55 protein-coding genes and 2 pseudogenes (2 of these 57 cut by a window edge) are annotated in these 56,045 nt (G+C 71.7%); 40 read left to right on the forward strand and 17 right to left on the reverse strand.

All coding sequences use genetic code 11. From position 1 onward, the window contains the following. A protein-coding gene (gene tal, locus AB0P07_RS16625; RefSeq protein WP_365550926.1) for a transaldolase crosses the window boundary here: on the reverse strand, positions 1-372 show its start. Its footprint begins 747 nt before the window's first position; 372 of the gene's 1,119 nt are visible here — the first part of the coding sequence; the start codon lies at positions 370-372; the stop codon falls past the left edge of the window. A gap of 36 nt (positions 373-408) precedes the next feature. Then, positions 409-2,496, reverse strand: a complete 2,088-nt coding sequence (gene tkt, locus AB0P07_RS16630; RefSeq protein ID WP_365550929.1) for a transketolase — start codon at positions 2,494-2,496, stop codon at positions 409-411. A 371-nt stretch (positions 2,497-2,867) separates the two neighbouring features. On the opposite strand from tkt, the gene AB0P07_RS16635 reads away from it, so the two are divergent. The 4 genes from AB0P07_RS16635 (at position 2,868) to AB0P07_RS16650 (ending at position 6,267) form a co-directional block, all read left to right on the forward strand. Then, positions 2,868-3,854, forward strand: a complete 987-nt coding sequence (locus AB0P07_RS16635; RefSeq protein WP_365551286.1) for a heme o synthase — start codon at positions 2,868-2,870, stop codon at positions 3,852-3,854. A gap of 87 nt (positions 3,855-3,941) precedes the next feature. Then, the gene (locus AB0P07_RS16640) at positions 3,942-4,310 is read left to right on the forward strand and encodes a hypothetical protein (protein WP_365550932.1); all 369 of its coding nucleotides are present in this window, start codon (positions 3,942-3,944) and stop codon (positions 4,308-4,310) included. A gap of 67 nt (positions 4,311-4,377) precedes the next feature. Continuing rightward, positions 4,378-5,505 carry an amidohydrolase family protein gene (locus tag AB0P07_RS16645; RefSeq protein WP_365550935.1) on the forward strand — a complete coding sequence of 376 codons (1,128 nt, stop codon included), beginning with the start codon at positions 4,378-4,380 and terminating at the stop codon, positions 5,503-5,505. A gap of 18 nt (positions 5,506-5,523) precedes the next feature. Next, positions 5,524-6,267 carry a nucleotidyltransferase domain-containing protein gene (locus AB0P07_RS16650; protein WP_365550938.1) on the forward strand — a complete coding sequence of 248 codons (744 nt, stop codon included), beginning with the start codon at positions 5,524-5,526 and terminating at the stop codon, positions 6,265-6,267. Between the two features lie 131 nt (positions 6,268-6,398). Here AB0P07_RS16650 and AB0P07_RS16655 read toward each other — a convergent pair whose 3' ends face one another. From AB0P07_RS16655 to AB0P07_RS16670, 4 genes are all read right to left on the reverse strand, one after another. Beyond that, complete coding sequence (locus tag AB0P07_RS16655) at positions 6,399-7,460, reverse strand: COX15/CtaA family protein (protein WP_365550940.1); 1,062 nt, start codon at positions 7,458-7,460, stop codon at positions 6,399-6,401. A 6-nt stretch (positions 7,461-7,466) separates the two neighbouring features. Continuing rightward, positions 7,467-8,276, reverse strand: a complete 810-nt coding sequence (locus tag AB0P07_RS16660) for an ABC transporter permease (RefSeq protein ID WP_365550943.1) — start codon at positions 8,274-8,276, stop codon at positions 7,467-7,469. Then, a complete protein-coding gene (locus AB0P07_RS16665; protein ID WP_365550946.1) occupies positions 8,273-9,196 on the reverse strand; it encodes an ABC transporter ATP-binding protein in 924 nt (307 codons plus the stop codon). Before AB0P07_RS16665 ends, AB0P07_RS16660 begins: the two co-directional genes overlap by 4 nt. A 76-nt stretch (positions 9,197-9,272) precedes the next feature. Further along, positions 9,273-10,061 carry an AAC(3) family N-acetyltransferase gene (locus AB0P07_RS16670; RefSeq protein WP_365550949.1) on the reverse strand — a complete coding sequence of 263 codons (789 nt, stop codon included), beginning with the start codon at positions 10,059-10,061 and terminating at the stop codon, positions 9,273-9,275. Positions 10,062-10,232: 171 nt separating this feature from the next. Here AB0P07_RS16670 and AB0P07_RS16675 point away from each other — a divergent pair, with 171 nt between their 5' ends. The 11 genes from AB0P07_RS16675 (at position 10,233) to dapD (ending at position 18,825) form a co-directional block, all read left to right on the forward strand. After that, positions 10,233-10,991 carry an ArsR family transcriptional regulator gene (locus tag AB0P07_RS16675; protein ID WP_365550952.1) on the forward strand — a complete coding sequence of 253 codons (759 nt, stop codon included), beginning with the start codon at positions 10,233-10,235 and terminating at the stop codon, positions 10,989-10,991. After that, positions 10,988-12,409 carry a Fe-S cluster assembly protein SufB gene (sufB, locus tag AB0P07_RS16680; protein WP_216721287.1) on the forward strand — a complete coding sequence of 474 codons (1,422 nt, stop codon included), beginning with the start codon at positions 10,988-10,990 and terminating at the stop codon, positions 12,407-12,409. Before AB0P07_RS16675 ends, sufB begins: the two co-directional genes overlap by 4 nt. A gap of 60 nt (positions 12,410-12,469) precedes the next feature. Beyond that, positions 12,470-13,654 carry a Fe-S cluster assembly protein SufD gene (sufD, locus tag AB0P07_RS16685; RefSeq protein WP_365550955.1) on the forward strand — a complete coding sequence of 395 codons (1,185 nt, stop codon included), beginning with the start codon at positions 12,470-12,472 and terminating at the stop codon, positions 13,652-13,654. Next, on the forward strand, positions 13,651-13,968 hold the full coding sequence (locus AB0P07_RS16690) for a non-heme iron oxygenase ferredoxin subunit (RefSeq protein ID WP_003976896.1): 318 nt from the start codon (positions 13,651-13,653) through the stop codon (positions 13,966-13,968). The genes sufD and AB0P07_RS16690 overlap by 4 nt, the downstream gene beginning before the upstream one ends. A 7-nt stretch (positions 13,969-13,975) precedes the next feature. Next, the gene (sufC, locus tag AB0P07_RS16695; RefSeq protein WP_365550958.1) at positions 13,976-14,740 is read left to right on the forward strand and encodes a Fe-S cluster assembly ATPase SufC; all 765 of its coding nucleotides are present in this window, start codon (positions 13,976-13,978) and stop codon (positions 14,738-14,740) included. Next, positions 14,737-15,993 (forward strand): cysteine desulfurase, encoded by a 1,257-nt coding sequence (locus AB0P07_RS16700; protein ID WP_365550961.1) that lies wholly within the window; start codon positions 14,737-14,739, stop codon positions 15,991-15,993. The genes sufC and AB0P07_RS16700 overlap by 4 nt, the downstream gene beginning before the upstream one ends. Positions 15,994-16,010: 17 nt before the next feature. Then, complete coding sequence (sufU, locus tag AB0P07_RS16705) at positions 16,011-16,481, forward strand: Fe-S cluster assembly sulfur transfer protein SufU (protein WP_061445399.1); 471 nt, start codon at positions 16,011-16,013, stop codon at positions 16,479-16,481. Beyond that, entirely contained in the window at positions 16,478-16,810 is a 333-nt protein-coding gene (locus AB0P07_RS16710) for a metal-sulfur cluster assembly factor (RefSeq protein ID WP_007448279.1), read from the forward strand. The genes sufU and AB0P07_RS16710 overlap by 4 nt, the downstream gene beginning before the upstream one ends. A 102-nt stretch (positions 16,811-16,912) precedes the next feature. After that, positions 16,913-17,233: a multidrug efflux SMR transporter gene (locus AB0P07_RS16715; protein WP_030403777.1), complete on the forward strand. Its 321-nt coding sequence runs from the start codon at positions 16,913-16,915 to the stop codon at positions 17,231-17,233. Then, a complete protein-coding gene (locus AB0P07_RS16720; RefSeq protein ID WP_365550966.1) occupies positions 17,233-17,826 on the forward strand; it encodes a TetR family transcriptional regulator in 594 nt (197 codons plus the stop codon). Before AB0P07_RS16715 ends, AB0P07_RS16720 begins: the two co-directional genes overlap by 1 nt. A 9-nt stretch (positions 17,827-17,835) precedes the next feature. Further along, a complete protein-coding gene (gene dapD / locus AB0P07_RS16725) occupies positions 17,836-18,825 on the forward strand; it encodes a 2,3,4,5-tetrahydropyridine-2,6-dicarboxylate N-succinyltransferase (RefSeq protein ID WP_365550969.1) in 990 nt (329 codons plus the stop codon). A 170-nt stretch (positions 18,826-18,995) separates the two neighbouring features. On the opposite strand, the gene dapA is transcribed toward dapD, so the two are convergent. Then, complete coding sequence (dapA, locus tag AB0P07_RS16730; RefSeq protein ID WP_365550972.1) at positions 18,996-19,964, reverse strand: 4-hydroxy-tetrahydrodipicolinate synthase; 969 nt, start codon at positions 19,962-19,964, stop codon at positions 18,996-18,998. Between the two features lie 158 nt (positions 19,965-20,122). Between dapA and AB0P07_RS16735 the strand changes: the two genes are divergently transcribed. The 3 genes from AB0P07_RS16735 (at position 20,123) to AB0P07_RS16745 (ending at position 21,834) form a co-directional block, all read left to right on the forward strand. After that, positions 20,123-20,542: a phage holin family protein gene (locus AB0P07_RS16735; RefSeq protein WP_365550975.1), complete on the forward strand. Its 420-nt coding sequence runs from the start codon at positions 20,123-20,125 to the stop codon at positions 20,540-20,542. Next, positions 20,539-21,006 (forward strand): DUF3618 domain-containing protein, encoded by a 468-nt coding sequence (locus tag AB0P07_RS16740; RefSeq protein ID WP_365550978.1) that lies wholly within the window; start codon positions 20,539-20,541, stop codon positions 21,004-21,006. The genes AB0P07_RS16735 and AB0P07_RS16740 overlap by 4 nt, the downstream gene beginning before the upstream one ends. 123 nt (positions 21,007-21,129) lie before the next feature. Further along, complete coding sequence (locus AB0P07_RS16745) at positions 21,130-21,834, forward strand: antibiotic biosynthesis monooxygenase (RefSeq protein WP_365550980.1); 705 nt, start codon at positions 21,130-21,132, stop codon at positions 21,832-21,834. A 23-nt stretch (positions 21,835-21,857) separates the two neighbouring features. Here AB0P07_RS16745 and AB0P07_RS16750 read toward each other — a convergent pair whose 3' ends face one another. Beyond that, positions 21,858-23,696: an endonuclease/exonuclease/phosphatase family protein gene (locus tag AB0P07_RS16750; RefSeq protein ID WP_365550983.1), complete on the reverse strand. Its 1,839-nt coding sequence runs from the start codon at positions 23,694-23,696 to the stop codon at positions 21,858-21,860. Positions 23,697-23,913: 217 nt separating this feature from the next. Between AB0P07_RS16750 and AB0P07_RS16755 the strand changes: the two genes are divergently transcribed. The 6 genes from AB0P07_RS16755 (at position 23,914) to AB0P07_RS16780 (ending at position 31,585) form a co-directional block, all read left to right on the forward strand. Next, positions 23,914-25,338, forward strand: coding sequence for a hypothetical protein (locus AB0P07_RS16755; RefSeq protein WP_365550986.1), 1,425 nt, complete (start codon positions 23,914-23,916; stop codon positions 25,336-25,338). Between the two features lie 274 nt (positions 25,339-25,612). Further along, positions 25,613-27,088 carry a PhoX family protein gene (locus tag AB0P07_RS16760; RefSeq protein WP_365550989.1) on the forward strand — a complete coding sequence of 492 codons (1,476 nt, stop codon included), beginning with the start codon at positions 25,613-25,615 and terminating at the stop codon, positions 27,086-27,088. Positions 27,089-27,577: 489 nt separating this feature from the next. Next, a complete protein-coding gene (locus tag AB0P07_RS16765; RefSeq protein WP_365550992.1) occupies positions 27,578-29,161 on the forward strand; it encodes a TROVE domain-containing protein in 1,584 nt (527 codons plus the stop codon). Between the two features lie 98 nt (positions 29,162-29,259). Beyond that, positions 29,260-29,904 (forward strand): GntR family transcriptional regulator, encoded by a 645-nt coding sequence (locus AB0P07_RS16770; protein WP_365550995.1) that lies wholly within the window; start codon positions 29,260-29,262, stop codon positions 29,902-29,904. 13 nt (positions 29,905-29,917) lie between these two features. Then, positions 29,918-30,934 (forward strand): 1-aminocyclopropane-1-carboxylate deaminase, encoded by a 1,017-nt coding sequence (locus AB0P07_RS16775; RefSeq protein ID WP_365550998.1) that lies wholly within the window; start codon positions 29,918-29,920, stop codon positions 30,932-30,934. A gap of 90 nt (positions 30,935-31,024) precedes the next feature. Beyond that, entirely contained in the window at positions 31,025-31,585 is a 561-nt protein-coding gene (locus tag AB0P07_RS16780; RefSeq protein WP_365551001.1) for a helix-turn-helix domain-containing protein, read from the forward strand. Between the two features lie 39 nt (positions 31,586-31,624). On the opposite strand, the gene AB0P07_RS16785 is transcribed toward AB0P07_RS16780, so the two are convergent. From AB0P07_RS16785 to AB0P07_RS16820, 8 genes are all read right to left on the reverse strand, one after another. Beyond that, on the reverse strand, positions 31,625-32,839 hold the full coding sequence (locus AB0P07_RS16785; RefSeq protein ID WP_365551289.1) for a TerD family protein: 1,215 nt from the start codon (positions 32,837-32,839) through the stop codon (positions 31,625-31,627). Between the two features lie 96 nt (positions 32,840-32,935). Continuing rightward, a complete protein-coding gene (locus AB0P07_RS16790; protein ID WP_365551004.1) occupies positions 32,936-33,157 on the reverse strand; it encodes a hypothetical protein in 222 nt (73 codons plus the stop codon). Between the two features lie 146 nt (positions 33,158-33,303). After that, positions 33,304-34,293: a zinc-dependent alcohol dehydrogenase family protein gene (locus AB0P07_RS16795; RefSeq protein ID WP_365551007.1), complete on the reverse strand. Its 990-nt coding sequence runs from the start codon at positions 34,291-34,293 to the stop codon at positions 33,304-33,306. Then, positions 34,290-35,168, reverse strand: a complete 879-nt coding sequence (locus AB0P07_RS16800; protein WP_365551010.1) for a carbohydrate ABC transporter permease — start codon at positions 35,166-35,168, stop codon at positions 34,290-34,292. Before AB0P07_RS16800 ends, AB0P07_RS16795 begins: the two co-directional genes overlap by 4 nt. Then, positions 35,165-36,109, reverse strand: a complete 945-nt coding sequence (locus AB0P07_RS16805) for a sugar ABC transporter permease (protein WP_365551013.1) — start codon at positions 36,107-36,109, stop codon at positions 35,165-35,167. The genes AB0P07_RS16800 and AB0P07_RS16805 overlap by 4 nt, the downstream gene beginning before the upstream one ends. Continuing rightward, positions 36,106-37,476, reverse strand: coding sequence for a sugar ABC transporter substrate-binding protein (locus tag AB0P07_RS16810; protein WP_365551015.1), 1,371 nt, complete (start codon positions 37,474-37,476; stop codon positions 36,106-36,108). Before AB0P07_RS16810 ends, AB0P07_RS16805 begins: the two co-directional genes overlap by 4 nt. A gap of 98 nt (positions 37,477-37,574) precedes the next feature. Beyond that, positions 37,575-38,345: a DeoR/GlpR family DNA-binding transcription regulator gene (locus tag AB0P07_RS16815; RefSeq protein WP_365551018.1), complete on the reverse strand. Its 771-nt coding sequence runs from the start codon at positions 38,343-38,345 to the stop codon at positions 37,575-37,577. Between the two features lie 282 nt (positions 38,346-38,627). Next, positions 38,628-39,437 (reverse strand): NAD(P)-dependent oxidoreductase, encoded by an 810-nt coding sequence (locus tag AB0P07_RS16820; protein ID WP_365551021.1) that lies wholly within the window; start codon positions 39,435-39,437, stop codon positions 38,628-38,630. Positions 39,438-39,694: 257 nt separating this feature from the next. Here AB0P07_RS16820 and AB0P07_RS16825 point away from each other — a divergent pair, with 257 nt between their 5' ends. From AB0P07_RS16825 to AB0P07_RS16835, 3 genes and pseudogenes are all read left to right on the forward strand, one after another. After that, the gene (locus AB0P07_RS16825) at positions 39,695-40,645 is read left to right on the forward strand and encodes a 5-dehydro-4-deoxyglucarate dehydratase (RefSeq protein ID WP_365551024.1); all 951 of its coding nucleotides are present in this window, start codon (positions 39,695-39,697) and stop codon (positions 40,643-40,645) included. After that, positions 40,642-41,814, forward strand: coding sequence for a hypothetical protein (locus tag AB0P07_RS16830; RefSeq protein ID WP_365551026.1), 1,173 nt, complete (start codon positions 40,642-40,644; stop codon positions 41,812-41,814). Before AB0P07_RS16825 ends, AB0P07_RS16830 begins: the two co-directional genes overlap by 4 nt. 83 nt (positions 41,815-41,897) lie before the next feature. Then, positions 41,898-42,104: pseudogene (locus AB0P07_RS16835) on the forward strand (hypothetical protein); the annotation flags it as partial. Here the strand turns inward: AB0P07_RS16835 and AB0P07_RS16840 are convergent. Further along, a pseudogene (locus AB0P07_RS16840) lies at positions 42,061-42,268 on the reverse strand (MFS transporter); the annotation flags it as partial. The pseudogenes AB0P07_RS16835 and AB0P07_RS16840 overlap by 44 nt on opposite strands. Before the next feature lie 139 nt (positions 42,269-42,407). Here AB0P07_RS16840 and AB0P07_RS16845 point away from each other — a divergent pair. The 13 genes from AB0P07_RS16845 to AB0P07_RS16905 all read left to right on the forward strand — a co-directional run. Beyond that, on the forward strand, positions 42,408-43,013 hold the full coding sequence (locus AB0P07_RS16845; RefSeq protein WP_365551029.1) for a TIGR03086 family metal-binding protein: 606 nt from the start codon (positions 42,408-42,410) through the stop codon (positions 43,011-43,013). A 203-nt stretch (positions 43,014-43,216) separates the two neighbouring features. Continuing rightward, a complete protein-coding gene (locus tag AB0P07_RS16850) occupies positions 43,217-43,885 on the forward strand; it encodes a GntR family transcriptional regulator (protein ID WP_365551032.1) in 669 nt (222 codons plus the stop codon). Further along, positions 43,882-44,790, forward strand: a complete 909-nt coding sequence (locus AB0P07_RS16855; RefSeq protein WP_365551035.1) for a dihydrodipicolinate synthase family protein — start codon at positions 43,882-43,884, stop codon at positions 44,788-44,790. Before AB0P07_RS16850 ends, AB0P07_RS16855 begins: the two co-directional genes overlap by 4 nt. Next, positions 44,787-46,517: an L-arabinonate dehydratase gene (araD, locus tag AB0P07_RS16860; RefSeq protein WP_365551038.1), complete on the forward strand. Its 1,731-nt coding sequence runs from the start codon at positions 44,787-44,789 to the stop codon at positions 46,515-46,517. The genes AB0P07_RS16855 and araD overlap by 4 nt, the downstream gene beginning before the upstream one ends. Before the next feature lie 133 nt (positions 46,518-46,650). After that, positions 46,651-47,586, forward strand: coding sequence for a sugar ABC transporter permease (locus AB0P07_RS16865; RefSeq protein ID WP_102927759.1), 936 nt, complete (start codon positions 46,651-46,653; stop codon positions 47,584-47,586). Continuing rightward, positions 47,583-48,482 carry a carbohydrate ABC transporter permease gene (locus tag AB0P07_RS16870; RefSeq protein WP_365551042.1) on the forward strand — a complete coding sequence of 300 codons (900 nt, stop codon included), beginning with the start codon at positions 47,583-47,585 and terminating at the stop codon, positions 48,480-48,482. Before AB0P07_RS16865 ends, AB0P07_RS16870 begins: the two co-directional genes overlap by 4 nt. Beyond that, on the forward strand, positions 48,479-49,636 hold the full coding sequence (locus tag AB0P07_RS16875) for a Gfo/Idh/MocA family oxidoreductase (RefSeq protein ID WP_365551045.1): 1,158 nt from the start codon (positions 48,479-48,481) through the stop codon (positions 49,634-49,636). The genes AB0P07_RS16870 and AB0P07_RS16875 overlap by 4 nt, the downstream gene beginning before the upstream one ends. Continuing rightward, the gene (locus tag AB0P07_RS16880; protein WP_365551048.1) at positions 49,633-50,478 is read left to right on the forward strand and encodes a PmoA family protein; all 846 of its coding nucleotides are present in this window, start codon (positions 49,633-49,635) and stop codon (positions 50,476-50,478) included. The genes AB0P07_RS16875 and AB0P07_RS16880 overlap by 4 nt, the downstream gene beginning before the upstream one ends. After that, entirely contained in the window at positions 50,475-52,016 is a 1,542-nt protein-coding gene (locus AB0P07_RS16885) for a family 43 glycosylhydrolase (RefSeq protein WP_365551051.1), read from the forward strand. Before AB0P07_RS16880 ends, AB0P07_RS16885 begins: the two co-directional genes overlap by 4 nt. Positions 52,017-52,071: 55 nt before the next feature. Next, positions 52,072-53,442 (forward strand): sugar ABC transporter substrate-binding protein, encoded by a 1,371-nt coding sequence (locus AB0P07_RS16890; protein WP_365551054.1) that lies wholly within the window; start codon positions 52,072-52,074, stop codon positions 53,440-53,442. A gap of 135 nt (positions 53,443-53,577) precedes the next feature. Further along, positions 53,578-54,384, forward strand: coding sequence for a rhamnogalacturonan acetylesterase (locus AB0P07_RS16895; RefSeq protein ID WP_365551057.1), 807 nt, complete (start codon positions 53,578-53,580; stop codon positions 54,382-54,384). A 75-nt stretch (positions 54,385-54,459) separates the two neighbouring features. Continuing rightward, positions 54,460-55,794, forward strand: a complete 1,335-nt coding sequence (locus AB0P07_RS16900; RefSeq protein WP_365551059.1) for a polysaccharide lyase family 1 protein — start codon at positions 54,460-54,462, stop codon at positions 55,792-55,794. A 77-nt stretch (positions 55,795-55,871) separates the two neighbouring features. Further along, positions 55,872-56,045: the 5' portion of a pectinesterase family protein gene (locus AB0P07_RS16905; protein ID WP_365551062.1), read on the forward strand. The gene runs 978 nt beyond the window's last position; the window shows 174 of its 1,152 coding nt (coding positions 1-174); it begins with the start codon at positions 55,872-55,874; the stop codon falls past the right edge of the window.

Genomic DNA, 56,045 nt, shown 5'->3' on the forward strand with positions numbered 1-56,045 from the left:
CTCGGCGACCGTCGCCCGGGTGTTGTGGGCGAGACGCGGGTCGACCTCGATGGAGACCCGGCCGTCCTTGCCGCCGGTGTTGTCGAACACCGGGCGCAGGATGTCGGCGGCGTCCCGGACGTCCGCCGTGGTGATCATGCGGATGGCCTCTTCGACCGTGACCTCGCGGGCGGCGAGGTCGGTGAGCTGCGTGTCGTAGCCGTCGCCCTGCGAGATCGCCTTCTGGAAGATCGACGGGTTGGTGGTGACGCCCACGACGTGCTGCTGGTCCATCAGCTCGGCGAGGTTGCCGGACGTGATCCGCTTGCGCGACAGGTCGTCCAGCCAGATCGCCACGCCTTCGTCGGAGAGGCGCTTGAGTGCGTCTGTCATGGAATTGCATCTCCTACTACGTGTCGTATGTGAGCGTCAGCGCTGTGCGGCGGCGAGGGATTCCCGCGCCGCGGATGCCACGTTCTCGGCGGTGAAGCCGTACTCCTCGAAGAGCACCTTGGCGTCCGCCGACGCACCGAAGTGCTCCAGGGAGACGATGCGGCCGGCGTCCCCCACGTACTTGTGCCAGGTCAGTCCGACCCCGGCCTCGACCGCGACCCGGGCCTTCACGGACGGGGGCAGGACGCTGTCCCGGTACCCCTGGTCCTGCTGCTCGAACCACTCCACGCACGGCATGGACACCACACGGGTCGGCACACCGTCGGCCTGGAGCGCCTCACGCGCCTCCACGGCCACGTGCACCTCGGAGCCGGTGGCGATCAGGACCACCTGCGGTTCGCCGCCCTCGGCCTCGAACAGCACGTAGCCGCCCCTGGCCGCGTCGTCGTCGGGCTCGTACGTCGGCACGCCCTGGCGGGTGAGCGCCAGACCGTGCGGCTGGCCCTTGCCGAACTCCTTCGTCCAGCGGCGCTGGATCTCGCGCCAGGCGATCGCCGTCTCGTTGGCGTCGGCCGGACGGACCACGTTCAGGCCCGGGATGGCGCGCAGCGCGGCCAGGTGCTCGACCGGCTGGTGGGTCGGGCCGTCCTCGCCCAGACCGATGGAGTCGTGCGTCCACACGTACGTCACCGGCAGGTGCATCAGCGCGGACAGCCGTACCGCGTTGCGCATGTAGTCGGAGAAGACCAGGAACGTTCCGCCGTAGACGCGGGTGTTGCCGTGGAGCGTGATGCCGTTCATCTCCGCGGCCATCGCGTGCTCGCGGATGCCGAAGTGGACGGTGCGGCCGTACGGGTCCGCCTCCGGCAGCGGGTTGCCCGCCGGGAGGAAGGACGACGTCTTGTCGATCGTCGTGTTGTTCGAGCCCGCGAGGTCGGCCGAGCCGCCCCACAGCTCCGGGACCACCGCGCCGAGCGCCTGGAGCACCTTGCCGGACGCGGCACGGGTCGCCAGGCTCTTGCCCGCCTCGAAGACCGGGATCTTCTCCTCCCAGCCCTTCGGCAGCTCACCCTTGGCCACGCGGTCGTACTCGGCGGCGCGCTCCGGGTTGTTGTCCCGCCACTGCTGGAAGGACTTCTCCCACACCGCGCGGGCCGCCTGCCCCTTGTCCAGGGCCTTGCGGGTGTGCGCGATGACCTCGTCGGAGACCTCGAAGGACTTCTCCGGGTCGAAGCCCAGGACCCGCTTGGTGGCCGCGACCTCGTCGTCGCCGAGCGCCGAGCCGTGCGCGGCCTCGGTGTTCTGGGCGTGCGGGGCCGGCCAGGCGATGATCGAGCGCATGGCGATGAAGGACGGCCGGTCGGTGACCTTCTTCGCCGCCTCGATCGCGTCGTAGATCGCGTTCGGGTCCAGGTCGCCGTCCGGCTTCGGGGCGACGCGCTGCACGTGCCAGCCGTAGGCCTCGTACCGCTTGCAGGTGTCCTCGGAGACGGCGGTCTCGGTGTCGCCCTCGATGGAGATGTGGTTGTCGTCCCACAAAAGCACCAGGTTGCCGAGCTTCTGGTGGCCGGCCAGCGAGGACGCCTCGGCGGAGATGCCCTCCTGCAGGCAGCCGTCACCGGCGATGCAGTAGACGAAGTGGTCGAACGGGGACTCGCCCTCGGCCGCCTCCGGGTCGAACAGGCCGCGCTCGTAGCGGGCGGCCATCGCCATGCCCACCGCGTTGGCGACACCCTGGCCCAGCGGGCCGGTCGTGGTCTCCACACCGGTGGTGTGGCCGTACTCCGGGTGGCCGGGGGTCTTGGAGCCCCAGGTGCGGAAGGACTCCAGGTCCGCCAGCTCCAGGCCGAAGCCGGCCAGGTACAGCTGGGTGTAGAGGGTCAGGGACGAGTGACCCGCGGACAGCACGAAACGGTCGCGCCCGACCCAGTTCGCGTCGGCGGGGTCGTGCCGCATCACCTTCTGGAAGAGGGTGTAGGCGGCGGGCGCCAGGCTCATCGCCGTACCCGGATGGCCGTTGCCAACCTTCTGTACGGCATCGGCGGCCAGGACGCGGGCGGTGTCCACGGCCCGCTGGTCCAGTTCGGTCCACTCGAGGTCTGTGGTGGTCGGCTTGGTGCTCACCCTGAGTCAGGGCTCCTCTCCACATGTCGGTTGCCGGTGCACGGGTGCACCGGCTGCCGGCGCGTCCGTGAGTCGGCCGGCCAAGGCCGAGCCTACCCCCGTAAGTACGTGCGTTTTTCCGCTGGAAACCAGACTGCCGGGACTCTTCTCGATCCGCCTGTCGACTGGGCGAAACCGCATTCGGCAAGTGAATACGGGGCCGCTCATCTGACTGCTCAATCGACTCTCCGCACGCACGTCGGAGCGCCCGCGCCAACACGAGCCCACCCCCGCGAAGGCCGAGGTATGGGCAACGTCTAAAGTGGCGTGGTACGCGCGAGCCTTTACCGCCACTTCACACGGTGAGGCTTGCTGGGATGTCTCTGTCAGGGGTGTGCGTGACGGCCGTTGAATCCCGTCCTGCGGGTGGGGGTACCTCCCATGCCCTCAAGGCAATGGGGGATATCGGGACGAGCCAGAGCCCGAGTCACCGGCCGTTCGGGGCCCGTGCAAAGGCGTTCGTGGCGCTGACCAAGCCACGGATCATCGAGCTTCTGCTGATCACCACCGTTCCGGTGATGTTCCTCGCCGAGCAAGGTGTTCCGAATCTGAAGCTGGTGCTGCTGACCTGCGTCGGCGGCTATCTGTCGGCCGGCGGCGCCAACGCGCTGAACATGTACATCGACCGCGACATCGACGCGCTGATGGACCGGACCTCGCAGCGCCCGCTGGTGACCGGCATGGTCAGTCCGGTCGAGTGCCTCGTCTTCGGCATCACCCTGGCGATCGTGTCGACGCTGCTGTTCGGGTTCACCGTCAACTGGCTGTCGGCCTGGCTCTCGCTCGGCGCGCTCCTCTTCTACGTGGTCGTCTACACGATGATCCTCAAGCGGCGCACCTCGCAGAACATCGTCTGGGGCGGCATCGCCGGCTGTCTGCCGGTGCTCATCGGCTGGTCCGCCGTGACCAACTCGATGTCCTGGGCGCCGATCATCCTCTTCGGGGTGATGTTCTTCTGGACGCCGCCGCACTACTGGCCGCTGTCCATGAAGGTCAAGGAGGACTACGCGCGCGTCGGCGTGCCGATGCTCCCGGTGATCGCGTCCAACAAGGTCGTGGCCCGGCAGATCGTCCTCTACAGCTGGGTGATGGTCGCCGTGTCGCTGCTGCTGACGCCGCTCGGCTACACCGGCTGGTTCTACACGGCGGTCGCCGTGGCGGCCGGCGGCATGTGGCTGTGGGAGGCGCACGGGCTGCAGAACCGCGCCAAGGCCGAGGTCACGGGCGCCAAGCTCAAGGAGATGCGGCTCTTCCACTGGTCCATCACCTACGTGTCGGTGCTGTTCCTCGCGATCGCGGTGGACCCCTTCCTGCGCTGAGAACCCGCCGCGACGGGCGGGGTGCGTGGCCAAGGCCACGCACCCCGCCCGTCGCCGTTTGATCTACCCGTCGGTAGCATCCTGGTCATGGCAGACACGGAGCAGGTGGACACGGAGCAGGCCGGCGCGAAGGGCGGCTGGGCCGACCGGTGGGACGCGTTCGAGGTGACCCGGACGGCCGGGCGGATCGAGGCCTTCGCCAAGGCCCACGGCGGTGCCGAGGCCCAGGTGGCCCACCTCGGCGAGCGCGGCGCCCGGATCGTCCTCGTCGGTGCGGACGGAGCCTGGGGCGACCTGGTCGCACGCACCCACGAGCGGGCGCGCAAGGCGGTGGAGAAGTCCGGGATCACCGTCCACGAGGACTTCGACGGCGAGTTCGCGGCCAAGGTCACCACGGGCCGCTACGAGTGGTCGCGCATGGCGGGCATCCAGGTCGGAGGCCCGAGCAACACCTGAGGCCGGGGTCACCCGTTAGGACCGTAGGAAGCCGCAAAGGCGAACGGTCCCAGCACGGGGAGCCCGGATGATCGAAACGCCGTCCCTGGTGGACCAGTACTGCCACGGCGTCCTGCGAACGGAGCTGGGCCTCGGCACCTTCGAGGCCCAGCTGGCCCGCACCGAGGGCCCGCCGGCCCCGGGCACCACCCTCTTCGACACCCAGACCGGCTTCGCGGTACGCCGCTGGTGCCCGCCCCTGCTCGGCCTGGAACCGCACTGCCCGCCCGCCCGCTACCTGGCCCGGCGCCGCGAACTGGGCGTCATGGAGGCCGACCGGCGGCTGCTGCGCGGCAGCGGCATCACCACCTACCTGGTCGACGCCGGACTGCCCGGCGACCTCACCGGCCCCACCGAGATGGCCTCCGCCGCGGACGCCGACACCCGCGAGATCGTCCGCCTGGAACTCCTCGCCGAGCAGGTCGCCGACACCTCCGGCACCGTCGAGTCCTTCCTCGCCAACCTCGCCGAGGCCGTGCACGGCGCAGCCGCGGACGCGGTCGCCTTCACCTCCGTCGCGGGCGTCCGGCACGGTCTCGCCCTGGCCCCGGAGCCGCCCGGCGCGGGCGAGGTGCGCGGGGCCGCCGCCCGCTGGCTCACCGGGCGCGAGGTCGGCGGGGAACTGAGCGACCCGGTGCTGCTGCGCCACCTGCTGTGGATCGCCGTCGCCTCGGGCCTGCCGCTCCAGCTGCACGCGGGCCTCGGCGAGCCGGGCCTGCGCATCGACCGCACCGACCCGGTCCTGCTCACCGACTTCGTGCGGGCCACCGCGGGTCTCGGCACCGACCTGGTCCTGCTGCACGGCTACCCCTACCACCGCCACGCCGCCCATCTGGCCGGCGTCTTCCCGCACGTCTACGCCGACTCCGGCGCCGTCCTGGTGCGCACCGGCGCCCGCGCGGCGACGGTCCTCGCCGAGATCCTCGAACTGGCCCCCTTCGGCAAGATCCTCTTCTCCAGCGGCGCTCAGGGACTGCCCGAACTCCACGTGGTCGCCGCCCGCCTGTTCCGCGAGGCCCTGGGCAGGGTGCTGGGCGCCTGGGTGGCCGAGGGGGCGTGGGCGCTCGCGGACGCGCAGCGGGTGGCCGCGATGATCGCGTCGGGGAACGCGGGCCGGGTGTACGGGCTGGAGGAACGGCTGTACACACCGAAGTGATGCGCGAGACTGGGGCGCATGCCGACCGACGCCCTGCTCGACCGCTTCCTCACCGGCCTCGCGCCCCTCGACCCCGTGGCCGTCTGGGCGCACGGCTCGCTGGGCGCGGGGGACTACCAGGAGGGCCGCAGCGACCTCGACCTGATTGCGGTCCTGCCCCGGCCGGCCAGGGCCCGCACGGCCTGGCGCCTCGGACTGCTCCACGCCCGGCTGCGTGAAGAGCCCCTGGCCGGGCTGCTGCACTGCACGTACCTGTCGCCGGACACGCTCGCCGACCCGGCCCGGCGGCATCTGACCTGGGCCCACGAACGGCTGTTCAAGCGGCCGGTCACCCCCGTCACCCGGCGCGAACTGCACAGCTTCGGCCGCATCCTGCACGGCGAGGCGCCGGACCACCTGCTGCCGCCGGTGCCGGACCCGGAACTGAACGCCTTCGTCCTCCGTGACCAGCGGGACTTCTGGCGGCCGCACGTGCGCCGGGCGGAGCTGTGGTCGCAGGACGTCTGGGTCGACCTGGGCCTGGTCACCTTCGCCCGCGCCACCGTCACACTGCGGGAGGGCCGCCTGATCACCAAGCGGGAGGCGCTGGCCGAGCTGCCCGCCCTGGGTGCCCCCGGCGAGGTCGTCGAGGACGTCACCGAGCGGCGGTACGGGAACGGCGAGCGGCCCCCGGCCGCGGCGGAGTGGACCGCCCGCCGCGCCGAGCTGACCCGGAGCTACCTGGGACCGGCCATCGACACGCTGGTGGCGTCGTACTCCTGAGCGGGCAGGGTGACCGAAACGCCGGTGGCGCGTTGTAAAGGGCGGTGTGCGCCGCCTGCGGGGATGGTCCGTGCACGTACCCGATCACGCCTTGGGCGAGGTCTTCCCCGCCCCGTGCGGCGCACACCGTCTCAGCTCGTGGTGCCCGCGAACGGCTCCGTAGGGGTGGGAACCGGGACATCCGAGTGCTCGAACGACCGCTCGCGCAGCGCCAGCAGCACCCGCAGTACGGCGATCCACATGACGCACGAGCCGAACATGTGCAGGCCGACGAGGACCTCGGGCAGGTCGGTGAAGTACTGGATGTAGCCCACTGTCCCCTGGGCGAGCAGCACCAGGAACAGGTCACGGGTGCGGGCCAGCGGCCCTTTGGGCGCGTCCACGGCCTTCAGCACGAACCACAGGGCGAACGTCAGCGTCACCACGATCCACGCCAGGACGGCGTGTGCCTTGGTGATCGTCTCCCAGTCGACCGGCATGCGCGGAACGTCGCTGGAGTCGCCCGCGTGCGGACCCGCGCCGGTGACCACGGTGCCGACCACGACCAGCAGGGCGGAGACGACGACCATCACCCACACCAGCTGTCGCACGGACGTGCCGACCAGCGGGCGCGGCGCCGCGTCGCCCTCCCGGGTACGCTGCCACATCAGCGTGGCCAGGGTCAGCAGCGCCGTCGTCGCCACGAAGTGCGCCGCGACCGTGTAGGGGTTGAGCCCGACGAGCACGACGACGCCACCGAGGACGGCGTTGCTCATCACGACCCAGAACTGCGCCCACCCCAGCAGGGTGAGGCTGCGCCGGTACGGCTTCTGCGAGCGCGCGGCGATGATCGCCCAGCCGACCGCGGCGCACAGCACGTAGGTCAGCATGCGGTTGCCGAACTCGATGATGCCGTGGAAGCCCATCTCGGTCGTGGTGGTGAGCGAGTCGTCGGTGCACTTGGGCCAGGTCGGGCAGCCGAGCCCGGAGCCGGTGAGCCGGACGGCGCCGCCGGTGACGACGATGATCACGGACATCACGAGGGGCGCGAGGGCCGCCCGCTGAACCGTCCGGGGGTGCGGGGTCCAGCGCGCGGCGATGAAAGCGAGCGGGTTGCGCACGGCGGCTGCGGCGTCGGCGCGGGTCACGTTTGGCACGCCGTCCATCGTAGGCGCCCGCTTGTGCACGCTTTCACGAGGGTCGTCCTGCGGCATGTGTTCCTACTCCCAGCGGAAGAACTTCCCCGCGGCCGCAAGCCCCGCGACCGCCCACACGGCGAGGATCCCCAGGTCGCCCCAGGGCATCGAGGCCCCGTGCTGGAGCACCTCCCGCAGTCCGTCCGACAGTGCGGAGATGGGCAGCAGCCCCAGCACGTCCTGTGCCGCGTCCGGGAACTTGTCCGGCGGCACGATCACCCCGCCGCCCACCAGGAGCAGCAGGAAGACCAGGTTCGCGGCGGCCAGCGTGGCCTCCGCCTTCAGCGTGCCCGCCATCAGCAGACCGAGCCCGGAGAAGGCGGCGGTGCCGAGGACCAGGAGCAGCAGCACGGCCCCAGGGTTGCCCTGCGGCGACCAGCCCAGCGCGAAGGCGATCACCGTCAGCAGCACGATCTGGAGCACCTCGGTGACCAGGACGGACGCCGTCTTCGCGGTCATCAGGGCCCAGCGCGGCAGCGGGGAGGCGGCCAGCCGCTTCAGCACCCCGTAGCGGCGCTCGAAGCCGGTGGCGATGGCCTGGCCCGTGAACGCCGTCGACATCACCGCGAGCGCGAGGATGCCGGGGGCGAGGAAGTCGACCGCCTCCCCGGCCCCGGTGTCGATGATGTCCACGGAGCTGAACAGGACGAGCAGCAGCGTCGGGATGATCACCGTCAGCAGCAGCTGCTCGCCGTTGCGCAGCAGCATCTTCGTCTCGAGCACGGCCTGCGCCGCGATCATCCGCCCGAGCGGTGCGGCGCCGGGCCGGGGGGCGTACGTCCCCGTGCTGCCGGGCGTGCCCGTGTCCCCAGGGGTCCCTGTCGTCGTGGTCACCCGCGCAGCTCCTTGCCGGTCAGCTCCAGAAAGACGTCCTCCAGTGTGTGCCGCTCCACCGAGATGCGGTCGGGCATCACGCCGTGCTGCGCGCACCAGGACGTCACCGTCGCCAGCAGCTGCGGGTCGACCTTGCCGTTCACCCGGTAGGAACCCGGCGTCGGCTCGGCGGCAGCGGAGTCCGGGGGCAGCGCCTTGAGCAGGGACGCGACGTCCAGTCCGGGCCGGCCGGTGAACCGCAGGGTGTTCTCGGCGCCGCCGCGGCACAGCTCCTCGGGGGAACCCTGGGCGACGACCCGGCCGGCGTCGACGATGGCGACGTCGTCGGCCAGCTGCTCGGCCTCGTCCATGTGGTGCGTGGTGAGGATCACCGAGACGCCGTCGGCACGCAGGTCCCGGACCAGGTCCCAGGTGGCGCGGCGGGCCTGCGGGTCGAGTCCGGCGGTCGGCTCGTCGAGGAACACCAGCTCCGGGCGGCCGACCACGGCCATCGCGAGGGCGAGCCGCTGCTGCTGCCCGCCCGAGAGCCTGCGGTACGTGGTGCGGCCGCACGAGCCGAGACCGAGCCGTTCGATCAGCGCGTCGACGTCCAGCGGGTGGGCGTGCAGCTTCGCCACGTGGCGCAGCATCTCGTCCGCGCGGGCGCCGGAGTAGACGCCGCCGGACTGGAGCATCACACCGATCCGCGGGCGCAGCCCGGCGCCCTGTCGCACCGGGTCCAGGCCGAGGACGCGCACCGTGCCGGAGTCCGGTCTGCGGTACCCCTCACAGGTCTCGACGGTGGTCGTCTTGCCCGCCCCGTTGGGACCGAGCACGGCGGTGACGCCCGTGCGGGCCACCAGGTCGAGGCCGTTCACCGCGGTCTTCGTGCCGTACCGCTTCACCAGGGCCTGGACCTGGACCACGGGCTCACTTCGCATGGGTCACGAGTTTAGGGAGACGGACGACCGCCCGGGCGCGGGGGTGTGGACAACCTCCTCACACCGGCGACGGGGCTCACTCGCGGGGGCGGTGCACGGGCAGCCACCGCTCGGCGTAGGCGACCGCGTCGGCCAGCGGGAACAGGCGTGCGTCGGCCGCGCCGACCCGGCCGCGCACGACGGGGCGGTCCCGTTCGAAGTCGTGGCCCAGTTCGTCGAAGCGGTCCGACGTGATCGACACCTCGGTCACCCGCTCCCAGCCCACCGGCCCCGGGCGCCCCACCTCCACCAGCGGGGCGGGGATCCGGTACTCGGCGAGGTGGAAGGCCGTGCACGCGTCGTAGCCCGCACCGATCAGCAGGACCCGGGCGCCCAGCCGTTCCAGCGTGGCCAGGGGGCTGCGGTCACCCAGCCGGCAGTCGGTCGCGTGCCCCGCGACCACCTCCTCGGCGCGGGCACCGAGGGCCGCGAAGGAGGTCTGCGGATGAGCGCTGCGCCGGGCGCCGGGCCAGGTGCGCACCGTCTCCGGGACCACGCCGACGCCGCGCGAGGGCGTGATCAGCGGGTCGTACGGGGGCGTGGCCGCCCGCACGGTCTCCCACCACTCCTCGGGCACCGGCGGGCTGGTCCACAGGGCCGGGTCCGAGAGGTCGGCGGTCTGGGCCGGCACTGCCAGGGTGCCGCCCGGACCGAGGACGTCCAGGAGCGCCTGGACGACCGCGACGGGGCCGCCGCAGACCCAGCCGAGGGAGCTGAGGGAGGAGTGCACGAGGAGCGTGTCGCCGGTGCGCACCCCCAGTTCGCGCAGCCCGGCGGCGAGCGTGCCGCGGGTGACGAGTGGGCCGGTCGGAGGGGGTGTGGGCATGCGGGGAAGTGTTCCGGAAGGCGGGTGCGGACGCCAGTGAATGGGCCCGTGGACGATCGATCAGAGATCGTTTCCGCAGGTCACCTTAGGTATGCCTAAGTGACGCAGGGCACCGTCGCATGATCCGGACGCGGCTTGCCCGGTCCCGAGGAATTACGCAACAATGGCGTTGTGAAAAACGTCGGTGAGGCTCCGCAGGAGGAACTCGCGACCGGTGAGCGGTCCACCCGCAACCGTGTCGCGCGCTCCATCCTGGACCACGGGCCCTCGACCGTCGCCGAGCTCGCCGGACGCCTGGGCCTGACCCAGGCCGCCGTCCGGCGCCACCTCGACGCCCTGGTCGCCGACGACGTGGTCGAGGCCCGCGAGCAGCGGGTCTACGGCGCGCGCACGCGCGGACGGCCCGCCAAGGTCTTCGCGCTCACCGACTGCGGCCGGGACGCCTTCGACCAGTCGTACGACAAGCTGGCCGCCGACGCCCTGCGCTGGATCGCCGAGCAGCAGGGCGGAGAGCAGGCGATCGCCGCCTTCGCCCGCGCCCGGATCGCCGCCCAGTCGGGCGTGTACCGCAAGGCCGTGGAGTCCGTCCCCGCCGAGAAGCGCGCGGAAGCCCTGGCCAGGGCCCTGACCAAGGACGGGTACGCTGCTACCGCGCGGAGCGCGCCCCACCCCCAGCAGGGCGAGCAGCTGTGCCAGCACCACTGCCCGGTCGCTCACGTCGCGGAGCAGTTCCCGCAGCTGTGCGAGGCGGAGACGGAATTTTTCGCCGAGCTGCTCGGTACACATGTACAGCGGCTCGCGACCATCGCGCACGGCGACGGGGTCTGCACCACGTTCATTCCGAAGACTTCGCACGCGCCACGCCCGGCGCGCGCGTCCGAGAACACCGCTCACGCATCTGCAAGCACGGCCGGGAGGAACCCCGCATGACTCTCCCCACGGAGACTGCTCACCCTGAGCTCGAGGGCCTGGGCAAGTACGAATACGGCTGGGCCGACTCCGACACGGCCGGCGCCTCTGCCAAGCGCGGCATCGACGAGGACGTCGTCCGGGACATCTCCGCGAAGAAGAACGAGCCGGAGTGGATGACCAAGCTCCGCCTCAAGGGCCTGCGCCTCTTCGAGAAGAAGCCCATGCCGAACTGGGGCTCGGACCTGTCGGGGATCGACTTCGACAACATCAAGTACTTCGTGCGCTCCACGGAGAAGCAGGCGGCGTCCTGGGAGGACCTGCCCGAGGACATCAAGAACACGTACGACAAGCTCGGCATCCCCGAGGCGGAGAAGCAGCGCCTCGTCGCCGGTGTCGCCGCGCAGTACGAGTCCGAGGTCGTCTACCACCAGATCCGCGAGGACCTGGAGGAGCAGGGCGTCATCTTCCTCGACACCGACACGGCCCTGAAGGAGCACCCGGAGCTCTTCAAGGAGTACTTCGGCACCGTCATCCCCGTCGGTGACAACAAGTTCGCCTCGCTGAACAGCGCCGTGTGGTCCGGCGGCTCCTTCATCTACGTGCCGAAGGGCGTGCACGTCGAGATTCCGCTCCAGGCCTACTTCCGCATCAACACGGAGAACATGGGCCAGTTCGAGCGGACGCTGATCATCGTCGACGAGGGCGCCTACGTGCACTACGTCGAGGGCTGCACCGCGCCGATCTACCAGTCCGACTCGCTGCACTCCGCGGTCGTCGAGATCATCGTCAAGAAGAACGCCCGCTGCCGCTACACGACCATCCAGAACTGGTCGAACAACGTCTACAACCTGGTCACCAAGCGCGCCGTGGCGTACGAGGGCGCGACCATGGAGTGGATCGACGGCAACATCGGCTCCAAGGTGACGATGAAGTACCCGGCCGTCTACCTGATGGGCGAGCACGCCAAGGGCGAGACCCTGTCCATCGCCTTCGCGGGCGAGGGCCAGCACCAGGACGCCGGCTCCAAGATGGTCCACATGGCGCCGAACACCTCCTCCAACATCGTCTCGAAGTCCGTGGCGCGCGGCGGCGGCCGCACCTCCTACCGCGGTCTCGTCGAGATCGGCGAGGGCGCCCACGGCTCCAAGTCGAACGTGCTGTGCGACGCGCTGCTCGTCGACACCATCTCCCGCTCCGACACGTACCCCTACGTGGACGTCCGCGAGGACGACGTGTCCATGGGCCACGAGGCGACCGTCTCCAAGGTCTCCGAGGACCAGCTCTTCTACCTGATGAGCCGCGGTCTGAGCGAGTTCGAGGCGATGGCGATGATCGTGCGAGGCTTCGTCGAGCCGATCGCCAAGGAGCTGCCCATGGAGTACGCCCTCGAGCTCAACCGGCTGATCGAGCTGCAGATGGAGGGCGCGGTCGGCTGACCCCGCCTCCCACCGCAGTCACCAGATCCAGGAACGTAGGAAGAGAGCAGACCGACAGCCATGGCTGAGGCTCAGAACATCCCCGTGGGGTCCACCACCGCGGGCCAGATCGCGGTGGCCGCCGAGTCGACCGTCGCCACGCGCATGAGCGCACCCGCGTCCTTCGACGTGGCGGACTTCCCGGTCCCCCACGGCCGCGAGGAGGAGTGGCGGTTCACCCCGCTGGAGCGGCTGCGCGGGCTGCACGACGGCACCGCCGTCGCCACCGGTGACGGCGTGAAGGTCGACGTCGACGCCCCCGAGGGCGTCGTCGTGGAGACCGTCGGCCGCGACGACGCGCGCATCGGCAGGGCCGGCACCCCCGTGGACCGGGTCGCCGCCCAGGCCTACTCGGCGTTCGAGAAGGCCGGCGTGATCACCGTCCCCAAGGAGACGGTCCTCACCGAGCCGATCCGCGTCACCGTGCACGGCGAGGGCGGTACCCGCTTCGGCCACCAGGTGATCGAGCTGGGCGCCTTCGCCGAGGCCGTCGTCGTCATCGACCACACCGGCGACGCGGTGCTCGCCGCCAACGTCGACTACGTCCTGGGCGACGGCGCCAAGCTGACCGTCGTCTCCGTCCAGGACTGGGACGACAAGGCCGTCCACGTCGGTCAGCACAACGCGCTGGTCGGACGCGACGCGACCTTCAAGTCCTTCGTCGTCACCTTCGGCGGCGACCTGGTCCGCCTCCACCCGCGCGTGGCCTACGCCGCGCCCGGCGGCGAGGCCGAGCTGTTCGGTCTGTACTTCACCGACGCCGGCCAGCACCAGGAGCACCGCCTCCTGGTCGACCACAACGTCCCGCACTGCAAGTCCAACGTCGTCTACAAGGGCGCGCTGCAGGGCGACGACGCGCACGCGGTCTGGATCGGCGACGTGCTCATCGAGGCCGCGGCCGAGGGCACCGACACCTACGAGATGAACCGCAACCTCGTCCTCACCGACGGCGCGCGGGTCGACTCCGTGCCGAACCTGGAGATCGAGACCGGCGAGATCGTCGGCGCCGGTCACGCCTCCGCCACCGGCCGCTTCGACGACGAGCAGCTCTTCTACCTGATGGCGCGCGGCATCCCCGAGCTGGACGCCCGCCGCCTGGTGGTCCACGGCTTCTTCGCCGAGCTGGTCCAGCAGATCGGTGTCGCGGACATCGAGGAGCGCCTGCTCGGCAAGATCGCTCAGGAGCTGGAGGCGTCGGTCGCATGACCTTCGTACGCGTCTGTGGAGCGGACGAGCTGGAGGAGGACACCCCCAAGCGGGTGGAGCTCGACGGCACGCCGATCTCCGTCGTGCGGACCGAGGGCGAGCTCTTCGCGATCCACGACATCTGCTCGCACGCGAACGTCTCGCTGGCCGAGGGCGAGGTCGACGACTGCCACATCGAGTGCTGGCTGCACGGCTCGCGCTTCGACCTCCGCTCCGGCAAGCCCGACAGTCTTCCGGCGACGCGCCCCGTCCCCGTATACCCCGTAAAGATCGAAGGGGACGACGTGCTCGTCTCCCTCACCCAGGAGTCCTGAGGCACCCATGGCAACGCTTGAAATCCGAGACCTGCACGTCACCGTCGAGGCCGACAACGCCACGAAGGAGATCCTCAAGGGCGTCGACCTCACCGTGAAGCAGGGCGAGACGCACGCCATCATGGGCCCCAACGGCTCCGGCAAGTCGACCCTCGCCTACTCCCTCGCGGGTCACCCCAAGTACACGATCACCGGCGGCTCCGTCACCCTCGACGGCGAGGACGTCCTGGAGATGTCCGTCGACGAGCGCGCCCGCGCCGGCCTCTTCCTCGCCATGCAGTACCCGGTCGAGGTCCCCGGCGTCTCCGTCTCCAACTTCCTGCGCACCTCCGCCACCGCCGTCCGCGGCGAGGCCCCCAAGCTGCGGCACTGGGTCAAGGAGGTCAAGGAGGCCATGGAGCGCCTCAACATGGACCCCGCCTTCGCCGAGCGCAACGTCAACGAGGGCTTCTCCGGCGGTGAGAAGAAGCGCCACGAGATCCTCCAGCTCGAGCTGCTCAAGCCGAAGGTCGCCATCCTCGACGAGACCGACTCCGGCCTGGACGTCGACGCCCTGCGCGTCGTCTCCGAGGGCGTCAACCGCGTCCGCGAGACCGGTGAGGTCGGCACCCTGCTGATCACGCACTACACGCGCATCCTGCGCTACGTCAAGCCCGATCACGTCCACGTCTTCGCAGGCGGCCGCATCGCCGAGTCCGGCGGCGCCGAGCTGGCGGACAAGCTGGAGGCCGAGGGCTACGAGGCATACACGAAGGGCGGCGCATCCGAGTGACACAGCTGCCGGGCCTCCTCGACACCGAGGCGATCCGCAAGGACTTCCCCATCCTGGACCGCCAGGTCCACGACGGGCACAAGCTCGTGTACCTGGACAACGCGGCGACCAGCCAGAAGCCGCGACAGGTGCTGGACGCGCTCAGCGAGTACTACGAGCGCTACAACGCCAACGTCCACCGCGGCGTGCACGTCCTCGCCGAGGAGGCCACGGCGCTGTACGAGGGCGCGCGTGACAAGGTCGCGGAGTTCGTCAACGCGCCCTCGCGCGACGAGGTGATCTTCACCAAGAACGCCTCGGAGTCCCTCAACCTGGTCGCCAACATGCTGGGCTGGGCCGACGAGCCCTACCGCGTGGACCACGAGACCGAGATCGTCATCACGGAGATGGAGCACCACTCCAACATCGTGCCGTGGCAGCTGCTGGCGCAGCGCACCGGCGCGAAGCTCCGCTGGTTCGGCCTCACGGACGACGGCCGCCTGGACCTGTCCAACATCGACGAGGTCATCACCGAGAAGACGAAGATCGTCTCCTTCGTGCTGGTCTCCAACATCCTGGGCACCCTGAACCCGGTCGAGGCGATCGTGCGCCGCGCCCAGGAGGTCGGCGCCCTCGTGTGCGTCGACGCCTCCCAGGCCGCACCGCACATGCCACTGGACGTGCAGGCCCTCCAGGCCGACTTCGTGGCCTTCACCGGCCACAAGATGTGCGGCCCGACAGGCATCGGCGTCCTGTGGGGCCGCCAGGAACTGCTGGAGGACCTCCCGCCGTTCCTCGGCGGCGGCGAGATGATCGAGACCGTCTCGATGCACTCCTCCACGTACGCCCCGGCCCCGCACAAGTTCGAGGCGGGCACGCCCCCGATCGCCGGTGCGGTCGGCCTGGGCGCGGCGATCGACTACCTGAACTCGATCGGCATGGACCGGATCCTCGCCCACGAGCACGCGCTGACCGAGTACGCGGTCAAGCGCCTGCTGGAGGTCCCGGACCTGCGCATCATCGGCCCCACCACGGCCGAGGAGCGCGGCGCGGCGATCTCCTTCACGCTGGGGGACATCCACCCCCACGACGTGGGCCAGGTCCTCGACGAACAGGGCATCGCGGTCCGGGTCGGCCACCACTGCGCCCGCCCCGTGTGCCTGCGCTACGGAATTCCTGCGACCACGCGAGCGTCGTTCTATCTGTACTCCACGCCGGCCGAGATCGACGCACTGGTCGACGGCCTGGAGCACGTACGGAACTTCTTCGGCTGACGGGACGAGCGAAGAGCATGAAGCTGGACTCCATGTACCAGGAAGTCATCCTGGACCACTACAAGAACCCGCACGGGCGGGGCTTGCGGGATGGCGACGCCGAGGTCCACCACGTCAACCCCACCTGCGGGGACGAGATCACGCTGCGTGTGAAGTACGACGGCACGACGATCAGCGACGTCAGCTACGAGGGCCAGGGCTGCTCCATCAGCCAGGCCAGCGCCTCCGTGCTGAACGACCTGCTGGTCGGCAAGGACCTGGCCCAGGCGCAGCGGATCCAGGAGACCTTCCTGGAGCTGATGCAGTCCAAGGGCAGGATCGAGCCCGACGACGCGATGGAGGAGGTCCTGGAGGACGCGGTCGCGTTCGCCGGGGTCTCGAAGTACCCGGCCCGGGTCAAGTGCGCCCTGCTGAGCTGGATGGCCTGGAAGGACGCGACGGCCCAGGCGCTGGAAGGCGCCGACGCCGAGAAGGAGACGACGGCATGAGCGAGACCGTGGAAATGAAGCCGGCCTCCGAGGAGGAGGTCCGTGAGGCCCTGCTGGACGTCGTGGACCCCGAGCTGGGTATCGACGTCGTCAACCTGGGCCTGATCTATGGCGTCCACATCGACGACGCGAACATCGCGACCATCGACATGACCCTGACGTCGGCGGCCTGTCCGCTGACCGACGTGATCGAGGACCAGGCCAAGTCCGCCACGGACGGCCTGGTCAACGAGCTGCGCATCAACTGGGTCTGGATGCCGCCGTGGGGCCCGGACAAGATCACGGACGACGGCCGCGAGCAGCTGCGGGCGCTGGGGTTCAACGTCTGAGCCACACCGGCAGCACTGTTTCGGAGAACGGCGGCACCTTCGGGTGCCGCCGTTTCCCGTGTACGCACCCGCCCGCGTCCGTCGTTATGTACGCTCGTACACATGGGTTATCTGCTCCTGGCCGGAGCCATCGCCGCCGAGGTCGCCGGCACCACCGCCATGAAGTACAGCGAGGGCTTCAGCAGGCTGGTGCCGTCCCTGCTGACGGCCCTCGCGTACGTCCTCTCCTTCGCCCTCCTCGCCCAGACCCTGAAGATCCTCGCCGTCGGCACGGCGTACGCCATCTGGGCCGGAGTGGGCACGGCCGCGATCGCCACCATCGGCGTGGCCTTCATGGGCGAGGGGATGACGCTCACCAAGGCCGCCGGCATCGCGCTGATCATCGTGGGTGTCGTCGTCCTCAATCTGGGCGGGGCCCACTGATGGCCCGCCGCCACGATCCGGAGCGTCGCCGGCGCATCATCGACGCGGCGATCAGGGTCGTCGGGCAGAAGGGCATCGCCGGCCTCAGCCACCGCACCGTCGCCGCCGAGGCGGACGTGCCGCTCGGCTCCACGACCTACCACTTCGCGACCCTGGACGACCTCATGGTCGCCGCCCTGCGCCAGGCCAACGAGGGCTTCGCCAAGGTCGTCGCCGCCCACCCCGAACTGTCAGACCCCGAGACCGACCTGCCCGCCGAACTGGCCCGCGTCCTCGGCGACTGGCTGGGCGGCGACCGCACCGGCGTGGAGCTGGAGTACGAGCTGTACCTCGCCGCCCTGCGCCGCCCCGCCCTGCGCCCCGTCGCCGCCGAGTGGGCCGAGGGCGTGGGCGCTCTCCTCGCCGCCCGCACGGACCCGGTGACGGCCCGCGCCCTGGTCGCCGTCCTCGACGGCATCTGCCTCCAGGTCCTGCTGACGGACACGCCGTACGACGAGGAGTACGCGCGCGAGGTGCTGGCCCGGCTGGTTCCCGCGCCCGGCACCCGAGACGGCCGGGGTCCCGGCTCGCTTCCACCGGCGGCAGCCGGTTAGGTTGCCCTCATGACCGACACGACTGCTCCCCGCACCACCGGCGCCGTGGCCGCCGGCCTCGCCACGATCGCCGCCGACGGCACCGTCCTCGACACCTGGTTCCCGGCCCCCGAGCTGACCGACGAGCCCGGTCCCTCCGGCACCGAGCGCCTGAGCGCCGAACGGGCCGCCGAACTCCTCGGCGGCGGCGCCACCGCCGCGGTCGGTCCGGACACCCGCCGCGGTGTCGAGGTGGTCGCGGTCCGCACGGTCATCTCCTCGCTGGACGAGAAGCCGCTCGACACGCACGACGTCTACCTGCGCCTGCACCTGCTCTCCCACCGTCTGGTCAAGCCGCACGGCCTCAGCCTGGAGGGCCAGTTCGCCTTCCTCGCCAACGTCGCATGGACCTCGCTGGGTCCGGTCGCCGTGGACGACATCGAGAAGGTCCGCCTCAACGCCCGCGCCGAGGGCCTGCACCTCCAGGTCACCTCGATCGACAAGTTCCCCCGCATGACGGACTACGTCGTCCCCAAGGGCGTCCGCATCGCCGACGCCGACCGCGTCCGCCTCGGCGCCCACCTCTCCGCGGGCACCACGGTCATGCACGAGGGCTTCGTCAACTTCAACGCCGGCACGCTGGGCACCTCGATGGTCGAGGGCCGCATCTCCGCGGGCGTCGTCGTCGGCGACGGCTCCGACATCGGCGGCGGTGCCTCCACCATGGGCACCCTCTCCGGCGGCGGCAACGTCCGCATCACCATCGGCGAGCGCTGCCTGGTCGGAGCCGAGGCGGGCGTCGGCATCGCGCTGGGCGACGAGTGCGTGGTCGAGGCCGGCCTCTACGTCACCGCGGGCACCCGCGTCACCATGCCCGACGGCCAGATCGTCAAGGCCCGCGAACTCTCCGGCGCCTCCCACATCCTCTTCCGCCGCAACTCGGTCACGGGCACGGTGGAGGCCCGCCCGAACAACGCCGTGTGGGGCGGCCTGAACGACGTCCTGCACAGCCACAACTGAGCCGACGCCGGTTCGCCGAGCGCCCTTTCCGCATGTCGCGGGGAGGGCGCTCGGGCGTTCGTGGGAGCCGCGGCCGCGGGGACCGGCCCACGGCGCTCACCGCTTCAGGGCCCGGTACCTCTTCAGCAGCGCGCTGACGCGGGCCTGGTCGGCGGCTCCGTTCAGCTCGGTCAGGAGGTCGTCGGGACACAGTTCGCAGTGGTCGCCCCACCAGCGGCGTTCCTTGGGAACTGAGCGGTGCCGGCCGCCAGTTCCTCGTAGGCCGCCAGCAGACCCGCCGTGGTCCCCGGGTCCGCGGGTCGCAGCGGTGCGCGGACCGGCCCCGCCGGCAGACCCAGCGCGCCGAGCAGGGCCTTCGCGGTGACCGTGCCGGGCAGGCCGGCCGCCATCATCGACTCGATGAGCGGGACCGCCCGTCGCTGCAGCAGGGCGGCCCGCCCGGTGTCGCCCGCGTCGAACGAGTCGAGGACGGACCGGAACAGGCCCGGCACGACGTTCGCGACGGTGCTGACGCATCCCGTCGCGCCGATCGCGTAGAGGGCGAGCACCTGTTCGTCGCAGCCCGCGTAGTACGCCAGATCCGTGCGGGAGAGCACCTTCTGGGTGCCGAGGACGTCGTACGCGCAGTCCTTGACGGCGACGATCCGGGGGTGCCCGGCCAGGCGGGCGACGGTGTCGGGTTCGATGCGGGTGCCGGTGCGGCCCGGGATGTCGTACAGCATCACGGGCAGGCCGCTCGCGTCGGCGACCTCGCGGAAGTGCGCCTCCAGGGCGTCCTGCGGGGGCCTGCTGTAGTACGGCGCGACGACCAGCAGTCCGTCCGCGCCGGCCTTCTCGGCGGCCAGTGCCAGTTCCACGGTGTGCCGGGTGTCCGCGGTGCCGACCCCGGCGACGAGTGCCGCGCGGTCGCCGACCGCCTTCCGGACCGCCGTCACCAGCGCCGCCTTCTCGGCGTCCGTCGTGGTCGGCGACTCGCCGGTGGTGCCGGACAGCACCAGGCCGTCGCAGCCCTGCGAGACCAGGTGCCCGGCGAGGCGCCGGGCACCGTCGAGATCGAGCGCTCCGGACTCGGTGAAGGGCGTGACCATGGCGCACAGGGTGCGGCCGAAGGGGGCGGGGCGGCGGGCGTCTGTCGTCATGGGAGTAGTGTCGGCGGCCCGGCGGTGTAGCTCCACTTAATTATCCTACGAGGTATACGTAAGGAATGCTTTGCGGACGGTGGGTGGGGACGGGTGCGGGTAGTGCCGCCCGGGCCGGGGTACCCGGGGTACTCCGAACCGAGAGGAGGCGGGAACCCGTGACCGGAACCATGCACACCAGGCCGGTGCGCGACGAGCAGCACTCCGTGGGCGAACTCGTCGGGCAGGCCACCGAACAGCTCTCGCGCCTCGTGCGCCAGGAAGTGGCCCTCGCCAAGATGGAACTGGCCGAAAAGGGCAAGCGCGCCAAGGTCGGCGGTGGACTGCTCGGTGCCGCGGGTGCCATCGCCTACGTGGGCCTGTTCGCCCTGGCCGGCACGGCCGTCGCCGCGCTCTCGCTGGTACTGCCCGTCTGGGCCGCGGCGCTCATCGTGACGGGGGCGCTGTTCGTGATCGCCGGCGTTCTGGCCGTGACCGGTCGCGCCCAACTCCGCCGGGCCGTACCCCCCAAGCCCGAGGAGACCCTCGGCAGCGTCAGGGCCGACGTCGACCAGATCAGGGAAAGGGCGCATCGATGACCGACGCGACGAGCCGGGACGGTACGAGGAGCGGCTCCACCGCGCAGCCGGTCGGCGGGGCCAAGGGCCCCGACGAGCTGCGGCAGCAGATCGAACAGACCCGCGGCGAACTCGGCGACACCGTGGAGGAACTCGCGGGCAAGGCCGACGTGAAGGGCCGTGCCAAGGCCCGGGCCGCCGACCTGAAGGACAGGGCCGGCGCCATGACCGTGCAACTGCGCAGCTCCGCCGCACACGCCGGACACGCCGTACAGGACAAGGCGGGCCGGGCCGCCCACACGGCGCAGCACAAGGCAGGGCGGGCCCAGGACGCCGCCGAGCGGCACGCGCCGCCGGGTCGGGCGCGGGGCGCGGTGCGCGCGGGGCTCGGGCATCCGCGCGCGGTGCTGGTCGCCGGGGCGGCGGCGGGCGTGGCGGTGGTCGCGGCGGGCCTCGTGCGGCGCCGTCACCACGGGTCCTGCTGAGACCACTCTGCCGGGAGGGGCTTGACCTCAACCTTGGTCGAGGTCCGAGGGTGGTGGGTGCACCGACCGTGCGCGCACCACCCTCGCGGTGCGCCCGACGACCACCGACCACCGGAGGCCGGCATGACCCGCCGCACCGACGCCCACCCCCAGCTCACCCGCCCCGACGCCCTGGCGCCCTTCTTCAGTACCTGGAGGGTCGGCACCCCCGAACGGCAGCGGCAGACCGTCGAGGCCATCGCCCGCACCTGGGAGAGCCGGCCCTGGCCCGCCGACGACCTGCGCGGCTACCACGTCTACACCGGTCATGACGGCAGCACCCTGCTCCACCACTCCCAGTGGGCGAGTGAGGGGGCCTACGAAACCTTCGTGAGGACCCACCGGCAGGAGCGCGTCGACGAGATCGACACCGCCGTGCCGGGCATCGAGCGACTGGGGCTCGGCCGGTACCGGCGTCACCGCAGCCTCACCCGCGAGGACGGCGTTGCGCCCGTCCCGGGGTGCGTCGTCATCGTCGACGTCGAGTTCGAGGGACCGGACCCCGAACGGCAACGCGCCTGGGTGGACGCCGTGTGCGAAGCCCTGGCGAGCGAGCCGAACCCGCACCCCGGAGGCATCTCCGCCCACTTCCACCTCAGTACCGACGGCACCCGTGTCCGCAACTACGCCGAGTGGGAGAGCGCCCAGGCCCACATCGACGCCCTCGCCGCACCCGGCGACGGTGTCGGCTCGGCGAGGTCCGCGTGGGAGCGGGTCCAGAACTGGCCGGGCCTGAAGAGCAGCACGGTCGGCCGCTACGACCACGTGCTGGGCCTCGTGCCCCGCTGAACCCGCCCCCCGGGGTGCACCGGTTACGGACGGAACCGCAGCACCTGCGGGTCGTGGTCGCTGATCTGGTCGTGGAACTCGGCGTTGACGTGGACGCTGTCGTAGGACAGGTGGCCGCGGCGGACCGACTCACTGACCAGGATCTGGTCGAGCACCTGGCTGTTGCCCTGGTAGACGTACGAGTAACGCTCGCTCGGCGGCAGCGACTTCACCGCCGACCACAGGGCGCCGCCGTCCTCCAGCAGGCGCGCGGTCTCGGAGAACTCGAAGTCGTTGATGTCGCCGAGGGCGACGACGTCCGCGTTCTTCTGGGCGGCCAGGACCTCCTTGACGAAGGTGTTCACCACCTTCGCCTGGGCGTGGCGCTGGGTCTCCGAGCGGCGCGACGGCGGCTGGTACTGCGCCGTCAGCCCCTGGTCGCCGCCCTTGGAGTTGAAGTGGTTGGCGATGACGAACACCGTCCGGCCGCGGAAGACGAACTCGCCCGCCAGTGGCTTGCGGCTGTCCTCCCAGGCCGGGTCCGCCGGGTCGACCCGCCCGGGGGAGAGGGTCAGCGCCGCCTTGCCGCGCACCTTGCGCACCCCGGTCGCCGTGGTGGCGTCGCCGCCCGCACGGTCGGTGAACGAGACCCGCTCCGGGTTGAACAGGAACGCCTGGCGGATGTTGCCGCCGGGCTGGCCGCCGTCCGTCTTGTCGACGGGGTCGATGCCCCGCCAGTCGTAGCGCGGGCCGCCGGCCGCGACGATGGCGTCGATCAGCTTGCCGACCGTCTCGTCGGCCGCGACGGTGCCGTCGTCCGTGGCGCCGTTGTTGTCCTGGATCTCCTCCAAGGACACGATGTCGGGCGACTTCAGACGGTGCACGATCGTTTCGGCGTGCGCGGTGAAGGTGTCGTCCGACGGGTCCAGGTTCTCCACGTTGTACGTCGCCACCGCCAGCTCGCGCGCGCTCTGCCGGCGCGTCGACTCGCGCTCCGTACCGCCGCTCTCCAGGGTGCCGATCTCGCTCGCGACCAGGGTGTAGCCGCCGTACTGGTTGTAGTCCAGCGGACCGGCGGTGGCGCCGGCCAGCCTGTCGCCCACGTTCGCGTCGGGGAAGTCGGCCGGCTTGCCCAGCGACTGGATCTGCAGTCGGCCGGAGTTCTGGTCGTCGTAGGAGCCGTAGACCGTGCCGCCGCGGCGGTTGGCGTTCTCCCAGGGCTTCACCGTGACCCACAGCTCGGTGTAAGGATCCGAGGCGCCGACGACGCGGGCGTCGGACACCCGGACGTTCATGCCCTCCAGGGACTCGTAGTAGTCCAGGGCGTACCGCGCGGGCCTCAGCGGCAGGGCGTTGACCGACCCGTCCGCGCTCGGGTCGCCCTCGGGGGTGTACGCCCGGGGCACGGAGCGGGCGGAGACGGTCGTCGCGGCCGGGAGCGCGTTGCCGCTCGAGACGACGGTGACCGTCGGGCGGGTGATCTCGGTCAGCGACTGGTTCCCCGAGGACGTGCCGCCGGGCACGTACTCCGAGACCGTGCCGGAGACGGTGACCGCGTCACCGACGGCGACCTCGGGGGCCTTGCCGGTGAAGACGAAGACGCCCTCGCTGGTGGCCGGGTCGGCGTCCGGGCGCGGGTCCTGGATCCAGAAGCCCTTGGAGGAGCCGTAGCCACGGACGCCGGTGACGATTCCGGCCACGTCCGTGACCTGCTTGCCGGCGTACGGCGACAGCCTGGTGCTGCCCTGGATGTCGTGGACGCGCACGGGATCGGCCGCTGCCGAACCGGCGTGCGCGGGCACGGTGAGGACGACGGTGGACGCAGCCGAGCAGACGGCGGCGACGGTGAGCGCGGCGAGGCGCGCGGAGGACTTGCTGGCCAACGGATCCCTCCGGGGACGTGACGTGGCGCGGGGACTCTACGCGCGTCAATCTCCAGCCTGGTCCGGCCAGTTGTCAAGGTTTCGGCCATGTACACCACTCGACGGGGAGATGAACCGGGCGGCATGGGACGAAACCCGTCTAGGCTGGGCCGTTGAGCCGTACGCGGTCCCAACGCGGCCGTACGGCGGTCACGAGGCGCGCGAGGAGAAACTTCCGATGTCAGACAGCTCCACCCTGCCGCCCGCACGGCTGCGCCCGGAAGCGGAGCTGGCCCGCGACGCGCTGTCCGCGCCGGTGCTCGCCCGGGCCGCGCGGCTGGCCCGCTGGGCCGGTCCCGACACCCGCGTCGACGCCGGGGGCGGACTCGTCGAGGAACAGCTGCCCGCGGCGGCCGAGCAGCTCGGACTGAGCGGGGACGACGCCGCCGCGTACGCGAGCGAGGCCTGGCGGATCGCCGTGGACACCGGGCTGGTCGAGATCACCGACGAGGAGGCGGGCACCGTGACCGCGGGCGAGGACCTCGCCCTGCTCACCGGCTCCCCCCAGGACGTGCTCGGGGTGTGGCTCACCGCCCTGGAAGCGGTCCTCGCCGACGCGGGCGTGCCCGACCTCGACGACCTGGTCGACGCGATGGCCGAGGGCGGCGAGGTCGACCTGTCCTCCCTCGACTGGGACCCCGACGCCGAGTCCGAGTTCCTCGACGGTGTGCTCGGCAACCTCTACCTGCTCACCGTCGGCGAGGACGGCCCCGGCGACGCCCCGGTGCCGCTGCCCGCCCTGGCCGCCTCCGTGATCGTGCCCAGCGACATGGGCGAGCCCAGCAACGAGGTCCTGGAGCAGGTGTCGGACGCGATGATGCGCCTGGACGACCAGTTCCGGCTCCTCGAACCGGTCGGCCTCGTCGAGTACCAGCCGGTCGACGAGGCGCTCATGGCCGACGGCGACGAGGAGCCCGCCGCCCCCGTCGACGAGGCCGACGTCACCCGCTACGGCATGGTGCGGCTCACCCCGCTCGGCCTGTACGGACTGCGCGCCCGGCTCCTGGACGCCGGCTTCGACGCCCCGGCGGTCGGCGACCTCGCCGACAAGGGCGCCGACGCGCTGCTCGACGGCACCGCCCCCTTCCCGCCGGCCGCCGCCCACGCCGAGACCGAGCTGTGGCTGGCCGGACGCGGTCCGCTCGACGCCGCCCGCGAACTGCTCGCGGCCGCCCGCGGCTTGGACCCCGGCGCGCCCCTGCGCCGGCTCCGCTGCCAGCAGGCGCTCTCCCTCGTCGGCGCCGAGGCCGAACCCGCGCTGCGGGAGGTCCTCGACGACGCCGAACTGGGCGGTCTGGCCCGCGTCTGGCTCACCGAGCACGGGGCGCGGGACGTGCCCGCCCCGCCGCAGGAGATGGTCTTCTGGCTGACCATCGACACCGTCGCCGCACAGCTCGCCGCCGAGGGCAACTCCGAGGAACTGCGTGCCCTGGTGGAGGGCCTCGCCCAGCAGCACAGCGGCTTCTTCGAGACGGCCTGGCGGGTCGAACACCCCGCCACGCCGGACGTCCTCGAGGCGATGGGACGGCTGCACCCCGACAAGAAGATCGCCAAGGAGGCCCGCAAGGCGGCCTTCAAGGCCCGCTCCCAGCAGGGCGGCTGAGCGACCCGGGGTGGCGTACGGGGGCGGGGCGGCGGCCGAGCTGCGAGCGGAGCGGTGCGGCGGCCGAGCGGAGCGGTGCGGCGGCCGAGCGCCGAGCGGGACCGAGCGGCGTACAGGACGCGGCAGGCGGCGGCCCGGGGCGGGGGAGAGGTCTCCGCCAGTTCAACTTCCGTTCAGGCACCGCCGGGGCTCCCGTTCAGGCGCGGGCGCAACCGTGACGCCGGACCGAGGTCCGCCACCCTCCACGGCCCGCCCCACCGTCACAGGAGACACCATGTCGCTCACCCGCAGGGACTTTGCCGGCCGATCCGCGCTCACCGGCGCCGGGGTCGTGCTGGCGGGCAGCGTCGGCGCCCTCGCCACCGCCCCGAACGCCCTCGCGTCCACGGACACCGACAGCGTGGGGGAGGAGCACGGTCGCGGACACGACCACCACCACGGCCACGGCCACGGCGGGGTCGGCTACGGTCCCCTGATCCCCGACCCGGACGGCATCCTCGCCCTGCCCGCCGGCTTCCGGTACGAGGTCATCACCCACTGCGGCCGGACCAGGCTGGAGTCCGGCGAGTACACCCCGTCCAACCACGACGGCACCGCCGCCTTCGACGGCCCGCGCGGCACCACCCTCCTCGTCAACAACCACGAACTCGGCGGTCACCGCGACGACTGGCCGCACCCCGTCCCGCTCACCGAGGGCCTCGTCTACGACCCGGCCGCCGCCGGCGGCTGCACCGTCGTCGAGGTCCGCCGCGGCGGCCACGTCGCCGAGTGGGTCGGCATCGCCGGCACCGCCACCAACTGCGCGGGCGGCAGCACCCCGTGGGGCACCTGGCTGACCTGCGAGGAGACCGAGGACAGGGCCGGCGAGGAGGGGATGACCAAGGACCACGGCTACGTCTTCGAGGTCGACCCCGAGGACCGCCGCGCCAACCGCGACCCCCAGCCGATCAAGGCGCTCGGCCGCTACGCCCACGAGGCCGTCGTCATCGACCCCAAGCGCGGCCACGCCTACCTCACCGAGGACGCCTCCGGCCCCAACGGCCTGCTCTACCGCTGGACCCCGCCGGAGCACTTCCGGCACGGCCGCGGCCGGCTGCGCACCCTCGCCGACGACGCCGGGGTCCTCCAGGCATTCAAGTGCTTCGACTCCGGCGGCAAGTTCGTCGACGACCTCTCCCGTGCCACGAAGACCGGCACCGTCTACGGCGTCGACTGGGTCGACGTCCCCGACCGCGACGCGAAGACCACCTCCGTACGCAAGCAGTTCGCCGCCGGCGAGGTCACCCGGGCGCGCAAGCTGGAGGGCATGTGGTGGGCCGACGGCGGCGCCTACATCGTCTCCTCCTTCGCCCGTGACGAGAGCCCCGGCCGCCCGCACGACGGCCAGGTCTGGTTCTACGACCCCAAGCGCCGCACCCTGACCCTGAAGGTCCTGCTCGGCGTCAACGCCGACCCGTCCGCCGACGGCGCCTTCGACGGCCCCGACAACATCACCGTCTCCCCGTACGGCGGCCTGGTCATCGCCGAGGACGGCGACGGCGTCCAGCACCTGTTCGGCGCCACCGACAGCGGCCGCACCTACCCCATCGCCCGCAACGAACTGAACCTGGGCACCGAGGACGACCCCGAATACAGCGAGTTCACCGGCGTCACCTTCTCGCCCGACGGCCGCACCCTCTACGCCAACATCCAGACACCGGGCATCATGCTGGCGATCACGGGGCCGTGGAAGCGACAGAAGCGCCGGTAATTAATTCGGTCGCCCGAACGACGGCCGCCCTTTTAGAGTGATGAACGTCCAGGTGCGAAGGCAGGACCTACTTCCACTCTTAATGGGGCGGCCACGGGTTCGAGTCCCGTCACCGGCACAACGCGCCGGTGTAGCTCAGGGGTTAGAGCGCCTTGTCGGTTCCGCCGACCTGAACTCTGGACACCTACAACTTCACGCACCTCCCGGTGCGCGGGCCGCGGCTACTTCTTCTGCAAAAAGAATCCCATGCCGCTGCCCACTTGATCTCGGGAGGCCCAGCAGTCGAAGGGTGCCCGGTGCGCAGGCAGCGGCTACTTCCTTTGATCGGACGGTTGCGGGTTCGAATCCCGTCATCGACTTCGGGTCGGTGTAGCTCAATTCGGCAGAGCATCCGCACAGTTCCGTCGCCGATTCCGACCTCGGGCACCCTTCTGCTGCCGTGTCTCCCTCCGGAACGTTCGAGCTTTCGAGAATTCGGGGGAATTCACCATGGCGCGATTCAACACCAAGGCAGCGAAGGCGCAGCCCACCTCGCGCGTGACCTCGACGGGCCGCGTGCTGCGCACCTGTGAGGGCGGCCGGGGCACCGAGCGCGACGCGCGCTCCGAGCTCTTTCTGCTGTCGGTCGCCAACTTCGTTTCCCAGCAGACCTTCTACGAGTCCGGCGCCGCCCGCGACGACCGCTTCGCCATGCTCGTGCGCGAACTCGCCGCCACCGACCCGTCCTGGACAGCCGGCCTGCTCGGCTGGCTGCGCGGCGAGGGCAACCTGCGCACCGCCTCGATCGTCGGCGCCGCCGAGTACGTCAAGGCCCGCCTCGACGTCGGCGTCACCGACGGACCGTCCAACCGGCAGGTCATCGCCTCCGTCCTGCAGCGGCCCGACGAGCCCGGCGAGCTGCTCGCCTACTGGACCGCGACCTACGGCCGCGCCGTGCCCAAGCCGGTCAAGCGCGGGATCGCCGATGCCGTACGGCGGCTCTACCACGGCAAGTCGCTGCTGAAGTACGACACCGCGTCCAAGGGTTACCGCTTTGGCGACATCCTCAACCTGGTGCACGCGGCACCCGCCCCGGACAAGCCCTGGCAGGGCGAGCTGTTCCAGTACGCCCTCGACCGCCGGCACAACCCGGACACCGCGGTGCCGCCCGCCTCGAACCGCGTCCTGACCGCGCACCGCGAACTGATGGCGCTGCCCGTCGACCAGCGGCGAGCGGTGGTCACGGCGCCCGACGGCGCCGAGCGGCTCGCCGCGGCGGGCATCACCTGGGAGATGCTGGCCGGCTGGCTCCAGGGTCCGATGGACAAGGAGGCCTGGGAGGCGGTGATCCCGTCCATGGGAACGATGGCATTGCTCCGCAACCTGCGGAACTTCGACGAGGCCGGTGTCTCGGACGACGTCGCCGCCCGGGTCGCGGCGCGGATCGGCGACCCGGCCGAGGTGGCGCGCTCGCGGCAGTTTCCCTTCCGCTACCTCGCCGCGTACCAGCACGCGCCGTCGCTGCGCTGGTCGTACCCGCTGGAGCAGGCGCTCGGCCACTCGCTGGCCAACGTGCCCGCGCTGGGCGGCCGGACGCTGATCCTCGTGGACCGCTCGGGCTCGATGTTCTACTCCCGGCTGTCGGACCGCTCCGAGCTGACCCGGGCCGACGCGGCGGCGCTCTTCGGCACGGCGGTGGCGCTGCGGGCGGCCGACGCGGACCTGGTCGAGTTCGGTTCGTCGAGCAACCGCGTGACGTACCGCGAGGGCGAGTCGGTGCTGAAGACCCTGGACCGGTTCCGCAACCTCGGCGGCACCGACACCACCGAGGCGGTACGGCGCCACTACAAGCGGCACGACCGGGTGCTGATCGTCACCGACGAGCAGTACACGTACAACCGGCACGGCGACCCGACCGAGCAGATCCCGGCGCACGTGCCGGTCTACACCTGGAACCTCGCCGGGTACCGGGCGGGCCACGGCCCGTCCGGGCGGGCGAACCGGCACACCTTCGGCGGGCTCTCCGACGCCGTGTTCCGGCTGGTTCCGCTGCTCGAGGCCGGCCGGGACGCCGACTGGCCCTGGGCGGCCTGAGCCGACCGCCGTCCGAGATCCGGCCCGGCCCCGCACCTGATCGCGGGGCCGGGCCGGACTCTTGTCGGGCGACCCTCCTGACATCCAACATTTCAGTCGTGTCCATCCGACCCGTCTCCCGGACCCTGCTGAGGGACCGTGCCTACGAAGCCATCCGGGACGCCATCGTCGCCGGGGAGATCGAACCGGGCGCGGTCGTGCGCGACGCCGGCCTGGCCGAGCGGCTCGGCCTGTCCCGCGCCCCCGTGCGCGAGGCGTTCTCCCGGCTGGTGGACGAAGGGCTGCTGGAGAGCAAGCCGCAGAGCTACACCAGGGTCACCCCGGTCGTCGCGGCCGACGTGCGCGACGCCGCCGCGGTCGTCGGGGCCATGCACGAACTGGTCACGCGGGTCGCCGTACCCCGGCTCCGGGAGACCGACCTCGACACCATGCGTGAAGCCAACGCCCGGTTCGCAGCAGCCGTCCGCGCGGGTGACGTCGACGGCGCGCTGCGCGCCGACGACGACCTGCACCACGTCCTCGTCCGCATCGCCGCGAACCGGGCCGCAGCCGCCACCGTCGCCCGCTACACCCCACTCATCCGCCGGCTGGAGCGCCGCCGCTTCGGCGAGGCCGGCACCTGCCGGTCGGCCGGGCTGCACGAACAGCTCATCGAGGCCTGCGCGGCCCGGGACACCGGGACGGCGCTGCGGGTGACGGCGGACATCTGGCGCGGGCTCGAAGTACTCGCCGACACCGACTGAACCGGGAGCAGCCATGTCCCTCTCCGCGTACGAGCGTTACCCGCTGCTCCTCGGTCCGTCGCCCGTCCACCCCCTGGAACGCCTCACCGGGCAGCTCGGCGGGGCCTCGCTCTGGGCCAAGCGGGAGGACCTCAACTCGGGCATCGCCTACGGCGGCAACAAGACCCGCAAGCTGGAGTACCTGGTCGCCGACGCGCTCGCCCGGGGCTGCGACACCCTCGTCTCCATCGGCGGCGTGCAGTCCAACCACACCCGCCAGGTCGCGGCCGTCGCCGCCCGCGCGGGCCTGCGCTGCGTGCTGGTGCAGGAGAGCTGGGTGGACTGGCCCGACGCCGTGTACGACAAGGTCGGCAACATCCTGGTCTCCCGACTCGCCGGGGCCGACGTGCGGCTGGTGAGGGCCGGATTCGGGATCGGCTTCAAGGAGAGCTGGGAACAGGCCCTCAAGGAGGTCGAGGACGCGGGAGGCAAGCCCTACGCCATCCCCGCCGGCGCCTCCGACCATCCGCTCGGCGGGCTCGGCTTCGCCGGCTGGGCCTACGAGGTCGCCGAGCAGGAGAGGGAACTGGGCGTCTTCTTCGACACCGTCGTGGTCTGCTCGGTGACCGGGTCCACCCAGGCCGGCATGGTGGCCGGGTTCCGCGCCCTGGAGGAGGTGGGCGGGCGGCCCCGGCGGGTCATCGGCATCGACGCGTCCGCGGACCCCGCCCGCACCCGCGCACAGATCGCTCGGATCGCCGACCGCACGGGGCGGCTCATCGGCGTGAGCGGCGCACTCACGGAGGCGGACGTCGAACTCGACGAGCGGTACCACGCGGGCACGTACGGCATTCCCGACGACACCACCCTCGCGGCGATGCGGCTCGCCGCCCGGACCGAGGGCATGGTCACCGACCCGGTCTACGAGGGAAAGTCCATGGCCGGACTGGTCGACCTGGTCACCCGGCGCGAGATCGGCGCCGAGGCCACCGTGCTCTACGCCCACCTCGGCGGACAGCCCGCGCTGAACGCCTACAGTGCGCTGTTCTGACCGAGGCGGTCACGCCCGGCCGGTCTCGAAGGGGAGCGCCCTCGCGCGGTAGGGTGCGGCGACGGACCCCTGTGTGCAGAAAGGCCCGGGATGGCGCAGGTCAGGCCCATGCGGGCGGATGCGCGGCGCAATCGTGAGCGGTTGCTGGCGGTCGCGGCGGAGGCGTTCGCCGAGCACGGTGAGGGTGCCTCCCTGGACGACATCGCCCGGCGTGCGGGGCTGGGTGTCGGCACGCTGTACCGGCACTTCCCGACGCGGCAGGCGCTGCTGGAGGCCGCCTACCTGGAGCGCCTCGAAGCGATCGCGGCCCGCGCCGACGTGATCGCGGCCGCGCGGCCGCCGGGTGCGGCGCTGGTGGCGTGGCTCGACGAGCTGGCCGTCGGCATGCTCCAGGTGCGCGGGCTGAAGGCGCTGCTCGGTACGGCCGTCACCGGCGGCGGACCCGCGTGCGGCGACTGCGTGCGGGGCGCGGCGACCCGGCTGGTGCGGGCCGCGCAGGAGGCGGGGCAACTGCGGCCGGACGTCGAGCCGGTCGAGGTGCTGCGGCTGCTGCACGGGGTGGTGACGGCGGCCGAGGCGGCCGGCGAGGTGGACGGCACGGCCGTACGGCGGTATCTGTCGCTGGTCATGGAGGGGCTGGGACGGCTCTAGGGGCGCCCGCCGCCGGGCGCCCCCGTGCGTCCCGGTCGGCTACAGCGCCTGCGCGGCCGGCTTCACCATGCCGCGGACCGTGCGGGACTTGACGAAGTCGCCCACGGCGGTCATCTCCCACTCGCCCGAGTACTGGCGGATCAGCTTCGCCATCATCACGCCGGTCTGCGGCTCGGCGCTGGTGAGGTCGAAGCGGACCAGTTCTTCGCCGCTCGCGGCGTCGATGAGGCGGCAGTAGGCCTTGGCCACCTCGGTGAACTTCTGGCCGGAGAACGAGTTCACCGTGAAGACCAGGCCGCTGACCTCCTGCGGGAGCCGGCCGAGGTCCACGACGATCACCTCGTCGTCGCCGCGGCCCTCACCGGTCAGGTTGTCGCCGGAGTGCTTGATCGCGCCGTTCACGATGGAGAGCTTGCCGAAGTAGCAGCTGTCGATGTGGTTGCGCTGCGGGCCGTAGGCGATGACGGACGCGTCCAGGTCGATGTCCTTGCCGCGGTACGCCGGCTCCCAGCCGAGGCCCATCTTGACCTGGGAGAGCACCGGCCGGCCGCCCTTGACCAGGGACACCGTCTGGTTCTTCTGGAGGCTGACCCGGCCCTTGTCGAGGTTGATCTTGCCGCTGCCCGGTGCGGGGGCCGGCGGAGCGGCGGGCGGGGCGGGCGGCGCGGCCGGCATCGTGGGCGCGGCGGCGGGCGGGGGAGGCGTGGCCGCGTGGGACCGCTGCGGGGCCGCCGGCTGGGCCGGGGGCGCGGCCGGCGCGGGCTCCTCCACCGTGACGCCGAAGTCCGTCGCGATGCCGGCCAGGCCGTTGGCGTAGCCCTGGCCGACCGCGCGGGCCTTCCAGGCGCCGTTTCGCAGGTAGACCTCGACGATCACCAGGGCCGTCTCGGTGCCGAGCTGCGGGGGCGTGAAGGTGGCGAGGACGGAGTGGTCGTCCGCGTTGCGGATGGTGGCGGTCGGCTCGATGCCCTGGAAGGTCTGGCCGGCGGCGTCCGGGCTGGCGGTGACGACGATCTTCTCGATGCCCGGCGGGACGGCGGCGGTGTCGACCGTGATCGCGTCCGGGGCGGTGCCGCCGCCGGAGCGGTAGGTCACGCCCTGGCCGGTGGGCTGGTTGTAGAAGATGAAGTCGTCGTCGGAGCGCACCTTGCCGTCGGCGGTGAGCAGCAGGCCCGATACGTCGAGCCGCACGGGCGCGGCGACGTCCACCGTCACGCGGGCGGCGGAGAGGGGGATGTTCGAGCCGGGGGTCATAGCTGTCATGCCGGGTGAACGAGCGGGGGCGTTTTACCGTTCCCTTACCCGGGGGCCAATTGGGGTCGCGGCCCCGAGCGCCGGGTCGGCGCCGGGTCAGCGGCGGTTGCGGGGGTGGTTGCGGGCCGTGCGTTCGTTGCCGTGCTTGTAGTTGCCGGTCCAGCGGGCCATGACCAGTTGGGGGTCGCCCGCCGTGACCTCTTGCAGGAAGCGGGCGGCTCGGGAGCCGTTGAGGGTGGTGGCGGGGTGGTCGTGGTGGGTGATGTGGACGGTGCCGGATGCGGTGGCGGTGTAGGCGAAGCCGTTCGGTTTGGGCATGGCGGGATGGTAGGAGGCGGCGGTGGGGTCGGCCCAGTGGGTTTCGCCCCCGCCGCCCTTTCCCTTCCCGTCCCTGGGAGCTGCGCCCCCAGACCTCCGCTTCGGCCTGGACGGCTTCGTCCTCAAGCGCCGGACGGGCTAGAAAATCACGGCACGACCACGATCTTCCGGCCCACGCCCGCCGCGAACTGCTCCAGGGCCTGCGGGTAGCGGGCCAGTTCGATGCGGTCGCTGATGAAGACGTCCGGGTCCAGGACACCGTTCGCGAACAGCTCCGCCGCGCGCTCGTAGCTGTGGAGGACCGCCATCGAGCCCGTGATGGTGATCTCCTGGTTGTAGATGCGGTACGGGTCGATCTGGACGCGGGTCGCGTAGTCGGCGACGCCGAACTGGAGGAAGGTGCCGGCCTTGGCGACGCGGTCCAGGCCGTCCTGGATCGCCGCCGCGTTGCCCGTGGCGTCGATGACCAGGTCCCAGCCCTGGGGGCGGTCCAGCTCGTCCGGGGTCGCCGCCGACGCCGAGACGCCGAGGCCCCGGGCCGTTTCCAGGCGGGCCGGGTTGAGGTCGACCATGTCGACGCTGGCCGCGCCGGTCCGCTTGGCCAGCTCCAGCATCATCAGGCCCATCGTGCCGGAGCCGTAGATCAGGACGTGGGCGCCGAGGCGGGACTGGAGGACGTCGTAGCCGCGGACGGCGCAGGAGAGCGGCTCGATCAGGGCCGCGTCCTGGGTGCGGACGTGCTCGGGGAGCTTCACGCAGTTCGCGACCGGCGCGACCGCGTACTGGGCCGCGCCGCCCGCCGTCGTCACGCCGATGGCCGCCCAGCGTTCGCAGAGGTTGTTGTGGCCGGTGCGGCAGTAGCGGCACTCGTAGCAGTAGAGAGAGGGGTCGACCGCGACCCGGTCGCCGACCGCCACCTCCGTGACCTGGGCGCCGACGCCGACCACCGCGCCCGCGAACTCGTGTCCCGGCACGATCGGGAGCTTGGGCGCGAACTCGCCCTGGAGGATGTGCAGGTCGGTGCCGCACAGGCCGCAGGCGGCGACCTCGACGACGACCTCGCGCGGCCCTGGCGTCGGATCGGGGACCTCGGTGACGACGGCGCGGCCCACGGACTCGATGACGGCGGCCTTCATTTCACGGCTCCCAACGACAGGCCCTGGACCAGTTTGTCCTGGGCGGCGAACCCCGCGGCGAGCACCGGCAGGGAGATGACGAGCGACGCGGCGCACACCTTGGCCAGGAAGAGGCCCTGGCTGGTGATGAAGCCGGTCAGGAAGACGGGGGCGGTCTCGGCGACCACGCCCGTCAGGACCCGGGCGAAGAGCAGCTCGTTCCAGCTGAAGATGAAGCAGATCAGGGACGTCGCGGCGATGCCCGGCAGGGCGATGGGGGCCACCACGCGGACCAGGATCGTGGGCAGCTTCGCGCCGTCCACCCTCGCCGCCTCGATGATCGCGACCGGGACCTCGGCCAGGAAGGACTGCATCATCCAGACCGCGATCGGCAGGTTCATCGACGTGTAGAGGATGACCAGCAGCCAGATGTTGTCCAGCATGTCGGTGTTCTTGGCGAACAGGTAGATCGGCAGCAGGCCCGCCACCACCGGCAGCATCTTGGTGGAGAGGAAGAAGAACAGGACGTCCGTCCACTTCTTCACCGGGCGGATGGACAGGGCGTAGGCGGCGGGCAGGGCCAGGACCAGGACGAAGAGCGTCGAGGCGATCGACGCCACCGCCGAGTTGATCAGCGCCGGCCAGGGGCTGGCGCCGCCGCCCGCGCCGAAGAACTCGCGGTAGCCGTCCAGCGTCAGGGAGGCCGCGAAGGAGGGCGGGTTGGTGGCGGCGTCCGACTCCGAGTGAAAGGAGGTCAGCGCCATCCACGCGATGGGGAGGAAGAAGACGACGCCCACCAGCCAGGCCACCAGGCCCAGGCCGGCACCGGCCCTGCGGCGGGTGCGTACGGGCGGCTTGGCGTCGGTGACGACGGGGCGTACGGCGGTGGCGCTCATGCGCGGCCGACCTCCTCGCGGAACAGGGACGACACCACGCGCAGCGCGAAGGTGGCGATGATGATCGAGCCGATGACGACCAGGACGCCCGCGGCCGAGGCGAGGCCGTTCTCGTGGGCCTGGTAGAAGCTCTGGTAGACGGTGTAGGGCAGGTTGGCCGTGCCCAGGCCGCCGGACGTGATCGTGAAGACCGCGTCGAAGTTCTGGACGATGTAGATCGAGCCGAGCAGGGCGCCGAGTTCGAGGTAGCGGCGCAGGTGGGGCAGGGTGAGGTGGACGAAGATCTGCCAGTCGCCCGCGCCGTCCACCCGGGCGGCCTCGATCTGCTGCTGGTCCCGGCTCTGCAGACCGGCCAGCAGGATGAGCATCATGAACGGCGTCCACTGCCACACCAGCGATGCCTCGACCGCGAGCAGCGGGGTGCCCGAGATCCAGTCCGGCTGGGGTCCGCCGACGTAGTGCAGCAGGCCGTTGAGCAGGCCGTACTCGGGGTTGTAGAGGACGTGCTTCCACAGCAGCGCCGCCGCCACCGGGACCACGAGGAACGGGGCGATCAGGAGGGTGCGGACCACGCCGCGCCCCTTGAACCTCCGGTCGAGCAGCAGGGCGAGGGCCAGGCCGAGGACCAGGCTGGCCAGGACGACCGCGACGGTCAGCAGGATCGTCGTCCACACCGACTTGCGCAGGGCCGGGTCGCCGAGGACGTCGCCGTAGTTGGCGAAGCCGGTGAAGCTGCGGGCGTCCGGGTAGAGGGCGTTCCAGTCGAAGAAGGAGATCACCAGCGTCGCCACGAAGGGCAGCTGGGTGACCACGATCATGAAGACCAGGGCGGGGAGGAGCGGGGCGCGGGTGGCCCAGGCGCGCAGCCGGTTGGACGGCGGGCGGACGGTGGGGCGCGTGTGGTCGGGGGCGGCCGAGGGGGCCGTGGTCGTGGCGGTCATCGTCCCTCGTACTCCTCGGAGATCTGCTCGGCGAGCTGCTGGGACTTCTTCAGGGCCTCCTCGACGGACTGGCGTCCGGCGATGGCCGCGCTGATCTCCTGCGAGACCTTGGTACCGAGGTCGGTGAACTCGGGGATGCCGACGAACTGGATGCCGGGCGCGGGCCGTGGCTGCAGGCCGGGGTCCTTGGGCTTGGCGCCCTCGATGGCCTTCCTGGTCATCTCCTGGAAGGCGGCGGCCTCCTTGACGTAGGCCGGGTTCTCGTACGTCGAGGCGCGCTTGCCGGCCGGGACGTTGGACCAGCCGATCTCGTCGCCGACGAGCTGCTCGTACTCCTTGCTGGAGGCCCAGGAGACGAACTTCCAGGCCTTGTCGGAGTTGCGGGAGGCCTTCTGGATGCCCCAGGCCCAGGTGTAGAGCCAGCCGGAGGAGTCCGTCTTCTCCACCGGGGCGGGCGCGTAGCCGATCTTGCCCTTGACCGGGGAGTCGGCCGCGTCCAGGGAGCCGGCCGCGGACGTGGCGTCGTACCACATCGCGACCTTGCCCTGGGTCATGTTGTTCAGGCACTCGGCGAAGCCGGACTGGGCGGCGCCGGACTCGCCGTGCTCGCGGACGAGGTCGACGTAGAACTTCGTCGCCTTCTCCCACTCGGGGGAGTCGAGCCGGGCCTGCCAGTCCTGGTCGAACCAGGTGCCGCCGAAGGTGTTCACGACCGTCGTCAGCGGCGCCATCAGCTCGCCCCAGCCGGGCAGTCCGCGCAGGCAGATGCCCTTCATGCCGGGCTCGGCCCCGTCGAGCTGCTCGGCGAAGTCCGCCACCTGGGTCCAGGTGGGGTGCTCGGGCATGGTCAGGCCCGCCTCGGCGAACAGGTCCTTGCGGTACATCAGGAAGGACGACTCGCCGTAGAAGGGCTGCCCGTAGAGCTTGCCGTCGTCGCCGGTGAGGGACTCGCGCATCGGGCCGAGGATGTCCTCCTCGTCATAACCCGGGTCCTTCGCGACGTAGGAGTTCATCTCGTGCAGCCAGTCGTTGCGGGCGTAGATCGGTATCTCGTAGTTGGAGAGGGTCGCCACGTCGTACTGGCCGGCCTGGTTGGCGAAGTCCTGGCTGATCTTGTCGCGGACGTCGTTCTCGGGCAGGACGGTGAAGTTCACCTTGATGCCGGTGTCCTTGGTGAAGTGGTCCGCGGTGAGCTTCTGCAACTCGACCATCTGCGGGTTGTTCACCATCAGGACGTTGATGGCGTTGCCGCCGGATCCGGCGCCGCCCGCCCCGACCCAGCAGCCGGTGAGCAGCGGGGCGAGCAGCGTCCCTGCGGCGGCCATGGCGAGCGTGGCTCGCGGCCTCCGTCGGCTCTGGGTTCGCATGGATCGCTCCTGAACGTTTGGGGAGATAAAGGGAGATAAGGGGCAGTGAGGGGTGTGGGTGTGGGTGTGCCGTGCGGGGAGGGGGAGGTGACGGTGTCTCAGGCGCGGATGACCTGGGGGCCGAGCAGTGAATAGCGGTGGGCCTCGGCCGTGGGGAGCAAGGTGCTGGTGACGACGGCCTCCAGGGCGCCGACCTCGGCGAAGCGGCAGAAACTGGCCGCCCCGAACTTGGTGTGCGCGCCGACGAACACCGTGCGGCGGGCGGCCCGGACGGCCTGCGCCTTGACCTCGCTGACCGCCGGGTCGGGGGTGGTGAGACCGTGCTCGCGGGAGATGCCGTTGGCGCCGATGTACGCCAGGTCGATGACGAAGCCGGCCAGCATCTTCGTCGTCCAGTGGTCGACGGTGGCCAGGGTGCCCGAGCGGACCCGGCCGCCGAGCAGCAGGACGGAGGTGTCGCCGGCCTCGGCCAGCGCGCCGGCCACCGGCAGGGACGCGGTGACCACGGTCAGCGGCCGGTCGCGGGGCAGCGCCTCGGCGATGAGCTGGGGGGTGAAGCCCTCGTCGATGAAGACCGTCTCGGCGTCGCCGAGCAGTTCGGCGGCGGCGGACGCGATCCGGCGCTTCTCGGGCACGTGGCTGGTGGCCCGGAAGGCGAGCGTGGTCTCGAACCCGGCGCTCTCCACCGGGTAGGCGCCGCCGTGGGTGCGGCGGACCAGGCCGTGGTCCTCCAGGGCGCGCAGGTCCCGTCGTACGGTCTCCTTCGCCACGCCCAGTTCGGCGGCGAGCGCGGTGACGTCGACCGAGCCGGTGGCGCGGGCGACCCGCACGATCTCGTGCCGGCGCTCCTCCGTCGTCCTCGTGCTCATGCCGAACACCTGCCTCACCGCCTCGTCGCCGTGTGGTTGCCCGTTCGGGCCCGCGTGGCCCTTGGGGGAAGTTCTACAGGCGTCCCGCGGCACTGACCAGGCCTGTTGCGGATCCGATACTGCCCGGTTGGGCCCGTTTGCAGGGCCGGGTGCCCGTCTCGGACCTGGGGCGCAGCGCGCAGCGGGGTGAGAACGGGCAGTGCGGATGCCCGCATGCCGAAGCGGACGGGCCCGTTCGGTGCCCGTCCGCCTCTTCGGGGGTGCTGTGGGGTCGTCTTCCGGTCAGTACGGCCAGATCGGGGGGTCGGTCACGAAGTGGCCGCCCAGGCACGCGTGCGCGGGGTCGTCCGGGTCGAGGCCGCCCTGTTCGGCGAGGAGCTTGGCGGCGTACGGCTCGGAGTCGTCCTGCGGCTCGTAACCGAGCGCCCGCGCGGAGCCGAGGTCCCACCACAGGCGGGTGTTGGCGGAGGAGCCGTGGACGACGGTGTGCCCGACGTCCTCGGCGGTGAGCGCCGCGTGGAAGAGGCGGGCGCCGTCGGCGGGGCTCATCCACACCGAGAGCATGCGCACGCTGGTCGGCTCCGGGAAGCAGGAGCCGATGCGCACGGAGACGGTCTCGATGCCGTGCTTGTCCCAGTAGAGCTGGGCCAGGTCCTCGCCGAAGCACTTGGACAGGCCGTAGAAGGTGTCCGGGCGGCGCGGCGTCTCGATCGGGATGAGGGGGTCGTCGCCCTGCGGGCGGGGGGTGTAGCCGACGGCGTGGTTGGAGGAGGCGAAGACGATGCGGCCGACGCCCTCCTCACGGGCGGCCTCGTACAGGTTGTACGTGCCCTCGATGTTCGCCGCGAGGATCTTCTCGAAAGAGGCTTCCAGGGAGATGCCCGCGAGGTGGATGATCGCGTCGACGCCCCGGACCGCCTCGCGCAGGGCGTCCCGGTCGGCGAGGTCGGCGACGATCGCGTCCGGCTCGCCCTCGACCGGGCGCAGGTCGAGCAGGCGCAGCCGGTAGCCGTGGCCGGGGAGCAGTTCCCGCATCAGGGTGCCGAGGCCGCCGGCGGCGCCGGTGAGCAGGACGGTGCGGGGAGCGGGCATCCTCGGGACTCCTAGGTCTCCTGAAGCGGCGGCACTCGTACGCCGGGGCGGTGCGCCGTGGCCGGTTGTACGAGTGCGTGCCTCGTGTTCATATGCGTGGACACGCTAAGGAACCGGTGGTCACCCGTCAAGAGGGCACCTGCTTGACGGTGTTCGCCGGGCGGCTTAGCGTGGTCGCGTTCAGAAATATAGACGCAGATCATAAGTGTGACGACGACGGTCGTGATGCGACCACGCACACGGAATGGGGAGCGCCCGTGACCTCAGCCCCTCTCGCCGCCCGGCTCACCGTGCCCAGCGGGCCGCTGTTCTTCCCCGTCACGGCATACGGCCCCGACGGCGGACTCGGCCTCGACGTCTTCCGCACCCATGTGCGTCGCGGGGTCGAGGCCGGTGCCGCCGCCGTGTTCGCCTGCTGCGGCACCGGCGAGTTCCACGCCCTCACGCCCGAGGAGTTCGCGGCCTGTGTCCGTGCGGCCGTAGAGGAGAGCGCGGGCCGGGTGCCCGTGCTCGCCGGCGCGGGCTACGGCACCGCCCTCGCCGTGCGCTACGCCCGCCTCGCCGAGGAGGCCGGGGCCGACGGGCTGCTCGCCATGCCGCCCTACCTGGTGCACGCCGGGCAGGAGGGACTGGTGCGGCACTACCGGGAGGTGGCCGCCGCGACCCCGCTGCCCGTCATCGTCTACCAGCGCGACAACGCCGTGTTCACCCCGTCGAGCGTCGTCGAACTCGCCCGCACGGACGGCGTCGTCGGCCTCAAGGACGGGCTCGGCGACCTCGACCTGATGCAGCGCATCGTCAGCGCGGTGCGCACGGAACTGCCCGGCGAGGAGTTCCTGTACTTCAACGGACTCCCGACCGCCGAACAGACCCAGCTCTCCTACCGCGCGCTGGGCGTCCCCCTCTACTCCTCCGCCGTGTTCTGCTTCGCCCCCGAGATCGCGGTCGCCTTCCACCGGGCGCTGCGCGAGGGCGACGACACCACCGTGCACCGCCTGCTGGACGGCTTCTACCGGCCGTTCGTCGAACTGCGCGCCCAGGGCCGCGGATACGCCGTCGCCCTGGTCAAGGCGGGCGTACGGCTGCGCGGCCTGGACGTGGGGGAGGTGCGCACGCCGTTGCAGGAGCCGGCCGAGGACCACGTGAAGCAGCTCGCGCGGATCATCGAGCGGGGCCAGGCGCTGCTCGCGGAAGGAGCCGCCCGGTGAAGGCGTCGGCGTTCGTCTACCCCTGGGACGTCAACGGCGACCCGCAAGCCCCCGCGCGCATCGCGGACCTCGGCGTGGCGCAGGTGACCCTCGCCGCCGCCTACCACTCCACCCGCGCCCTCACCCCCCGCCACCCGCGCCACCGCGTCGTCACCGCCGAGTACGCGGCCGCCCTCTACCCGCCGGACCCGGCCCGCTGGCAGGGCCGCGCACTGCGCCCGTACGAGTCCGGCGACTGGGCCCTGGGCGACGCGTACGGCGAGGCCGCCGCCGCGCTCGCGGACGCGGGCCTCGACGTGCACACCTGGGTCGTCCTCGCCCACAACTCCCGTCTGGGCGCGGAGCACCCGCACACCTGTGTCGTCAACGCCTACGGCGACCGCTACCCCTGGGCGCCCTGCATCGCGCAGCCCGCCACGCGCGCGTACCTCACCGACCTGGCCGCCGAGGCGGCGGTACGGCCCGGCGCGCGCGGCACGGAGCTGGAGTCCCTCGGCTGGTACGGCCTCGCCCACCTGCACGCCCACGACAAGACCGGCGGGGTGCCCCTCGGCGACGCCGGGCAGTATCTGATGTCGCTGTGCTTCTGCCCCGACTGCCGCGCGGGATACGGCACCCGGGGCCTCGACGCCGACGAACTGGCCGCCGCCGTACGCAACGCGCTGGAGCCGGTGTGGCGGGCGACGGAGCCGTCGGACGGGGGCTGGGCGGGCGTCGAGAAGCTGCTCGGCGAGGCGACGGCGTATGCCACGCGCGCGTGGCGGGACGACCGGGCCCGCACCCTCCAGGAGGCGGCGGTCTCGGCGGTCCGCGCCGCCGCACCCGACGGCTTCCAGGTCCTGCTGCACGCCGACCCGGTCTCCTTCCACTGCGGCGCCAACGCCGGCGTCGACCCCGCGCACGTCCTGTCGGTCGCGGACGGCGTGGTCGTGCCCTGCACGGGCGGGGCCGGCCTGCTGACGCCGTTCGCCGAGCAGGCCGTCGACGGGGCTGTCCTCGCCGCCAACCTCACGGTGGTCACCGGCATGGGCGGCAGGCCGCGCACCCTCGCCGCGGACGCCGCCCGAGCGCGGGACCTGGGCGCGACGGAACTGCGGCTGTATCACGCGGGGTTGGCTTCGGACGGGGATCTGGAGGCGGTGCGGGCGGGGCTCGGGGCCGCCACGTAAGGTGTGGACGAGGGCGTCCCGGTCGGTCGTCACCGCCCCGGCCCCGGAGGCCCTCGTCGCGCTCTGCGAAGGGGATGCCCATGGAACTACTGCGGGGCGAACTCGCCGCCGAGCCGGCCGGCCATCGGTCGCTCGTCGTCCTGCGGGTCGACGACCTGGACCACTCCTGCGAGGAGCTCACCTCGCGGGGATCCGGGCTCCTGCGTGGTCCGGCCCCCATGACGGACCGCATGCGGGTCGCCCCCGGAGCGCGAGCAGATACAGTGCCGCCAGGCCGTCGGAGCCGGTGAGGTCCTTCACCCACACGCCCGCCGCCAGGCCGAGCGCCGAGCTGCCGGAAACCCGCCACCACCGCCCCGGCGAGATACAGGCCGGCGTTGCGGTCGCGCAGGACACGGCCCAGGGGCCAGGGGGCCCGCCCCGCCTCCCCGGTGGCCGTCGTTCTTGTCGTCATGCCTGGTCATCGTGGGGCTAAGGCGCGGCGCCCGGCATCGGGCAGGTGACCTGTGCGCGGGCCTCGGAGACCGATGAGTTTCGCTGTCGTGATCGGTCTACCCACCGACAGCGCGAGCCCACCGTCCCGGGAGCCACCGATGACCCAAGAGACCACCACCGCCACCCTCGACCTGGGACCGCAGACCCGGATCCTCGCCCGCCTCGCCGACGGCGTGCGCGAGGACCGGCTCGCGGACCCGACGCCCTGCCCCGACCTCGCGGTGCGCAACCTGCTCGGGCACCTGACCGGTCTCGCCGTGGCCTTCCGCGACGCCGCGCGCAAGGACCTGGGGCCCACCACGGACACCAGCCCCGAGGCGTCCGTGCCGGACATCGGACCCGGCTGGCGCGAGGAACTCGCGAAGGTCCTCGGGGAACTCGCCGACGCCTGGCGCGAGCCCGACGCCTGGACGGGTACGACCCGGGCCGGCGGCATCGACCTGCCCGGCGCCGTCGCCGGTGCCGTCGTCGCCGACGAACTGGTCATCCACGGCTGGGACCTGGCCCGCGCGACCGGCCAGGAGTACGCCCCCGACCCGGCCGCGCTGCGGGCGGCGTACGGGCTGCTCGCCGCTGCCGCGGAGGAGTCCGACCGGGACCAGGGCATGTTCGGGCCGGTCGTCGCCGTGCCCGCCGACGCGCCGCTGCTGGAGCGCGCGGTGGGGCTGAGCGGGCGGGACCCGGGCTGGACGCGCACCGCCTGAGCGAGACGGCACCCGAATCCTCCGGACTCCTCCGGACAACTTCCTTCGTCAGAAGCATTGACGTCGCCGCGCGCCCCTCTTACCTTCAACGCGTCGTACTCCGTACGTCATATATGAGACGCGATACGCGAGATCTGATGCCCGGGATCTGTCCGTGCACGAGATCTGTCCGCGCATCCGACGCGAGATTCCGAGAGGCGCGCATGACCTCTGTGCCCACGCCGATCCCCTCCCGCACGCAGTACGTGCTGGAGGAGATCAAACGCCGCATCCTCACCGGTCGGCTCACCCCCGGCCAGGCCCTGGTCGAGACCGACCTCGCCGCACAGTTCGGGGTGTCCAAGACACCGGTGCGCGAGGCGCTCAAGACGCTGGCCGGGACCGGACTGGTGGTGATGAGCCAGTACAAGGGCGTCACCGTGCGCATGGTGGACGCGGACATGGCGCGCGAGGTCTACGACGTCCGGCTGCTGCTCGAGCCCGAGGCGCTCAGGCGCGCCGTGCGCCGCGGCGCCTCCCTGGACGCCGCCCGGGACGCGCTGACCCGCGCCGACCAGGCCACCGACACGGCCGAACGGTCGCTGGCCAACCGGGAGTTCCACCGCGCCCTGTACGTGCCGTGTGGCAACCCGCTGCTCGGCCGGATGCTCGACGAGGTCCGCGACCAGGCGGCCCTCGTCTCCGCGGTCGCCTGGGCCGCCGACCCCTCCTGGGAACGGGAGGCCGGCGAGCACCAGGAGATCCTGCGCCTCGCCCTCGCCGGTGAGGCGGACGGCGCGGCCCGCGCCCTCCACGCGCACATCGCGTCCTTCGTCGAGCGGGCCTTCCCCGAAGCGGGGACCGCGGCCCAGGAAGAGGACGGTCAGGCATGACAGCGACGTTCGAGACCCAGCGGGCGGCCCTGGCCGACGTGGTGGCGATCCCGGTGACCCCGTTCGCCGAGGACGGCACCGTCGACCCCGCCACCTACCGGGCCCTGCTGCGTCGTCTCCTCGACGGTGGCATCACGACCCTCACCCCCAACGGCAACACCGGAGAGTTCTACGCCCTCGACCCGGCCGAGCGCCGCCTCGTCACCGAGCTGACCTTCGAGGAGGCCGGCGAGCGCGCCCAGATCCTCGTCGGCGTCGGCCACGACGTGCCCACCGCCGTCGCCTCCGCCCGGCACGCCCGCGACCTGGGCGCCTCCATGGTGATGGTCCACCAGCCCGTCCACCCCTACGTCTCCCAAGGCGGCTGGGTCGACTACCACCGCGCCATCGCCGAGGCCGTCCCCGAACTGGGCGTCGTCCCCTACATCCGCAACCCCCAGCTGACCGGGGCCCGCCTCGCCGACCTCGCCGACGCCTGCCCCAACGTCATCGGCGTGAAGTACGCCGTGCCGGACGCCTCCAAGTTCGCCGCCTTCGCCCGCGACGCCGGCCTCGACCGCTTCGTCTGGGTCGCCGGACTCGCCGAGCCGTACGCCCCCTCGTACTTCAGCGCGGGCGCCACCGGCTTCACCTCGGGCCTCGTGAACGTCGCCCCGGCCGTCTCGCTGAACATGATCGAAGCGCTGCGCTCCGGCGACTACCCGGCCGCCATGAAGGTCTGGGAGCAGATCCGCCGCTTCGAGGAACTGCGCGCCGCCAACGGCTCCGCCAACAACGTCACCGTGGTCAAGGAGGCCCTCGCCTCGCTGGGCCTGTGCCGCCGTGAGGTCCGACCGCCGAGCAAGCCGCTGCCGGAGAGCGAGCGTGCCGAGGTCGCCGCCATCGCCGCGGGGTGGTCCATATGACCCCGAGGAAGTCCCCGGAAGAGCTGCGCAGCCACCAGTGGTACGGCACCGACGGCCTGCGCTCCTTCAGCCACCGCGCCCGCACCCGCCAGCTCGGCTACCTGCCCGAGGAGCACCTCGGCAAGCCCGTCATCGCCATCCTCAACACCTGGTCCGACATCAACCCCTGCCACGTCCACCTGCGCGACCGCGCCCAGGCCGTCAAGCGGGGAGTCTGGCAGGCGGGCGGCTTCCCCCTCGAATTCCCGGTCTCCACGCTCAGCGAGACCTTCCAGAAGCCGACCCCGATGCTCTACCGCAACCTCCTCGCCATGGAGACCGAGGAGCTGCTGCGCTCCTACCCGGTCGACGGCGCCGTGCTGATGGGCGGCTGCGACAAGTCCACGCCCGCCCTGCTGATGGGCGCCGCCACGGTGGACCTGCCCGCGGTGTTCGTCCCCGCCGGGCCCATGCTCCCCGGGCACTGGCGCGGCGAGACCCTCGGCTCCGGCACCGACATGTGGAAGTACTGGGACGACAAGCGGGCCGGCCTCATCGGCGACTGCGAGATGCAGGAGCTGGAGAGCGGTCTGGCCCGCTCGCCCGGCCACTGCATGACGATGGGCACCGCATCCACGCTGACCGCCGCCGCCGAGGCCCTCGGCGTCACGGTCCCGGGCGCCTCCAGCATCCCGGCCGTCGACTCCGGGCACGACCGGATGGCCGCCGCCGCCGGACTGCGCGTCGTCGAACTGGTCCACCGGGACCGGAAACTGAGCGACATCCTCACCGCCGACGCCTTCGAGGACGCGGTCACCACCGTGCTCGGCCTCGGCGGCTCCACCAACGCCGTGATCCACCTGATCGCCATGGCGGGCCGCGCCGGAGTCACCCTCACCCTGGACGACTTCGACCGGATCGCCCGCACCGTCCCGGTGCTCGCCAACGTCCGCCCCGGCGGACAGACCTACCTGATGGAGGACTTCCACTTCGCCGGCGGCCTGCCCGGCTTCCTCTCCCGCATCACCGACCTGCTCCACCTCGACCGGCCCACCGTCTCCCACGACACCCTGCGGGAGCAGTTGGACGGCGCCCTCGTCCACCACGACGACGTCATCAGGACCTGCGACAACCCGGTCGCGAGCGAGGGCGGGGTCGCCGTCCTGCGCGGCAACCTCTGCCCGGACGGCGCCGTCATCAAGCACATCGCCGCCGAGCCGCACCTGCTCAAGCACACCGGTCCCGCCGTCGTCTTCGACGACTACAGGACCATGCAGCGCACCATCAACGACCCGGAGCTGGGCATCACCGCCGACAGCGTGCTGGTGCTGCGGGGCGCCGGGCCCAAGGGCGGTCCGGGCATGCCCGAGTACGGCATGCTGCCCATTCCCGACCACCTGCTCAAGCAGGGCGTGCGGGACATGGTCCGGATCTCCGACGCCCGGATGAGCGGCACCAGTTACGGCGCGTGCGTGCTGCACGTGGCCCCCGAGTCGCACGTCGGCGGACCGCTCGCCCTGGTCCGCACCGGCGACCCGATCACCCTCGACGTCGAGGCCCGCACCCTGCACCTGGGCGTGGACGACGAGGAACTGGAGCGCCGCCGGGCCGCCTGGACCCCGCCGCCCGCCCGCTACGAACGGGGCTACGGCGCGCTCTACAACGAACAGATCACCCAGGCCGACACCGGCTGCGACTTCGAGTTCCTGGCCCGCCCGGGCAAGGTGCAGGACCCGTACGCCGGCTGACCCCTGGCCGGCTGAACCCCCACTCCGGCCGACCCCGTACGACACGAACCGCCTCCGCACAGCCCTGCCCGCCGAGAAAGCGCTTCCTGTACGACCCCCGCACGACGTAGACGTAACTGAACGGAGAACTGTCATGGCCCAAGCCGCAGCCGTGGCGAAACCGCCCGCGCCACCCCGGCGGCGCCGTGCCTCGGCCACGCCGCGCAGGCTCCCGTACCTGTTGATCGGACCGGCCGCCCTGCTGATGCTGGGCTTCATCGCCTACCCGGTCATCAGCGTCTTCTACTACAGCCTGCAGGAGTACAACCCCACCAAGCCGTGGCGGAACGGCTTCGCGGGCTTCGACAACTTCGTCAAGATCTTCACCGACGACGCGGTCTTCTGGGACACCCTCACCTTCAGCGCCAAGTGGGTCTTCGTCGAGGTCGGACTGCAGCTGCTCTTCGGACTGGCGCTGGCCCTCATCGTCAACCAGACCTTCGTGGGCCGGGGCATCGGGCGGGCGCTGGTCTTCTCCCCGTGGGCCGTCTCCGGCGTGCTGACCTCGGCGATCTGGGTGCTGCTCTACAACTCCCAGACCGGTGTCACCCGATACCTCGCCGACATGGGCATCGGCTCGTACGGCACCAGCTGGCTCTCCGACACCTCCACCGTGTTCTCCGCGGCGGTGGTCGCCGACCTCTGGCGCGGCGTGCCCTTCTTCGCGATCCTCATCCTCGCCGACCTCCAGTCTGTCTCCAAGGACCTGTACGAGGCCGCCGAGGTCGACGGGGCCAGCCGCATCAAGCAGTTCTGGCACATCACGCTGCCGCACCTGAAGGACGCCATCATCCTCTCCACGCTGCTGCGCGCGGTGTGGGAGTTCAACAACGTCGACCTGCTCTACACCCTGACCGGCGGCGGACCCGCCGGCGAGACCACGACGTTGCCCCTGTACATCGCCAACACCAGCGTCGACGCCCACGACTTCGGCTACGCGTCGGCCCTCACCACGGTCGCGTTCGTGATCCTGCTCTTCTGCTCGATCGTCTACCTGCGGCTGAGCAAGTTCGGAGGCGAGAACAAGTGATCACCAAGGAGGCCACCGCGCCCGCCCCCGCCCCCGCGCGGACCGACCACGCACCACCGCGGCCGGCGAGCAAGCGCCGACCCGCCTGGGACGAGGTGCCCCGCTGGCAGATCTACCTGCCGCTCGGGATCTACCTGGTCTTCACCCTGGTCCCGTTCTACTGGATCCTGCTCTTCGCGGTGCGGCCGGCCGGCTCGACCTCGCTCGTGCCCTGGCCGATGACCACCGACCACTTCGAGAAGGTCTGGACCGACCGCGGCTTCGGCACCTACTTCACCAACAGCGTGTACGTCGGACTCGCGACCCTGGTGATGACCACGCTCGTCGCCCTGGCCGGCGGCTACGCCCTCGCCCGGTTCGACTTCAAGGTCAAGCGGGGCTTCATGCTCGCCCTGCTCTGCTCCCAGTTCGTGCCCGGCGCGCTGCTGCTCGTGCCGCTGTTCGAGATCTTCGCCGGGCTCCAGATGATCAACTCGCTGGGCAGCGTCATCATCGCCGAGACGGTCTTCCAGCTGCCCCTGTCGATCATCCTGATCAGCAACTTCATCAAGAACGTGCCGTACTCCCTGGAGGAGGCCGCCTGGGTCGACGGCTGCGGACGCTTCCGGGCCTTCCGGATCGTCGTACTGCCCCTGCTGCGGCCGGGACTCATCGCGGTCGGTTCCTTCGCCTTCGTGCACTCCTGGAACCACTTCCTGTTCGCCCTGATGTTCCTCAACAACCAGCACAAGCAGACCATCCCGGTCGGCCTCAACTCCCTGATGAGCGCGGACAGCGTCGACCTCGGCGCGCTCGCCGCCGGCGGCATCGTCGCCGCCGTCCCCGTCGTGATCGTCTTCGCCTTCATCCAGAAGTGGCTGATCACCGGCTTCAGCGCGGGGGCGGTGAAGGGATGAGCCCGGTACCCGTCGTCCTCGCCGGCGCCCGCGGCCACGGCCGCTGGCACGTCGCCAACATCCGCCGCCTGGAACGGGCGGGCCTGGTCCGGCTGGCCGGCATCTGCGAACTGACCCCGCTGACCGAGGAGGAGGTCCAGGGAGCACTCCCCGAGCAGTCCGCCGACTTCGGCGCCCTGCTGGACTCCACCGGCGCCCGGATCGCCGTGGTCTGCACGCCGATCCCCACCCACACCGACCTCGCCCTGACCGCCGCCCGGCGGGGTGTGCACCTGCTCCTGGAGAAGCCCCCGGCGCCGTCGTACGCCGAGTTCCGGCGGATGGCCGACGGGGTCGCCGAGGCCGGGGTCGCCTGCCAGATCGGGTTCCAGTCACTGGGCTCGCACGCCGTGCCCGCCATCCGGGAGCTGGTCGCCCAGGGCGCCATCGGGGAGGTCGTGGGCATCGGCGCGGCCGGCGCGTGGGTGCGCGACGAGGCGTACTTCCGCCGGGCGCCCTGGTCGGGCAAGCGGCGGCTGAACGGCGCCGACGTCGTCGACGGCGCGCTGACCAACCCGCTGGCACACGCCGTCGCCACCGCTCTCGCGCTCGGCGGCACCGCCCGCGCCGAGGACGTCACCGGCATCGAGACCGAGCTGAGCCACGCCAACGACATCGAGGCCGACGACACCTCCTGCGTGCGGATCGGCACCGAGCGCGGGCACCGGGTCACCGTCGCCGCCACCCTGTGCGCGGAGCGGGCCGGCGAGCCGTACGTCCTGGTGCACGGCTCCAGCGGCCGGATCACCTTCTGGTACAAGCAGGACCGCGTCCTGCTCCAGCGCGGCGGCCACGGCCCCGAGGAGTTCCAGCACGGGCGCACCGACCTGCTGGAGAACCTGGTCGACCACCTGGCCACCGGTGCTCCGCTGCTGGTGACCCCGGACGAGACGGGCGCCTTCATGCGGGTCGTCGAGGCGATCCGCCGGGCGCCCGACCCGGAGCCGCTGCCCGCCGCAGCCTGGCGCCGCGTCCCCGGCGAGATGCGCCGCGTGGTCCCCGGCATCGACGCACTCGTGGCCGCCGCCGCCGACACCCTCTCCCTCTACTCCGAACTGGGCGCGCCCTGGGCGCCGCGCACCGAGCACCCGCGACACGAGGTGAGCACCCGATGACCGGCAACGACTCCCCGGTGCTGCGCGTGGCGGGCCGCCCCGTCGCCCGCTACGTCACCCGCCCCGAGCTCCCCCACCGGCTCTCCCCGCGTCCCTACCTGCACCCCGTCACCACCCTGGCCGGCACGGCCGTCACCGAGTTCAGCCCTGCCGACCACCTCCATCACCTCGGCGTCGGTGTCGCCGTTCCCGACGTCGAGGGGCACAACTTCTGGGGCGGGCGCACCTTCGTCCGGGGCCGGGGGCCGACCGAGCTGGACAACCACGGCACCCAGCGGCACACCGCCTTCCAGCTCCGCGACCCCGACGGCTTCGTCGAGGAACTGCGCTGGGTCGCCGCCGGCACCGAGCTGCTGCGCGAGCGCCGCACGGTGGCGGCCACCGAACTCACCGCCACCGCCTGGGCGCTGGACTTCACCTTCTCCCTCACCAACGTCACCACGAAAGCGCTCACGATCGGCAGCCCCGCCACGAACGGACGCCCAGGCGCGGCCTACGGCGGCTTCTTCTGGCGCGCCCGCAAGGAGGGTGCCGCGCCCAGGGTCTTCACCGCAGACCGGGAGGGCGAGCGGGACGTGCACGGCGGCCGCGCGGACTGGCTCGCGCTGAGCGGGGAGACCTGGTCGCTGGTGTTCGCCGGCGCCACCGAACGCACCCGGCGCGACCCGTGGTTCGTGCGCACCGAGGAGTACCCGGGGGTCGGTTCCTCGCTGGCCCACGAGGAGCGGGTGACCGTCGCCCCGGGCGACACCCTGGTCCGCCGGATCGTCACCGTCGTCGCCGACGGCCGCCTGGACGCGGACGCCGCCGCCGCCCTCGTCCGCAAGGCGGTGAGCCCGTGACCGCCGCCGAGACCGCCCCCGGGGCCCCGGGGACGTACACCAACCCCGTCCTGAACGCCGACTGGTCCGATCCGGACGTGATCCGTGTCGGCGACGACTTCTACCTGACCGCCTCCAGCTTCGGCCGCGTCCCCGGCCTGCCCCTGCTGCACTCCCGCAACCTGGTCGACTGGACCCTGGTCGGGCACGCCCTGGAGCGCCTGGAGCCCGAGCGGGAGTTCGCCCGGCCCCGCCACGACTGCGGCGTCTGGGCACCGTCCCTGCGCCACCACGCGGGCCGCTTCTGGATCTTCTGGGGCGACCCGGACCAGGGCGTCTTCCAGGTCAACGCCCCGGACGTCCGGGGCCCGTGGACCGCGCCCCACCTGGTCAAGGCCGGCAAGGGCCTGATCGACCCGTGCCCGCTGTGGGACGAGGAGACCGGCGAGGCCTTCCTCGTGCACGCCTGGGCCCGCTCCCGCTCCGGGATCAAGAACCGCCTCACCGGCCACCGCATGCGCCCCGACGGCACCGGAGTCCTCGACGAGGGCAAGGTGATCGTGGACGCCGACCGGCTCCCCGGCTGGTTCACCCTGGAGGGCCCCAAGCTCTACCGGCACGACGGCTGGTACTGGATCCTCGCCCCCGCCGGCTCGGTGGAGACCGGCTGGCAGGGCGCCTTCCGCTCCCGCGAGTTCTTCGGGCCGTACGAGGAGAAGGTCGTCCTGGAACAGAAGGACACCGACGTCAACGGCCCCCACCAGGGCGGCTGGGTGCGCACGGCGTCCGGCGAGGACTGGTTCCTGCACTTCCAGCAGCGCGGCGCGTACGGCAGGGTGGTCCACCTCCAGCCGATGACGTGGTCGCCGGACGGCTGGCCGGTCCTGGGCGACGACGGCGCCCCGGTCGCCGAGCACCCGCGCCCCGACCTGCCCCCGCAGCCGCCCGCCGCGCCCGCGACCGACGACGACTTCCCCGGCGGGCGGTTCGGCCGCCAGTGGTCGTGGACGGCCAATCCCCGGGCCGGCTGGGCCACCCAGCACGCCGGGGACGGGCTGCGCCTCGCCTGCCTCCGCTCGGCCGACGCGCACGACCTGCGCCTGCTGCCGAGTGTCCTGACCCAGCGCTTCCCCGGCGAGCCCTCGGTGATCGAGGTCGAGCTGCGCCTGGACAGCGAGGAACCCGGAGCGCGGGCCGGGCTCGCGGTGCTCGGCGACGCCTACCGCTGGATCGGGCTCCAGCGGGACGCCGACGGGACCGTGCACCTGGTGCACCGGTTCGCCGAGTCGGTGGCCGAGGCCGAGCGGGACGCCGACCTGCCCCGCCCCGCACCCGGGGGACGGGCCCGGCTGCGGATCGAGACGGTGCCGGGGGCGCGCTGCCGCTTCTCGTACGACCTCGGCGACGGTCCGTGTCCCGTCGGCCGGGAGTTCGCCGCCACCCCCTGGCGCTGGGTCGGCGCACTGCTCGGCCTGTTCGCCCTCGCACCCGCCGGCCAGGGACAGGCCGGCACCGCCACCTTCACGCGCTTGCGCGTCGGGCCCCACCGAACCCACTGAACCCCCACGTTGTCGTTCCACCGCTTTGTTGGATCCAGGAGAAGAGAGCCGACCCATGAGGATCAGCATGCTCAGCAGCAGAGACAAAGGCACAGCCAGGCGCCGCACGTCCGCCGCCGTCGCCCTGGGCGCCGTGCTCGCGCTGACCGCCACCGCCTGCGGTGACGACGGCAGCGGCGCGGGCGGCGGCGAGGGGGCCGAGGGCAGCGGCAAGGGGAAGATCACCTTCTGGGACAACAACGGCGGTATCCGTACGGCCGTCTGGAAGACGGTGATCGCCGACTTCGAGAAGGCGAACCCGGACATCGACGTGGAGTACGTCGGCATCGCCGCCACCGAGTACCAGTCCAAGGTCGACACCGCCATCCAGGGCGGCGGCCTGCCGGACGTCGGCGGCGTGACGGCGTCGATGCTCGCGGGCTTCTCCGCCCAGGGCGCCCTGGAACCCCTGGACGACCGGCTCGCCAAGTCGCCCCTGAGCGACAAGCTCAACAAGGACATGGTCGAGTCCCTGAAGGCCGCAGGCGGCGGCGACGGCACCCTGTACTCGATGCCGACCTCGGCCAACAACGGCGTCCTCTACTACCGCACCGACCTGTTCGAGAAGGCCGGTCTCGACGCGCCGACGACGTGGGACAAGTTCTACGCCGCCGCCGAGAAGCTGACCGACGCGGGCAAGAACGAGTTCGGCTACACCATCCGCGGCGGCTCCGGTTCCATCGCCCAGGCCCTCGACGCGATGTACGGGCAGTCCGGCATCACCTCGTTCTGGGACGCCGGCAAGAAGAAGACCACGGTCAACGACCCCAAGAACGTCGAGGCGCTGGAGAAGTACGCGGCCCTCTACAAGAAGGTCACGCCGGCCGCCGACGTCAACAACGACTTCGCCAAGATGGTCGCCCAGTGGGACACCGGCACCATCGGCATGCTCAACCACAACCTGGGCTCCTACCAGGACCACGTGAAGGCACTCGGCGTCGAGAAGTTCCGCGGCATCCCGCAGCCGGTCGGCCCCTCCGGCAAGCGGGTGCAGGTGTCCAACCCGGTCGACGGGCTCGGCATGTTCAAGAGCTCCAAGAACAAGGAGGCCGCCTGGAAGTTCATCGAGTTCGCGACCTCCAAGGAGCAGAACTCGAAGTTCAACGAGTCGGCCGGGCAGGTGCCGTCCAACACCGAGGCCGCGAACGACGCGTGGATCCAGCAGGCCGAGCCGACGAAGCTGGCGGCGCAGGCGCTCAACGACGGCTCCACGACCATCGTCCAGCTGCCTTACTACCTGCCGGACTGGAACACGCTGTCCAAGTCGGAGAGCGAGCCGGGGTTCCAGAAGGTGCTGCTGGGTGACATGAGTGCCAAGGACTTCCTGGACGGGCTGGCCGAGAAGCTGAATGAGGCGCAGGCCGAGTGGACGGAGCAGATGGGTTAGTCGGCGGTTTCGGTTCCGTGTTTCGCCGTGGGTGGTCCGTGGTTCGCCGCGGGCTGCGGGCCGCCTGTGGTTGATCGCGCAGTTCCCCGCGCCCCTGGGGGAGCTGTCCAACTCCCTCCTGAAAGGCAGACCCGCGTGTCGCTCAGCCGAAGACAGGTCACCTCAGCCGCCGTTGCTTCCATTCCCTTGGCATTCGCGGCCACCGGCACCGCTCAAGCCGGCGGACGCCACCACCACCCCCGCACCCTCTACATCGCCGGGGATTCCACCGCCGCGCAGAAGTACTCCGACGCCGCGCCCGAGACCGGGTGGGGCATGGCGTTGCCCTTCTTCTTGCGCAGGGATCTCCTGGTCGCCAACCATGCCGTGAACGGGCGGAGCTCCAAGAGCTTCGTCGACGAGGGGCGGCTCGACGTCGTCCTCGGCGCGATCCGGCCCGGTGACTTCCTGCTGATCCAGTTCGCGCACAACGACGAGAAGGACGAGGACCCCACCCGCTACACCGAGCCCTGGACGACGTACCAGGAGTATCTGCGGATGTACGTCGACGGGGCCAGGGCCCGCGGGGCGCGGCCGGTGCTGGCCACGCCCGTCGAGCGGCGGCGGTTCGACGCGGTGGGGAACGCCGTGCCGAGCCACAAGGAGTACCCGGCGGCGATGCGGGCGCTCGCCCGGCAGGAGGGCGTGGCGCTGCTCGACGTACAGGCGCTGTCGCTCGCGCTGTGGCAGCGGCTCGGTGTCGATGGGACCAAGGCGTACTTCAACTGGACCGCCACCGAGCAGGACAACACCCATTTCAACCCGCCGGGCGCGATCGCGGTCGCCCGGCTCGTCGCCCGGGAACTGCTGCGCGGGCGCGTACTGGCGCACCGGGACGTGCGCCGAATGGACGAGGAGATCCCCGAGTCCTGGATCAGCTGGCCGGAACCGGCCACCGCCTGACACCCGGCACACCCTTACCCCGACACCCCGACACCCCGACACCCCGACACCCCGAGAAACAAGGAGAAGCGCACCATGAGCACTCAGGTATGGCATGGACATGCCATAAAGAGAACCGCCGCGCTCGTCGGCTGCACCGCCCTCGTGCTGGGCCTGACCGCCGCCACGGCCGAGGCCCGCCCCGGGCACCACCACCCCCGGGACACCGCCCGGCAGACGCTGCCCGCGGGCGACGGCTGGGCCTCGCACGGCACCGGCACGACCGGCGGGGCCGCCGCCGACGCGGAACACGTGTACACCGTCTCCACCTGGGCCGAGTTCAAGGCCGCCCTCGCCGCCGACGGCACCGCGCCGCGGATCATCAGGGTCAGGGGCACCGTCGACGCCGTCTCGGAGGGCTGCGAGGCCTTCGCCGCGCCCGGCTACGACTTCGACGCCTACCTGGAGAAGTACTCCCCCGAGAACTGGGGCATGGAGACCGACCTGAGCGCCGAGCCCGACGACAGCCCCGAGGGCCTGCGCCGCGCCTCCGCCGCACAGCAGGACCGGTCCGTCAAGGCGAACGTCCCCTCCAACACCACCATCATCGGCGTCGGCCGGGGCGCCGCGCTCAAGGGTGCCAGCCTCCAGATCAAGGGCGTGGACAACGTCATCGTCCGCAACCTGACCTTCGAGAGCCCCGTCGACTGCTTCCCGCAATGGGACCCCACCGACGGGGACAAGGGCAACTGGAACTCCGAGTACGACAGCGCGGTCGTGTACGGGTCGACGCATGTGTGGCTGGACCACAACACCTTCACCGACGGCGAGCACCCCGACAGCGCGGCCCCCACCTACTTCGGCATGCTCTACCAGCAGCACGACGGCCAGCTCGACATCGTCAAGGGCGCCGACTACGTCACCGCGTCCTGGAACGTCTTCACCGAGCACGACAAGACCATCCTGATCGGCAACAGCGACAGCGAGTCCACCGCCGCCGTCGACCGGGGGCACCTGAAGGCGACCTTCCACCACAACCTGTTCAAGAACCTCGTCGAGCGCGCGCCCCGCGTCCGCTTCGGCCAGGTCGACGTCTACAACAACCACTTCGTCGCCTCCGACGACTACGCCTACAGCTTCGGCGTCGGCAAGGAGTCCGCGCTCGTCGCCGAGCACAACGCGTTCACCCTGCCGGCCGGCGTCAGCCCCGCGAAGGTGCTCAAGCGCTGGAACGACTCGCCGCTCAGCGCCGCCGACAACCGCGTCAACGGCCGCACCGTCGACCTGATCGCGGCCCACAACGCGGAGAACCCGGACGCCGTCCTCCGCTCCGGCGCGGGCTGGACGCCCACGCTGCGCACCAAGGTCCTGCCGTCCCGGGCGGTCCCCTTCGTCGTCGACCACGGCGCGGGCGCCGGCCGCCTGCGCTGACGGACGCCGACACCCGACCCACGAACCGGGCCGGGGCGCCCGCACCGCCCCGGCCCACCCCTCCAAGGAGCACCCGCATGCACCGACCCGCCCCCTCCCGCAGAGGCTTCCTCCTGACGACCGCCGGCGCGGGCGCCGCCCTCGGCCTCGGCCTGGCGACCGCCGGCAGCGCCGTCGCCGGCACCCGGCCCCGCCCGCGTCCCTTCGGCCGCTACGGCTCACCGGCCGCCCGCCGCACCGCCAGGACCCTG

It is taken from the genome of Streptomyces sp. NPDC085944, assembly GCF_040686295.1.
GTDB classification, from domain to species: Bacteria; Actinomycetota; Actinomycetes; order Streptomycetales; family Streptomycetaceae; genus Streptomyces; species Streptomyces salinarius.

Bases quoted from the DNA above. Each gene is read 5' to 3' on its own strand.
- AB0P07_RS16640 (WP_365550932.1), top strand. From the start codon at position 3,942: ATGGCAGACACGGAGCAGGTGGACACGGAGCAGGCCGGCGCGAAGGGC.
- AB0P07_RS16645 (WP_365550935.1), top strand. From the start codon at position 4,378: ATGATCGAAACGCCGTCCCTGGTGGACCAGTACTGCCACGGCGTCCTG.
- AB0P07_RS16650 (WP_365550938.1), top strand. From the start codon at position 5,524: ATGCCGACCGACGCCCTGCTCGACCGCTTCCTCACCGGCCTCGCGCCC.
- AB0P07_RS16655 (WP_365550940.1), bottom strand. From the start codon at position 7,460: ATGCCGCAGGACGACCCTCGTGAAAGCGTGCACAAGCGGGCGCCTACG.
- AB0P07_RS16665 (WP_365550946.1), bottom strand. From the start codon at position 9,196: ATGCGAAGTGAGCCCGTGGTCCAGGTCCAGGCCCTGGTGAAGCGGTAC.
- AB0P07_RS16670 (WP_365550949.1), bottom strand. From the start codon at position 10,061: ATGCCCACACCCCCTCCGACCGGCCCACTCGTCACCCGCGGCACGCTC.
- sufB (WP_216721287.1), top strand. From the start codon at position 10,988: ATGACTCTCCCCACGGAGACTGCTCACCCTGAGCTCGAGGGCCTGGGC.
- sufD (WP_365550955.1), top strand. From the start codon at position 12,470: ATGGCTGAGGCTCAGAACATCCCCGTGGGGTCCACCACCGCGGGCCAG.
- AB0P07_RS16690 (WP_003976896.1), top strand. From the start codon at position 13,651: ATGACCTTCGTACGCGTCTGTGGAGCGGACGAGCTGGAGGAGGACACC.
- sufC (WP_365550958.1), top strand. From the start codon at position 13,976: ATGGCAACGCTTGAAATCCGAGACCTGCACGTCACCGTCGAGGCCGAC.
- sufU (WP_061445399.1), top strand. From the start codon at position 16,011: ATGAAGCTGGACTCCATGTACCAGGAAGTCATCCTGGACCACTACAAG.
- AB0P07_RS16710 (WP_007448279.1), top strand. From the start codon at position 16,478: ATGAGCGAGACCGTGGAAATGAAGCCGGCCTCCGAGGAGGAGGTCCGT.
- AB0P07_RS16715 (WP_030403777.1), top strand. From the start codon at position 16,913: ATGGGTTATCTGCTCCTGGCCGGAGCCATCGCCGCCGAGGTCGCCGGC.
- AB0P07_RS16720 (WP_365550966.1), top strand. From the start codon at position 17,233: ATGGCCCGCCGCCACGATCCGGAGCGTCGCCGGCGCATCATCGACGCG.
- dapD (WP_365550969.1), top strand. From the start codon at position 17,836: ATGACCGACACGACTGCTCCCCGCACCACCGGCGCCGTGGCCGCCGGC.
- dapA (WP_365550972.1), bottom strand. From the start codon at position 19,964: ATGACGACAGACGCCCGCCGCCCCGCCCCCTTCGGCCGCACCCTGTGC.
- AB0P07_RS16740 (WP_365550978.1), top strand. From the start codon at position 20,539: ATGACCGACGCGACGAGCCGGGACGGTACGAGGAGCGGCTCCACCGCG.
- AB0P07_RS16745 (WP_365550980.1), top strand. From the start codon at position 21,130: ATGACCCGCCGCACCGACGCCCACCCCCAGCTCACCCGCCCCGACGCC.
- AB0P07_RS16755 (WP_365550986.1), top strand. From the start codon at position 23,914: ATGTCAGACAGCTCCACCCTGCCGCCCGCACGGCTGCGCCCGGAAGCG.
- AB0P07_RS16760 (WP_365550989.1), top strand. From the start codon at position 25,613: ATGTCGCTCACCCGCAGGGACTTTGCCGGCCGATCCGCGCTCACCGGC.
- AB0P07_RS16765 (WP_365550992.1), top strand. From the start codon at position 27,578: ATGGCGCGATTCAACACCAAGGCAGCGAAGGCGCAGCCCACCTCGCGC.
- AB0P07_RS16775 (WP_365550998.1), top strand. From the start codon at position 29,918: ATGTCCCTCTCCGCGTACGAGCGTTACCCGCTGCTCCTCGGTCCGTCG.
- AB0P07_RS16780 (WP_365551001.1), top strand. From the start codon at position 31,025: ATGGCGCAGGTCAGGCCCATGCGGGCGGATGCGCGGCGCAATCGTGAG.
- AB0P07_RS16785 (WP_365551289.1), bottom strand. From the start codon at position 32,839: ATGACCCCCGGCTCGAACATCCCCCTCTCCGCCGCCCGCGTGACGGTG.
- AB0P07_RS16790 (WP_365551004.1), bottom strand. From the start codon at position 33,157: ATGCCCAAACCGAACGGCTTCGCCTACACCGCCACCGCATCCGGCACC.
- AB0P07_RS16795 (WP_365551007.1), bottom strand. From the start codon at position 34,293: ATGAAGGCCGCCGTCATCGAGTCCGTGGGCCGCGCCGTCGTCACCGAG.
- AB0P07_RS16800 (WP_365551010.1), bottom strand. From the start codon at position 35,168: ATGAGCGCCACCGCCGTACGCCCCGTCGTCACCGACGCCAAGCCGCCC.
- AB0P07_RS16805 (WP_365551013.1), bottom strand. From the start codon at position 36,109: ATGACCGCCACGACCACGGCCCCCTCGGCCGCCCCCGACCACACGCGC.
- AB0P07_RS16810 (WP_365551015.1), bottom strand. From the start codon at position 37,476: ATGCGAACCCAGAGCCGACGGAGGCCGCGAGCCACGCTCGCCATGGCC.
- AB0P07_RS16815 (WP_365551018.1), bottom strand. From the start codon at position 38,345: ATGAGCACGAGGACGACGGAGGAGCGCCGGCACGAGATCGTGCGGGTC.
- AB0P07_RS16820 (WP_365551021.1), bottom strand. From the start codon at position 39,437: ATGCCCGCTCCCCGCACCGTCCTGCTCACCGGCGCCGCCGGCGGCCTC.
- AB0P07_RS16845 (WP_365551029.1), top strand. From the start codon at position 42,408: ATGACCCAAGAGACCACCACCGCCACCCTCGACCTGGGACCGCAGACC.
- AB0P07_RS16850 (WP_365551032.1), top strand. From the start codon at position 43,217: ATGACCTCTGTGCCCACGCCGATCCCCTCCCGCACGCAGTACGTGCTG.
- AB0P07_RS16855 (WP_365551035.1), top strand. From the start codon at position 43,882: ATGACAGCGACGTTCGAGACCCAGCGGGCGGCCCTGGCCGACGTGGTG.
- araD (WP_365551038.1), top strand. From the start codon at position 44,787: ATGACCCCGAGGAAGTCCCCGGAAGAGCTGCGCAGCCACCAGTGGTAC.
- AB0P07_RS16865 (WP_102927759.1), top strand. From the start codon at position 46,651: ATGGCCCAAGCCGCAGCCGTGGCGAAACCGCCCGCGCCACCCCGGCGG.
- AB0P07_RS16875 (WP_365551045.1), top strand. From the start codon at position 48,479: ATGAGCCCGGTACCCGTCGTCCTCGCCGGCGCCCGCGGCCACGGCCGC.
- AB0P07_RS16880 (WP_365551048.1), top strand. From the start codon at position 49,633: ATGACCGGCAACGACTCCCCGGTGCTGCGCGTGGCGGGCCGCCCCGTC.
- AB0P07_RS16890 (WP_365551054.1), top strand. From the start codon at position 52,072: ATGAGGATCAGCATGCTCAGCAGCAGAGACAAAGGCACAGCCAGGCGC.
- AB0P07_RS16900 (WP_365551059.1), top strand. From the start codon at position 54,460: ATGAGCACTCAGGTATGGCATGGACATGCCATAAAGAGAACCGCCGCG.